Source organism: Pseudomonas grimontii, from assembly GCF_007858185.1.
Classification (GTDB): domain Bacteria; phylum Pseudomonadota; class Gammaproteobacteria; order Pseudomonadales; family Pseudomonadaceae; genus Aquipseudomonas; species Aquipseudomonas grimontii.
Window position 1 is genome coordinate 1 of the sequence record NZ_VFES01000031.1, and the last position, 54,940, is coordinate 54,940.

The 54,940-nt window shown below is 62.2% G+C and carries 58 protein-coding genes and 1 pseudogene (1 of these 59 cut by a window edge); 31 read left to right on the forward strand and 28 right to left on the reverse strand.

The genetic code is table 11. The features are described 5' to 3' along the window. Positions 1–239: 239 nt before the first annotated feature. Positions 240–1,184, reverse strand: a complete 945-nt coding sequence (locus FIV39_RS29915; RefSeq protein ID WP_090402978.1) for an aliphatic sulfonate ABC transporter substrate-binding protein — start codon at positions 1,182–1,184, stop codon at positions 240–242. Positions 1,185–1,419: 235 nt separating this feature from the next. On the opposite strand from FIV39_RS29915, the gene FIV39_RS29920 reads away from it, so the two are divergent. From FIV39_RS29920 to FIV39_RS29930, 3 genes are read left to right on the forward strand one after another with little or no spacing between them, the layout of a single operon-like run. After that, positions 1,420–2,478: an ABC transporter substrate-binding protein gene (locus FIV39_RS29920; protein ID WP_090402980.1), complete on the forward strand. Its 1,059-nt coding sequence runs from the start codon at positions 1,420–1,422 to the stop codon at positions 2,476–2,478. Further along, positions 2,465–3,454 carry an ABC transporter permease gene (locus FIV39_RS29925; protein ID WP_090402982.1) on the forward strand — a complete coding sequence of 330 codons (990 nt, stop codon included), beginning with the start codon at positions 2,465–2,467 and terminating at the stop codon, positions 3,452–3,454. The genes FIV39_RS29920 and FIV39_RS29925 overlap by 14 nt, the downstream gene beginning before the upstream one ends. After that, positions 3,448–4,236: an ABC transporter ATP-binding protein gene (locus FIV39_RS29930; RefSeq protein ID WP_090402984.1), complete on the forward strand. Its 789-nt coding sequence runs from the start codon at positions 3,448–3,450 to the stop codon at positions 4,234–4,236. Before FIV39_RS29925 ends, FIV39_RS29930 begins: the two co-directional genes overlap by 7 nt. Here FIV39_RS29930 and FIV39_RS29935 read toward each other — a convergent pair whose 3' ends face one another. Then, positions 4,237–5,085: an AraC family transcriptional regulator gene (locus FIV39_RS29935; RefSeq protein WP_090402986.1), complete on the reverse strand. Its 849-nt coding sequence runs from the start codon at positions 5,083–5,085 to the stop codon at positions 4,237–4,239. A gap of 110 nt (positions 5,086–5,195) precedes the next feature. Here FIV39_RS29935 and FIV39_RS29940 point away from each other — a divergent pair, with 110 nt between their 5' ends. From FIV39_RS29940 to glsB, 4 genes are all read left to right on the forward strand, one after another. Further along, positions 5,196–5,606 (forward strand): hypothetical protein, encoded by a 411-nt coding sequence (locus FIV39_RS29940; RefSeq protein ID WP_090402988.1) that lies wholly within the window; start codon positions 5,196–5,198, stop codon positions 5,604–5,606. A gap of 154 nt (positions 5,607–5,760) precedes the next feature. Continuing rightward, complete coding sequence (locus FIV39_RS29945) at positions 5,761–8,730, forward strand: non-ribosomal peptide synthetase (RefSeq protein WP_186731567.1); 2,970 nt, start codon at positions 5,761–5,763, stop codon at positions 8,728–8,730. 107 nt (positions 8,731–8,837) lie between these two features. Further along, complete coding sequence (locus FIV39_RS29950) at positions 8,838–9,182, forward strand: hypothetical protein (protein ID WP_090402992.1); 345 nt, start codon at positions 8,838–8,840, stop codon at positions 9,180–9,182. Between the two features lie 55 nt (positions 9,183–9,237). Continuing rightward, positions 9,238–10,146, forward strand: a complete 909-nt coding sequence (glsB, locus tag FIV39_RS29955; protein ID WP_090402994.1) for a glutaminase B — start codon at positions 9,238–9,240, stop codon at positions 10,144–10,146. Positions 10,147–10,183: 37 nt separating this feature from the next. Here glsB and FIV39_RS29960 read toward each other — a convergent pair whose 3' ends face one another. The 3 genes from FIV39_RS29960 to FIV39_RS29970 form a co-directional block, all read right to left on the reverse strand. Further along, a complete protein-coding gene (locus tag FIV39_RS29960; protein WP_090402996.1) occupies positions 10,184–10,423 on the reverse strand; it encodes a DUF6124 family protein in 240 nt (79 codons plus the stop codon). 505 nt (positions 10,424–10,928) lie between these two features. Further along, positions 10,929–12,173: a saccharopine dehydrogenase family protein gene (locus FIV39_RS29965; protein WP_090402998.1), complete on the reverse strand. Its 1,245-nt coding sequence runs from the start codon at positions 12,171–12,173 to the stop codon at positions 10,929–10,931. Positions 12,174–12,201: 28 nt separating this feature from the next. After that, positions 12,202–13,299, reverse strand: a complete 1,098-nt coding sequence (locus tag FIV39_RS29970; RefSeq protein ID WP_048729495.1) for a carboxynorspermidine decarboxylase — start codon at positions 13,297–13,299, stop codon at positions 12,202–12,204. Positions 13,300–13,654: 355 nt separating this feature from the next. Between FIV39_RS29970 and FIV39_RS29975 the strand changes: the two genes are divergently transcribed. The 8 genes from FIV39_RS29975 (at position 13,655) to metE (ending at position 23,123) form a co-directional block, all read left to right on the forward strand. After that, positions 13,655–14,674: a LacI family DNA-binding transcriptional regulator gene (locus FIV39_RS29975; protein ID WP_090402999.1), complete on the forward strand. Its 1,020-nt coding sequence runs from the start codon at positions 13,655–13,657 to the stop codon at positions 14,672–14,674. Next, positions 14,658–15,662, forward strand: a complete 1,005-nt coding sequence (locus FIV39_RS29980) for an ABC transporter substrate-binding protein (protein WP_090403000.1) — start codon at positions 14,658–14,660, stop codon at positions 15,660–15,662. Before FIV39_RS29975 ends, FIV39_RS29980 begins: the two co-directional genes overlap by 17 nt. After that, a complete protein-coding gene (locus FIV39_RS29985) occupies positions 15,663–16,481 on the forward strand; it encodes an ABC transporter permease (protein ID WP_090403001.1) in 819 nt (272 codons plus the stop codon). Beyond that, positions 16,478–17,272, forward strand: a complete 795-nt coding sequence (locus tag FIV39_RS29990) for an ABC transporter permease (protein WP_065924597.1) — start codon at positions 16,478–16,480, stop codon at positions 17,270–17,272. The genes FIV39_RS29985 and FIV39_RS29990 overlap by 4 nt, the downstream gene beginning before the upstream one ends. Next, positions 17,269–18,300: an ABC transporter ATP-binding protein gene (locus FIV39_RS29995; RefSeq protein ID WP_090403003.1), complete on the forward strand. Its 1,032-nt coding sequence runs from the start codon at positions 17,269–17,271 to the stop codon at positions 18,298–18,300. The genes FIV39_RS29990 and FIV39_RS29995 overlap by 4 nt, the downstream gene beginning before the upstream one ends. Positions 18,301–18,310: 10 nt before the next feature. Then, positions 18,311–19,144: a phosphodiesterase gene (locus tag FIV39_RS30000; RefSeq protein WP_090409915.1), complete on the forward strand. Its 834-nt coding sequence runs from the start codon at positions 18,311–18,313 to the stop codon at positions 19,142–19,144. A 147-nt stretch (positions 19,145–19,291) separates the two neighbouring features. Beyond that, positions 19,292–20,611, forward strand: a complete 1,320-nt coding sequence (locus FIV39_RS30005) for an OprD family porin (protein ID WP_090409918.1) — start codon at positions 19,292–19,294, stop codon at positions 20,609–20,611. Between the two features lie 223 nt (positions 20,612–20,834). Continuing rightward, entirely contained in the window at positions 20,835–23,123 is a 2,289-nt protein-coding gene (gene metE / locus FIV39_RS30010; RefSeq protein ID WP_090403005.1) for a 5-methyltetrahydropteroyltriglutamate--homocysteine S-methyltransferase, read from the forward strand. Positions 23,124–23,914: 791 nt separating this feature from the next. Here the strand turns inward: metE and FIV39_RS30015 are convergent. Continuing rightward, entirely contained in the window at positions 23,915–25,069 is a 1,155-nt protein-coding gene (locus FIV39_RS30015) for a DUF1624 domain-containing protein (RefSeq protein WP_090403007.1), read from the reverse strand. Between the two features lie 137 nt (positions 25,070–25,206). On the opposite strand from FIV39_RS30015, the gene FIV39_RS30020 reads away from it, so the two are divergent. Further along, positions 25,207–25,743 carry a DUF924 family protein gene (locus tag FIV39_RS30020; protein WP_090403009.1) on the forward strand — a complete coding sequence of 179 codons (537 nt, stop codon included), beginning with the start codon at positions 25,207–25,209 and terminating at the stop codon, positions 25,741–25,743. A gap of 96 nt (positions 25,744–25,839) precedes the next feature. Beyond that, complete coding sequence (yfcF, locus tag FIV39_RS30025) at positions 25,840–26,472, forward strand: glutathione transferase (protein ID WP_090403010.1); 633 nt, start codon at positions 25,840–25,842, stop codon at positions 26,470–26,472. Here yfcF and FIV39_RS30030 read toward each other — a convergent pair. Further along, on the reverse strand, positions 26,447–26,719 hold the full coding sequence (locus FIV39_RS30030; RefSeq protein ID WP_090403012.1) for a hypothetical protein: 273 nt from the start codon (positions 26,717–26,719) through the stop codon (positions 26,447–26,449). The genes yfcF and FIV39_RS30030 overlap by 26 nt on opposite strands. Before the next feature lie 130 nt (positions 26,720–26,849). Between FIV39_RS30030 and FIV39_RS30035 the strand changes: the two genes are divergently transcribed. Together FIV39_RS30035 and FIV39_RS30040 are read left to right on the forward strand one after the other, a co-directional pair. Further along, positions 26,850–27,494 carry an ATPase gene (locus FIV39_RS30035; RefSeq protein WP_090403014.1) on the forward strand — a complete coding sequence of 215 codons (645 nt, stop codon included), beginning with the start codon at positions 26,850–26,852 and terminating at the stop codon, positions 27,492–27,494. 34 nt (positions 27,495–27,528) lie between these two features. Then, entirely contained in the window at positions 27,529–27,861 is a 333-nt protein-coding gene (locus tag FIV39_RS30040; protein WP_090403016.1) for a YajG family lipoprotein, read from the forward strand. 111 nt (positions 27,862–27,972) lie between these two features. Here FIV39_RS30040 and FIV39_RS30045 read toward each other — a convergent pair whose 3' ends face one another. Together FIV39_RS30045 and FIV39_RS30050 are read right to left on the reverse strand one after the other, a co-directional pair. Continuing rightward, entirely contained in the window at positions 27,973–28,719 is a 747-nt protein-coding gene (locus tag FIV39_RS30045; protein ID WP_090403018.1) for a creatininase family protein, read from the reverse strand. A gap of 30 nt (positions 28,720–28,749) precedes the next feature. Next, positions 28,750–29,463: a murein L,D-transpeptidase catalytic domain family protein gene (locus FIV39_RS30050; RefSeq protein WP_090403020.1), complete on the reverse strand. Its 714-nt coding sequence runs from the start codon at positions 29,461–29,463 to the stop codon at positions 28,750–28,752. Between the two features lie 38 nt (positions 29,464–29,501). Between FIV39_RS30050 and FIV39_RS30055 the strand changes: the two genes are divergently transcribed. Further along, on the forward strand, positions 29,502–31,103 hold the full coding sequence (locus FIV39_RS30055) for a L,D-transpeptidase family protein (protein WP_090403022.1): 1,602 nt from the start codon (positions 29,502–29,504) through the stop codon (positions 31,101–31,103). On the opposite strand, the gene FIV39_RS30060 is transcribed toward FIV39_RS30055, so the two are convergent. After that, positions 31,100–31,603, reverse strand: coding sequence for an AAA family ATPase (locus FIV39_RS30060; RefSeq protein WP_090403025.1), 504 nt, complete (start codon positions 31,601–31,603; stop codon positions 31,100–31,102). The two genes, FIV39_RS30055 and FIV39_RS30060, sit on opposite strands and share 4 nt — an antisense overlap. Positions 31,604–31,677: 74 nt before the next feature. On the opposite strand from FIV39_RS30060, the gene dapF reads away from it, so the two are divergent. After that, positions 31,678–32,481, forward strand: coding sequence for a diaminopimelate epimerase (dapF, locus tag FIV39_RS30065; RefSeq protein WP_090403027.1), 804 nt, complete (start codon positions 31,678–31,680; stop codon positions 32,479–32,481). Here dapF and FIV39_RS30070 read toward each other — a convergent pair. Further along, positions 32,469–33,611 carry a PAS domain-containing sensor histidine kinase gene (locus tag FIV39_RS30070; protein ID WP_090403030.1) on the reverse strand — a complete coding sequence of 381 codons (1,143 nt, stop codon included), beginning with the start codon at positions 33,609–33,611 and terminating at the stop codon, positions 32,469–32,471. The genes dapF and FIV39_RS30070 overlap by 13 nt on opposite strands. After that, complete coding sequence (locus FIV39_RS30075) at positions 33,601–34,416, reverse strand: alpha/beta fold hydrolase (protein WP_090403032.1); 816 nt, start codon at positions 34,414–34,416, stop codon at positions 33,601–33,603. Before FIV39_RS30075 ends, FIV39_RS30070 begins: the two co-directional genes overlap by 11 nt. 129 nt (positions 34,417–34,545) lie before the next feature. On the opposite strand from FIV39_RS30075, the gene FIV39_RS30080 reads away from it, so the two are divergent. Further along, a complete protein-coding gene (locus FIV39_RS30080; protein ID WP_090403034.1) occupies positions 34,546–35,757 on the forward strand; it encodes a TPM domain-containing protein in 1,212 nt (403 codons plus the stop codon). A 5-nt stretch (positions 35,758–35,762) separates the two neighbouring features. After that, on the forward strand, positions 35,763–36,971 hold the full coding sequence (locus FIV39_RS30085; protein ID WP_090403036.1) for a TPM domain-containing protein: 1,209 nt from the start codon (positions 35,763–35,765) through the stop codon (positions 36,969–36,971). Between the two features lie 69 nt (positions 36,972–37,040). Here the strand turns inward: FIV39_RS30085 and FIV39_RS30090 are convergent, their stop codons facing one another. The 5 genes from FIV39_RS30090 to FIV39_RS30110 all read right to left on the reverse strand — a co-directional run bounded on the left by FIV39_RS30090 (position 37,041) and on the right by FIV39_RS30110 (position 39,756). Continuing rightward, complete coding sequence (locus tag FIV39_RS30090) at positions 37,041–37,466, reverse strand: GNAT family N-acetyltransferase (protein ID WP_090403038.1); 426 nt, start codon at positions 37,464–37,466, stop codon at positions 37,041–37,043. A gap of 18 nt (positions 37,467–37,484) precedes the next feature. Further along, positions 37,485–37,748, reverse strand: coding sequence for a hypothetical protein (locus tag FIV39_RS30095; protein ID WP_090403040.1), 264 nt, complete (start codon positions 37,746–37,748; stop codon positions 37,485–37,487). Positions 37,749–38,070: 322 nt separating this feature from the next. Beyond that, a complete protein-coding gene (locus FIV39_RS30100) occupies positions 38,071–38,562 on the reverse strand; it encodes a GNAT family N-acetyltransferase (protein WP_090403043.1) in 492 nt (163 codons plus the stop codon). Positions 38,563–38,880: 318 nt separating this feature from the next. Then, a complete protein-coding gene (locus tag FIV39_RS30105; protein ID WP_143513862.1) occupies positions 38,881–39,276 on the reverse strand; it encodes a hypothetical protein in 396 nt (131 codons plus the stop codon). A gap of 186 nt (positions 39,277–39,462) precedes the next feature. Beyond that, positions 39,463–39,756: a fructose-bisphosphate aldolase gene (locus FIV39_RS30110; RefSeq protein ID WP_090403048.1), complete on the reverse strand. Its 294-nt coding sequence runs from the start codon at positions 39,754–39,756 to the stop codon at positions 39,463–39,465. 407 nt (positions 39,757–40,163) lie between these two features. Here FIV39_RS30110 and FIV39_RS30115 point away from each other — a divergent pair, with 407 nt between their 5' ends. Beyond that, on the forward strand, positions 40,164–40,634 hold the full coding sequence (locus FIV39_RS30115; protein ID WP_090403051.1) for a GNAT family N-acetyltransferase: 471 nt from the start codon (positions 40,164–40,166) through the stop codon (positions 40,632–40,634). Here the strand turns inward: FIV39_RS30115 and FIV39_RS30120 are convergent. Next, the gene (locus FIV39_RS30120; RefSeq protein ID WP_090403053.1) at positions 40,628–41,113 is read right to left on the reverse strand and encodes an HIT family protein; all 486 of its coding nucleotides are present in this window, start codon (positions 41,111–41,113) and stop codon (positions 40,628–40,630) included. The two genes, FIV39_RS30115 and FIV39_RS30120, sit on opposite strands and share 7 nt — an antisense overlap. Before the next feature lie 140 nt (positions 41,114–41,253). Between FIV39_RS30120 and FIV39_RS30125 the strand changes: the two genes are divergently transcribed. Beyond that, positions 41,254–41,583 carry a DHCW motif cupin fold protein gene (locus tag FIV39_RS30125; RefSeq protein WP_053134248.1) on the forward strand — a complete coding sequence of 110 codons (330 nt, stop codon included), beginning with the start codon at positions 41,254–41,256 and terminating at the stop codon, positions 41,581–41,583. Positions 41,584–41,671: 88 nt separating this feature from the next. Here the strand turns inward: FIV39_RS30125 and FIV39_RS30130 are convergent, their stop codons facing one another. Then, the gene (locus tag FIV39_RS30130) at positions 41,672–42,139 is read right to left on the reverse strand and encodes a copper chaperone PCu(A)C (protein ID WP_090403055.1); all 468 of its coding nucleotides are present in this window, start codon (positions 42,137–42,139) and stop codon (positions 41,672–41,674) included. Beyond that, positions 42,139–42,744 (reverse strand): SCO family protein, encoded by a 606-nt coding sequence (locus FIV39_RS30135; RefSeq protein WP_090403057.1) that lies wholly within the window; start codon positions 42,742–42,744, stop codon positions 42,139–42,141. The genes FIV39_RS30130 and FIV39_RS30135 overlap by 1 nt, the downstream gene beginning before the upstream one ends. Positions 42,745–42,925: 181 nt before the next feature. Here FIV39_RS30135 and FIV39_RS30140 point away from each other — a divergent pair, with 181 nt between their 5' ends. From FIV39_RS30140 to hemN, 6 genes are all read left to right on the forward strand, one after another. Continuing rightward, positions 42,926–43,309: a DUF2946 domain-containing protein gene (locus tag FIV39_RS30140; RefSeq protein ID WP_090403059.1), complete on the forward strand. Its 384-nt coding sequence runs from the start codon at positions 42,926–42,928 to the stop codon at positions 43,307–43,309. A gap of 62 nt (positions 43,310–43,371) precedes the next feature. Further along, complete coding sequence (locus FIV39_RS30145) at positions 43,372–43,917, forward strand: putative natural product biosynthesis protein (protein ID WP_090403061.1); 546 nt, start codon at positions 43,372–43,374, stop codon at positions 43,915–43,917. Positions 43,918–44,098: 181 nt separating this feature from the next. After that, a complete protein-coding gene (locus FIV39_RS30150) occupies positions 44,099–45,415 on the forward strand; it encodes an OprD family outer membrane porin (protein WP_090403063.1) in 1,317 nt (438 codons plus the stop codon). 95 nt (positions 45,416–45,510) lie between these two features. Beyond that, entirely contained in the window at positions 45,511–45,954 is a 444-nt protein-coding gene (locus tag FIV39_RS30155; protein WP_090403064.1) for a hypothetical protein, read from the forward strand. A gap of 77 nt (positions 45,955–46,031) precedes the next feature. Continuing rightward, entirely contained in the window at positions 46,032–47,351 is a 1,320-nt protein-coding gene (locus FIV39_RS30160) for an oxygen-independent coproporphyrinogen III oxidase (protein WP_090403066.1), read from the forward strand. Then, positions 47,338–48,723, forward strand: coding sequence for an oxygen-independent coproporphyrinogen III oxidase (gene hemN / locus FIV39_RS30165; RefSeq protein ID WP_090403068.1), 1,386 nt, complete (start codon positions 47,338–47,340; stop codon positions 48,721–48,723). Before FIV39_RS30160 ends, hemN begins: the two co-directional genes overlap by 14 nt. A gap of 308 nt (positions 48,724–49,031) precedes the next feature. On the opposite strand, the gene FIV39_RS30170 is transcribed toward hemN, so the two are convergent. The 8 genes and pseudogenes from FIV39_RS30170 to FIV39_RS30205 all read right to left on the reverse strand — a co-directional run. Next, positions 49,032–50,486 (reverse strand): nitrite reductase, encoded by a 1,455-nt coding sequence (locus tag FIV39_RS30170; RefSeq protein WP_090403070.1) that lies wholly within the window; start codon positions 50,484–50,486, stop codon positions 49,032–49,034. Next, positions 50,483–51,322 (reverse strand): uroporphyrinogen-III C-methyltransferase, encoded by an 840-nt coding sequence (gene cobA / locus FIV39_RS30175; RefSeq protein WP_090403072.1) that lies wholly within the window; start codon positions 51,320–51,322, stop codon positions 50,483–50,485. Before cobA ends, FIV39_RS30170 begins: the two co-directional genes overlap by 4 nt. 44 nt (positions 51,323–51,366) lie before the next feature. Continuing rightward, a complete protein-coding gene (gene nirJ, locus FIV39_RS30180) occupies positions 51,367–52,548 on the reverse strand; it encodes a heme d1 biosynthesis radical SAM protein NirJ (RefSeq protein ID WP_090403075.1) in 1,182 nt (393 codons plus the stop codon). 3 nt (positions 52,549–52,551) lie between these two features. After that, positions 52,552–53,061, reverse strand: coding sequence for a siroheme decarboxylase subunit beta (gene ahbB / locus FIV39_RS30185; protein WP_090403077.1), 510 nt, complete (start codon positions 53,059–53,061; stop codon positions 52,552–52,554). Next, positions 53,036–53,479, reverse strand: a complete 444-nt coding sequence (locus tag FIV39_RS30190; protein ID WP_090403079.1) for an Lrp/AsnC family transcriptional regulator — start codon at positions 53,477–53,479, stop codon at positions 53,036–53,038. The genes ahbB (FIV39_RS30185) and FIV39_RS30190 overlap by 26 nt, the downstream gene beginning before the upstream one ends. Next, positions 53,472–53,960 carry a siroheme decarboxylase subunit beta gene (gene ahbB / locus FIV39_RS30195; protein WP_159440147.1) on the reverse strand — a complete coding sequence of 163 codons (489 nt, stop codon included), beginning with the start codon at positions 53,958–53,960 and terminating at the stop codon, positions 53,472–53,474. The genes FIV39_RS30190 and ahbB (FIV39_RS30195) overlap by 8 nt, the downstream gene beginning before the upstream one ends. A gap of 167 nt (positions 53,961–54,127) precedes the next feature. Then, positions 54,128–54,577 (reverse strand): annotated as a pseudogene (locus FIV39_RS30200) (Lrp/AsnC family transcriptional regulator); the annotation flags it as partial. Position 54,578: 1 nt separating this feature from the next. After that, a protein-coding gene (locus FIV39_RS30205) for a cytochrome D1 domain-containing protein (RefSeq protein ID WP_090403082.1) crosses the window boundary here: on the reverse strand, positions 54,579–54,940 show its 3' end. 808 nt of this gene lie beyond the right edge of the window; 362 of the gene's 1,170 nt are visible here — the last part of the coding sequence; its start codon lies beyond the right edge, outside the window — the gene reads right to left on this strand; its stop codon occupies positions 54,579–54,581.

Sequence of the window (54,940 nt, forward strand, 5' to 3'; positions counted from 1 at the left end):
CAATAGAATAGTGCGTAGCAGCTGTCGAGCCTTGGCGAGGCTGCGTCAGGCGCGCTGCCGATTCAGGCTCGAGGCGCGGCCGACGCAGCCTCGCTTGCGCTCGGCAGCTGCTACGGATTTGCGCGGTTGGATAAGACGGTATCTATGCAGAAGACGCTCAAGTTGTGTAGATACCCATGGACACCGGAAGCAAGTCGAATCGTCGCACCGCCCCTCCCACATTTAGATCACACCAGCCTTCAAGGCCTCCACGTCTGCACATCCTTGGCATCCACCGCCTTCGGCAATAACCCCGCCTTGAAGAACGCATCGGCAATCTTCTGCTGCTCACCCAGCTGATCCACCGCCACTGGCTGCACCTGATAACTGCGGTGCGCGTTCGCCGCTTCCACCGTGGCCACATCCAGGTTGCCCCACAGCGGGCCGAGCACTTTCGCCGCGTCCTGCGGGTTGGTTTTTATCCAGTGGCCGGCTTTTTCCAGCTGCGCATACACCACTTTCAATACCTGCGGATGCGCCTTGGCGTAAGGCGTGCCGGTCAGGTAGTAGCGCTTGTAGCTGGCCAGCCCGGCGCCGTCCGCCAGGGTGCGCGTCGGCAGTTGGCGCTGCACGCTGGTGAGGAAGGGTTCCCAGGTGACCCAGGCATCCACCTTGTTGTTCTCGAACGCCGCACGGCCATCGGCAGGCGACAGGTACGCCGGCTCGATATCCGAGAACGCCAGCCCGGCCTTGGCCAACGCGGCGATCAACAGGTAGTGGGTGCCGGCGGCCTTGGTCACCGCGATCTTCTTGCCCTTCAAGTCCGCCAACTGTTGGATCGGCGAGTCCTTGCGCACCACGATGGCCTGGGCCGAAGGCGAGGGCGCTTCCTGGGCGAAGTAGGTGAGTTTGGCCTGGGCGGCCTGGGCGAAGATCGGCACGGTGTCGGCCACGTCGGCGCTGATGTCGACGTTGCCGACGTTCAGCGCTTCCAGCAGCGGCAGGCCGCTGGGGAATTCGTGCCAGCTCACCTCGATGTTGTCGGCCTTGAGGGCTTTCTCCAGGGTGCCCTGGGTCTTCAGCAGGGTGATCAGCGTGGAGGATTTCTGGTAACCGATGCGCACGGTTTCCTGGGCTTGCGCACTGACGGCAACGGAAAAGGCCAGCAATCCTAATACAGCGGCGAGGGGACGACGAAGGGACATGGTGGGCTCGATCTTCAACGAAATAGACCCAAGCTTAATGATCTAAAAATCATTCGATAAATACTCTTTCGATCTGAGCTTAGGGCGCTTTTATCCGGTCCCTGCCCATCGGGCATAACCATAGAATTATATGGTTCTTTCATAAAAGTCAGTCGTTAATATAATCAAAATGGCATTTTTGACGCTTTCGGCCTTTCTCTGGAGCGAGCTGATCAATTAAATAGGGATACTTCGCATGGCTACTTTTGATCACCTGACCCGTCGTCGCCTCCTGGGCCTGGCCGGCCTTACCCTGGCCAGCCTGTCGCTGCCGCGCCTGGGTTTTTCCGCCGACGCCCACGCCGGCCATAACACCGCCCAGGAGCCTGCTGGCACCGGTGAGTTCATCCGCCTCGACGCGCCGCGCAAACTCAAGCTGGCGGTCAACCTCAACGCCGTGTGCCTGGCGCCGGTGGTGATCGCCCATGGGCAGGGCTTTTTCACCAAGCACAACCTGGACGTGGAGTTGGTCAACTTCGGCAACTCCACCGAGGTCCTGCTGGAAGCCATCGCCACCGGCAAGGCCGACGCGGGCGTGGGCATGGCCTTGCGCTGGCTCAAGGCTCTGGAGCAGGGCTTTGACGTGAAGCTCACCGCCGGCACCCATGGCGGTTGCCTGCGTTTGCTCAGTGCTGCAAACGGCGGCGTGAGCAAGCTGGAGGATCTCAAGGGCAAGGCCATCGGCGTCACCGACATGGCCAGCCCGGACCGCAATTTCTTCTCGATCCTGCTGAAAAAACACGGCGTCGACCCGGTGCGCGATGTGGAGTGGCGCCTGTACCCGGCCGACCTGCTCTGCACGGCGCTGGAGCGTGGTGAAGTGCAGGCGGTGAGCGGCAGTGACCCGTTCATGTACCGCCTGATCAAGTCCGGCGTGGCGCGGGAATTGTCCACCAACCTGGTGGAGGAATACGCCAATCTCAGTTGCTGCGTGGTCGGCGTCACCGGCAAATTGGTACGTGAAGACAAGCGCGTGGTCGCGGCGCTGACCCAGGCGATCCTCGAAGCCCATGACTATTCCGTGCAGCACCCGGAGGAAGTCGCCAAAGGCTTCCAGGCCTACGCACTGAACACCTCCACCGAAGAAGTCCAGGCGATCCTCCACGACCACACCCACGGCCACCACGCGGTAGGCGCGGCGCTGACCCAGGAGATCACCACCTACGTCACCGACCTGAAAACCGTGGAAGTGATCAGCAAAGGCACCGACCCGATAGCGTTTGCCAAGGAGATCACCGCCGATGTCTTCAGCTGACGCAACCACCCTCAACCCGCCCGTGGCGCTCAAGGTCGGATGGCAGGGCGCCGCGGTGGTGGCGGCCTGGGTGGCCGTCGCGCTGCTGATCAGTTATTGGCCCAACGCGGTGCGCAACTGGCCGATGACCCAAGGCTTGGCCAATCTCTGTGTGGGCGTGGCGGCGTTGTTCATCGTGCTGAGCCTGCTGGGCCGCAGGCTGTCGAAACTCGGGCTGCGCTTGCGTACGGCCGCACCCTGGCTGATCGCCTTGCCGGTATTGCTGGGCATCTGGGAATTGCTCACCGCCAAGCTTGCGCTGTTGCCAGTGCCGTTCTTCGCACCACCCCAAGCCTTGCTCGCGGTGTATATCGAAGACTACGCACGCCTGGCCGACAGCCTGCTGCATTCGGCGCTGCTGCTGGGCTCGGGGGTGGCGCTGGGCGCGGCCACCGGGTTTGTCGCCGGCGTCGCCATTGGCTGGTCCACGCGTATCGGCTACTGGCTGCACCCGGTGCTGCGCATCCTCGGCCCGGTGCCGTCGACGGCGTTGTTGCCGCTGTGCTTTTTCCTGTTTCCCAGCAGTTGGAGTGCGAGTGTATTTTTGATCGCCCTGGCCACCTGGTTTCCGGTCACGGTGCTCACCTGGTCCGGCGTGGCCAGCGTCGATAAAGCCTATTACGACGTGGCGCGCACCCTCGGCGCCCGGCAGGGTTTTCTGATTTTCAAAGTGGCGATTCCCGCCGCGTTGCCCCACGTATTCGTCGGCCTGTTCATGGGCCTGGGCGCGTCGTTTTCCACTTTGGTGGTGGCGGAAATGATGGGGGTCAAATCCGGCATCGGCTGGTACCTGCAATGGGCCCAGGGCTGGGCCGCCTACGCGAACATGTACGCCGCACTGCTGATCATGGCGCTGGCCTGTTCGGGGTTGATCACCGGGTTATTCCTGGTGCGTGATCGGCTGCTGGCCTGGCAGAAAGGAGCGATGAAATGGTAGCCCTGGCACACGCGGTATCAGCTTCGGAAGGATTGGCGCTGCGCATAGAAAACCTCAGCCATGGTTTTGCTCTGGACGGCCAGCATTTGCCGGTGTTGGAGCGGGTGTCCCTGGACGTGGCGCCGGGAGAGTTTGTTGCTTTGCTCGGGCCTTCGGGTTGCGGCAAGTCCACCTTGCTGCGTCTGGTGGCGGGGCTGGAACCGGCGGACGCCGGCCGACTGCTGGCCGATGGCGTGCCTATCACCGGGCCGGACCCGAGCCGCGTGGTGGTGTTCCAGGACCCGACCCTGTACCCATGGCGCCGCGTGTGGGACAACGTTGCCCTCGGCCTCGAAGCCCAGGGCCTGCTCAAGCGCCATTCGGCGAAGGTCGATGAGGCCCTGGACAAGGTCGGCCTCGGTCAGTTCGCCCGCGCCTATCCCCGGCAGTTGTCCGGCGGCATGGCCCAGCGTGTGGCGTTGGCCCGTGCACTGGTCAATCAGCCGCGATTGCTGATCCTCGACGAACCCTTGGGCAAACTCGACTCCCTGACCCGCATCACCATGCAAAAGGAACTGATCGACCTGTGGCAGCGCCAGGGCTACACGGCGCTGCTGGTGACCCACGATGTGGAAGAAGCCTTGCTGCTGGCCAACCGGGTGATTGTGTTCAGCGACCGCCCGGCGAAGATCCAGGCGCAGTTGAGCATCGACAGGCCCTATCCACGGCACCGGGATGATCCTTACTTGGTGGACCTGCGGCGGCAGATACTGGGGCTGCTGGGGTTGGGCGAAAACTGGTAGTCAGTGGGCGTCTTTCAGCGCGATGGTTTGTGTGGTCGCGCTGAGCACCCCCGCACGGTCCGCCAGGTAACGCGCCGGCGGCTGGCCCACCGCCTTGCGGAACATGGTGATGAAGCCGCTGGCGTTTTCATAACCCAGGTCCAGCGCCACCCGCTGCACACTTTCCCCCTTGGCCAGTCGTTGCAGGGACAGGATCACATGCAACTGCCGGCGCCAGCGGCCGAAACTCAGGCCCAGTTCCTCCAGTAGCAGGCGGGTCATGCTGCGTTCGCTCATGCCGATGCGCACTGCCCATTGGCCGAGGGTGGCTTTGTCGGTCGGGTCGGCCAGCAGGCTATTGGCCAGGCGTCGCAAGCGTGCGTCCTGGGGCATGGGCAGGTGCAGGGCTTCGACCGGCGCAGCGGCCAGTTCATCCAGCAACGTGTTGATCAAGCGGCCTTGGGCGCCGGCCTCGTCATAGAGTTGCGGGAAGCTTACTGCCTTGCTGATCAGTTCATGCAGCAACCCGGACACGGCCAGGGTGCAGCATTTTGGGGGCAGGGCGTGGGCGGCGTCGGGCTCGATCAACAGGCAATACACCTCCGCTTCGCCTGACCCGCGTGCCGAATGTGGCGTGCCGCCAGGAATCCACAGTGCACACTGGGGCGGCACGATCCAGATCCCCGCTTCGATTTCACAGTGGATGACCCCGCGCAGGGTGTACATCAACTGGCCCTTGCGGTGGGCGTGCTGGGCATGTTCCCAGGTGTCCGACGTACTGGTGGCGCCCACGGCCACCACGGCGCGGAGGAACAGATCGGCGTCCTTGGCCATCAGCGGGTCGAGCAGGTCAAGACGGTGGTGCTTCATGGCGGGGATCGCAGGTTGGCCGGATTGCGAAACAGTCTGGCTATTCTGTGCAATGCCGTCCAGTGGTTCGAGCTTTATATTGAGATTCACTCTCATTAAGGAGCTTTGCCGTGCGACTCGACAGTACAACGTTCCCTGTGGTGAAAATCGTCTTCGATGCGCCGAACCAAGACGGGCCGGAGAATGCCTTCCGGGTCTTTGAAGACCTGTTGGCACGGCAGCAATCCTTCCTGCTGCTGCACGAAAAAGCCGCGGACGAAAACAACCACGAACATTCCCATGAACAGCGCAAGCAAGCCTCGATCTGGATGAAGAAGCACCGACAGGCGTTGCACACGTTCGTCAAAGGCATGATCCAGGTCGAGCCCAGCGCGGCCAAACGCCTGGCACTCAAACCGTTTGCGCTGATGTTCAGCAAGGCCTGGGGCTACCCGTTGCTGGTGGTGGAATCCAAGGAGCAGGCATGGGCGCTGGCGCGGGATGTGCTGGATGAGCGGGTGTCGGATGTGGCGCATTTCTAGCAATAAAACAATGCTCTTGGCATTAAGTTTATTCACTCTTGATATAAAAAACTGTCAGTTTCCACAGGTGCCGGTCCGTTTGGCCCGCGAAAGAATACAGCGTCGATGGGGCAGACAGTTTGTTGCCAGGGAGGAACATTCAGGAGTCCTGAAAGTGATTACATCCACTGTCTTGAGTGCGTTTGAGCGACAGGTCGCTGCCAACCCCTCGCGGCTGGCTGTGGTGGAGGGGACTCAGCACCTCACTTGCGCTCAACTCGATGAATACAGCACTCACGTGGCAGCGTACATGCAATCCGTGGGGCTGGGGCGTGGCGATCTGGTGCTGGTACAGACCGAGCGTAGCGCGCGATTGCTCATTGCCTTGCTGGCGGTGGTCAAGACGGGCGCTGCCTTCGTGCCGCTGGACCGCAATCTTCCGCACAATCGCAAGGACTATATTGCCCGCCAGTGCCAGGCGCGCCTGGTACTGTCGACCCATGATCAGGACACCGCGCCCCTATTGGCGTGTGACGTGCGGACCATCAATGGCTTGCTCGGGGCCCCTCGTGCCGCCACGTTCGAGGCCGTCGAGGTGCGGGGAGATGACGCGATGTATGTGATCTTCACCTCGGGCACCACCGGCGATCCTAAAGGGGTGATCATCGAGCATCATTCGGTCATCGAGTTGATGCTGCAGCACAATAAACACCTGCAATTGGATGCCTCCAGCCGCTCGACCTTGATGGCGGCCGTGGGATTCGACCTCTGCCAGGCGGAGATCTGGTCCAACCTGGTGGCGGGCGCGTGCCTGTATGTGTTGGACCAGCAGGCGCTGCTCGACGGCGACGCGTTCCTGGACTTCTGTGCAACGCATGGGATTACCCATGGGTTTGTTCCCACCCTGAAAATCTATGACGTGGTCAACGCCAGGCAACCCGCTGGCCTGCAACTCAAGTATCTCTACGCCTGTGGCGAGAAACTGCATCCGGTGGCGGTGGACCATTTGTCCTACTGTTTGATGGACTGCTATGGCCCTACCGAAACCACCATTTTTGTCACGTCCCGCGTGGTGCCTGACAAACGCTTGCGGCGACCGGCGTCCATTGGCTGGCCCATTGGCGACTGCACGATCTACGTCCTCAATGAGTATCTGCTTCCTGTTTCTGCGGGAGAGGTGGGGGAGTTGTGTATTGCTGGACCGTGCCTGGCCCGGGGTTACCTGAATGCTCCCGAACTCACCGCACAGCGTTTTATCCAGTGCGAGGCCCTCGGCTGTCGGGTGTACCGCAGCGGCGATCAGGGGCGATTGTTGGAAGATGGCAGTCTCGAGTTCCTCGGCCGCATGGACGGACAGGTGAAGATTCGCGGCTACCGGGTGGAGGTGGGTGAAATTGAGGCACGCCTGCTTAAGGAGCCGCAGGTCAACAACGCAGCCGTGGTGGTGGACGACTGCGGCACCCAAGCCGACAAACGGCTGGTGGCGTTTGTGGTGCGGCGCGACCCGCACACTCATCCGCAACAGCTGATTGCCAGCCTGCGCCGTAGCCTGGAGGCGGATCTGCCCGAGTATATGTTGCCCGAGCGCTATCAGTGTCTGGACGCGCTGCCAAGCAATGCCAACGGCAAGACCGACAAACCAGCCTTGCAGCATTTGCTGCACCACCAGCCGCCCGACACACTGGTGCTTGAGCGCTTTGCCCCAGGTGCCGAACAAGACCTGGCGCAGTCCTGGTTCGAGTTGCTGGGGCACGGCAATTTCACTGTGCATGACAGCTTTATGGCGGTGGGTGGGCATTCGCTGCGCGTTGCATTGCTCGCCAAAATGCTTTCCCAGCGGGTAGGACTGAGGGTATCGGTGCGTGACATCTACGAGCACATCCGTTTCAAGGACCTGGCCGCTGAGTTGTGCCGCCGCACGGCTGAGCCCGATAACGAAACAGGTGAGATGAGCAATGCATTCGAGCGCGATGTGTTCCTTGATCCTGGCACACAGTTTCGCAGGGACTTCGACGCCGCCCAACTTACCGATCCCGCGCATATGCTGCTGACCGGCGCCACCGGGTTTGTCGGCATTCATTTGCTGGAGCGGTTGCTGGCCACCAGTACTGCTGCGATTCATTGCCCACTACGCTGTGAACAGCCGGCGGATGGGCTGGCGCGGTTGCAGCAGATCAGCGAGCGCTACGAAGTGCCGATTGCCGCGTGGGACTGGGCGCGGGTTACGGTCTACCGCTGTGACTTGCCCCAGGCCAAACTGGGGCTGGACCCCACCGTTTATGAGTGGCTGTGTGCAACGGTTGACGTGGTGGTGCATTCGGCCAGCGCGGTTAACTTCATCATGCCTTACTCCTACCTGCGTACCGATAACGTCGAGGGGCTAAGGCGCGTTCTCAGCTTTTGCAGTGCAGGCAAAACCAAGGCATTGATGCTGATGTCGACCATCTCCATCTACAGCTGGGGGCATCGTTTTACTCAAAAGCGCCGCGTGTATGAGGCTGATGATATCGACGAAAACTTGCCGGCGATCCGCCGTGACCTGGGTTACGTGCAAAGCAAATGGGTAATGGAAAAACTCGCTGACCTGGCCTGCGCGCAAGGCTTGCCACTGATGACCTTTCGCCTGGGCTACGCCACCTGTCACAGTCGCACCGGCCTGTGTGCCCATTACCAATGGTGGGGCCGGTTCATTCAAACCTGCCTCCAATACGGCGCTATGCCGGACCTGCGTGAAATGCGCGAAGGCTTGACCACCGTCGACTACATGGCTGGCGCTGTTGCCCACATCGCCCGTCAGCCCGACGCCTTGGGCAAAAAGTTCAACCTGTGCCAACCGTTGCATACCGACCCCGACTTGAAGCAGTTCTGTGCGCGGGTGGCGCATTTTTATGCGCGCAAGCTGGAAGTCATACCGTTCAAGCGCTGGGTGGCGCTGTGGGAAAACGATGGGGACGCGTTGCTGTATCCCTTGCTGGGAATGTTCAAGGATGACATGTGCCAAGGCGAAACCATTCTGGAACTGTATCAGCACAACTATGCCTGGGATCGCAGCAATACCCGGGCATTTCTTAGAGACAGCAGCCTTCGTCCGGTGCCATTTACCGACGATATGCTGGCTCGTTATTTGCGGCGTTTACGGCGTTAGTCCATTCACACTGTGCCGTCGGTTTGACCTTTTTTTGCCGTCGCCGCGCGGTGCAAGGGCAATTGAACTACTTTGATTGACGAGCGATCCCCACCCGGTAATGACTCATGCGCACGTTATGGAAGCGGTATGTGGCCCTGCTGGAAAACGACCTGAGCACGCAGATCTTCGACAACGTCAAAAACCTGCTGGTGTGCGCGCTGCTGTTTGCGGCGGGCACCAATACCCTCGTGGGGCAGCAGGACCTGTTTATTGGGGTGTTTGCCTCCAGCGTGGCAGGGTGGGGGCTGATCATTCTCTCGACGGTGCTGATGCTGTTGAACGTCAGCGATGGCATTCGCCGGCTGGCCAAGCTGCGTTATCACCTGGCATTGCAACTGTTGCTGATCCTGGTTTATCTGGTGGTGGCCGAGCGGGTGGTGGAGATTGTGTGGGGCTTCCGCGCCCATTGAAGTATCCTCCGCACCCCGCTTTCCACTGATTCAAAGACAGATGACAGGACAAGATATGCAGGCGCTGCTGGAGTCGATCCTCGACGAAGTGCGCCCACTGATCGGCCTCGGCAAAGTCGCCGACTACATTCCCGCGCTGGCTGATGTACCGGCCAACCAACTGGGCATCGCGGTGTACGGCAATGACGGCTCGGCCTATCGCGCCGGTGACGCCGATACGCTGTTCTCGGTGCAAAGTATTTCCAAGGTGTTCAGCCTGGTGCAGGCCATCGACCACGGTGGTGAAACCATCTGGGAACGCCTGGGGCACGAGCCTTCGGGGCAGCCGTTCAACTCGTTGGTGCAACTGGAATTCGAACGTGGCCGCCCGCGCAACCCCTTCATCAATGCCGGCGCGCTGGTGATCTGCGACATCAACCAATCACGCTTTGCCGTGCCGATCCTGTCGATGCGCGACTTCGTGCGGCGCCTGTCGGGCAACCCGCAGATCCTGGTCAACAGCGTCGTCGCCGACTCCGAAGCCCAGCACGGCGCGCGCAATGCGGCCATGGCCTACCTGATGAAATCCTTCGGTAACTTCCACAACGACGTGGATGCGGTGCTGCACAGCTACTTCAACTACTGCGCCTTGCAGATGAGCTGCCTGGACTTGGCCAAGGCGTTCAGCTTCCTCGCCAACGAGGGCACCAGCGCCCACAGCGGCGAGCAGATCCTGAGCGCGCGGCAGACCAAGCAAGTCAACTCGATCATGGCCACCAGCGGGCTGTATGACGAGGCGGGCAATTTTGCCTACCGCGTGGGCTTGCCGGGCAAGAGCGGTGTGGGCGGCGGCATTGTCGCGGTGGTGCCGGGGCAATTTACGGTGTGCGTGTGGTCGCCGGAGTTGAACGCGGCGGGCAACTCGCTGGCGGGGATCAAGGCGTTGGAGTTGTTGAGTGAGCGGATTGGGTGGTCGGTGTTTTGAGCTCGTTTCCACGCGCGTGGGAACGATGATCTGGGTGTCATGCCGCTGGATGGGCGTCATCCAATGCTTTGTCTACCAACAGTTGCACACCTTCCAGCATTCGGCAGATGCCCAACGCCACATTGCGTTGCGCTCCGTCGATTTCAAAGGCCAGGTGAGTGGCGATGTCGGTGATGGAGGATAGATCCTGGGATGCGTTGACCAGCAGGGTTTCGGTGCCCAGGTTGGGGTTTACGGTGAAGAGTTTTTCTGGGGGATTGGGGCTGTCTTTGATCATGGTGAAGCTCCGTCGACAAGTGGAGCCGCCAGCGTTCGCGGTCAAACGAAGAGGGTGGCAGCTGTACGCGGGTTGACCGACCGGTTGTCAACGAACCCGGCATACCCGAAGGTATCCCGCGCACAACTGCCGCGACACGATACCTCAGGCACAAAAAAAACGCCTGGGATAGGTGCAGGGCGTAGCAGTTCGTTAACAAGGCCGGACGGTCAAATCCGGTCGCTGAATTGGCAGCGACGGCGGAGAGGTTAGTCAGCCGCGTTCCGAGCGACAACCTGAAACAGTCGTGGGAAAACTCTGAGAGTTCGGGGCGAAGTGCTATCCCTGTGGGAGGGGGCTTGCTCCCGATAGCGATGGGTCAGTGACAAATGTATTGACTGCCACACCGCCATCGGGAGCAAGCCCCCTCCCACATTTGGCTCTTCATTGGTTTTGGGATTTATGTGAGCCCAAACAAAAAATGCGCCCCTGAGGGCGCATTTTTTGTTCGGTCAGCTATCGCCTATCAGGCCATTGCATCCCAGGCTCGATCACCGTGCTCGTCCTTGATCCGAGTCGGCAAGCCCATCACGTCCAGCGCCTTGAGGAACGGTTCAGCTGGCAGTTCCTCGACGTTGGCCATGTGTTTCACATCCCACTCGCCACGGGCTACCAGCAGCGCTGCGGCTACCGGTGGAACGCCTGCGGTGTAGGAGATGCCCTGGCTGTCCGTCTCGGCAAAGGCTTCTTCGTGGCACGCCACGTTGTAGATAAACATCTCGCGTGGCTGGCCATCCTTGGTGCCTTTGACCAGGTCGCCGATGCAGGTCTTGCCGGTGTAGCCCGGGGCGAGCGAAGACGGGTCGGGCAGCACGGCCTTGACCACTTTCAACGGCACCACTTCCAGGCCTTCGGCGGTGGTGACCGGCTTCTCGGAGAGCAGGCCGAGGTTTTTCAGCACGGTGAACACGTTGATGTAGTGTTCGCCGAAGCTCATCCAGAACCGCACGTTGGGCACGTCGAGGTTTTTCGACAGCGAGTGCACTTCATCGTGGCCGGTGAGGTAGAGGTTCTGCGAACCCACGACCGGCAGGTCGTCGGTGCGTTTGACTTCGAACATGGTGTTGCTGGTCCACTGGCTGTTCTGCCAGCTCCACACCTGTCCGGTGAATTCGCGGAAGTTGATTTCCGGATCGAAATTGGTGGCGAAGTATTTGCCATGGGAGCCGGCATTGACGTCGAGGATGTCGATCGAATCAATGCGGTCGAAATGCTGTTGCTGCGCCAGCGCGGCATACGCGTTGACGACACCCGGGTCGAAGCCCACGCCAAGGATGGCGGTGATGTTCTTCTGTTTGCACTCTTCCAGGTGGTTCCATTCGTAGTTGCCGTACCACGGCGGGGTCTCGCAGACCTTGCCCGGCTCTTCGTGGATGGCGGTGTCGAGGTACGCAACGCCCGTGTCGATGCAGGCACGCAGTACCGACATGTTGAGGAACGCGGAACCCACGTTGATGACGATCTGCGATTCGGTCTCGCGGATCAGGGCCTTGGTCGCTTCCACGTCCAGGGCGTTCAGCGCGAAGGCCTGGATGTCGGCGGGAACCTTGAGGCTACCCTTGGCCTTGACGCTGTCGATGATGGCCTGGCATTTGGAGATGTTGCGCGACGCGATAGCAATACGACCGAGTTCGTCGTTGTGCTGCGCGCACTTGTGGGCCACCACCTTGGCGACACCTCCTGCACCAATGATAAGAACGTTCTTTTTCAATTGCTTTATTTCTCCTATATCCGCCAGCTTACGAAAGGCTGGACAGGTAGTCGTCGTAACCAAATTCACGAACCACTTCGACTGTACCGTCGAGTTGTTTCACTACGATGGACGGCATTTTCAGGCCGTTGAACCAATTTTTCTTGACCATGGTGTAGCCCGCGGTGTCGATGAACGACAGCCGATCGCCGATGGCCAGCGGACGATCAAATTGATACTCGCCGAAGATGTCCCCGGCCAGGCAGGATTTGCCGCACACCATGTAGGTGTGTTCGCCTTCGCTCGGCGCCAGCTTGGCGTTGAGGCGGTAGATCAGCAGGTCCAGCAGGTGGGCTTCGATGGAGCTGTCCACGACGGCGAGGTTTTTGCCGTTGTAGAGGGTGTCGAGCACGGTGACTTCCAGGGAGGCGCTGTTGGTGATCGCCGCTTCGCCGGGTTCCAGGTAGACCTGCACGTCGTACTTCTGCGAGAACGCCTTGAGGCGCTGGCAGAAGGCGTCGATGGCATAGCCTTCACCGGTGAAGTGGATGCCGCCGCCGAGGCTGACCCAGTTGACCTTGTGCAGCAGCGCGCCGAAGCGTTCTTCGATGGTGTTGAGCATCTGGTCGAACAGGTTGAAATCGCCGTTCTCGCAGTTGTTGTGGAACATGAAGCCGGAGATCTGTTCGATCACGCCTTCGATCTTCACCGGGTCCCATTCGCCGAGGCGGCTGAACGGGCGTGCCGGGTCGGCCAGCAGGTAGTCGGAGCTGCTCACCTGCGGGTTGACGCGCAGGCCGCGGGTCTTGCCTTCGCTGCGTTCGGCAAAACGCTGCAGCTGGCTGATGGAGTTGAAGATGATCTTGTCGCAGTTAGCGAGCATCTCTTCGATTTCATCGTCGGCCCAGGCCACGCTGTAGGCGTGCGCCTCGCCTTCGAACTTCTGGCGACCGAGCTTCAACTCATACAGCGACGACGAGGTGGTGCCGTCCATGTATTCCTGCATCAGGTCGAACACCGACCAGGTGGCAAAGCACTTGAGCGCCAGCAGGGCCTTGGCGCCGGACTGCTCGCGCACGTAAGCAATCTTCTGCATGTTGACCAGAAGCTTCTGTTTATCGATGAGGTAGTACGGCGTTTTGATCATTTTTGAGAGCCTGCGGCGGTGCCTGCCAAAAAAGGACACGCATTGTGCCCGCACTTGGATCGAATCGAAAGGTTAGCCGGCGGATTTTGCTGCGCCAGCTTTACGATCCTAACCACTGAGTATGACTATCTATGCATGGACACCGCTCTCATGTGGGAGGGGGCTTGCCCCCGATGGCGGTGTGTCAGCCAGCCTATTCTTTATTGATCCACCACTATCGGGAGCAAGCCCCCTCCCACATTTTGGCCTAGGTGACTTTGCTTCGCTGCCATCAAACCGTCATCTCCCCACCACCTTCCTGCCACATTCCCCCGTTACTGTCCTCGCCAATGAGATCGATCTCAAGCGAGTAAACATGACTGACCTGAAAGACGTTGCGCGGCTGGCGGGCGTATCCCGCGCTACCGCCGCCCGCACTTTTGCCTCCCCCGACCAGGTGCGCCCGGCGACCCGTGAGCAGGTGTTCGCCGCTGCCCGTGAGTTGGGGTTTCGGCCCAACCTGCTCGGCCGCCAACTGCGCCTGCAAACCACCCAGTTGATCGGCGTGGTGGTGCCCAACCTGCTCAACCCGGTGTTTGCCGAACAGTTCCAAGCCATGGAGCGTGCCGCGCGGTTGCGTGGCTACAGCCTGGTGCTGGCGACCACCGACTACAGCAGCGAGCGCGAGTGCATTGTGGTGGAGGAACTGCTGCGCCAGCGCGTCGATGGCCTGGTGCTGACGGTCACCGATGCCGAAAGCAACAGCGTGCTCAGTAGCCTGAATACCGAAAAGACCCCGTTCGTGCTGGCCTATCACCAACCGAGCAACCCCAACTACAGCGCCGTGTCGGTGGACAACCGCGCGGGCATGGCTCTGGCCACGCGTTACCTGCTGGAGGCCGGCCATCGACGCATCAGCATGGTCGCCGGCCCCGCCTTGCAGTCCGACCGCGCACGCCTGCGCTATGCCGGTTACTGCGATGCGGTGAAGGAATACGGCCTCAAAAGCCGCGCGGTGATCGAAATGCCCGCGCATACCCAGGCCGAATTCGCCGCCATCCAGCCGTACCTCAACGGCCCCGACGCCCCCAGCGCCCTGGTGTGTTCCAACGATTTCCTGGCTATCAGCCTGATCGCCGAGCTGCGCCGCAATGCCTGGAATGTACCCGGGCAGTTGTCGGTGATGGGCTTTGACGGCATCGCCCTCGGCACCCAGATGCACCCGACCCTGTGCAGCGTGGTACAGCCCATCGCGCTGCTGGCCAGCACGGTAATTGACCAACTGCTGGCGCAGATCGCCGGGAATGACCCGGTTTCCCATTGCCTGCCTTGCCATATCCGGCCGGGCGAAAGTACCCAACCGTTTGAGGAGTCCCTTGATGCGCGCATTCAGTAAAACCCTGGCAGCCGTGCTGCTCTGCGGTGTGGCCAGCCTGGCCCAGGCCGCCGACACCGCGATTTGCTACAACTGCCCGCCGGACTGGGCCGACTGGGGCACCCAGCTCAAGGCCATCGCCGCCAGTACCGGTGTGCAGGTGCCGCTGGACAACAAGAACTCTGGCCAGTCCCTGGCGCAACTGGTGGCCGAAAAGGCCGCGCCGGTCGCGGACGTGGTGTATTACGGCGTGACTTTCGGCTTGCAGGCGCAAAAGGCCGGCGTGGTCGAGGGCTATAAACCCAAGGGCTGGGAGCAGATCCCCGCCGGCTTGAAAGACCCCGCCGGCCAATGGTTTGCGATCCACTCCGGGACCTTGGGCATCATGGTCAACGTCGATGCATTGGGTGGCCTGCCGGTGCCGCAAAGCTGGGCCGACCTGCTCAAGCCTGAATACAAAGGCATGGTCGGCTACCTGGACCCGTCCAGCGCTTTCGTCGGTTACGTCTCTGCCGTGGCGATCAACCGCGCAATGGGCGGCGACCTGGACAACTTCGGCCCGGCCATCGACTACTTCCAGAAACTGGCGAAAAATGCCCCCATCGTGCCCAAGCAAACCGCCTATGCACGGGTGCTGTCCGGCGAGTTGCCGATCCTGGTGGACTACGACTTCAACGCCTACCGCGCCCGCTATAAGGACAACGCCAATGTCGCTTTCGTGATCCCCAAGGAAGGCAGCATCAGCGTGCCCTATGTGATGAGCCTGGTGGCCAACGCGCCGCACCGCGCCAATGGCGAGAAGGTGCTGGACTTTGTGCTGTCCGACGCCGGCCAGGCGCTGTGGGCCAAGGCCTACCTGCGCCCGGTGCGTCCCGTGCAGATGCCGGCTGAAGTGGCCGCGCAGTTCCTGCCCGACAGCGATTACGCCCGCGCCGGTGTGGTGGACTATCAGAAAATGGCCGCTGTGCAGGAAGCCTTCGCCGCCCGTTATCTGAACGAGGTCAAGTAAGTGGCTGCATCGGCAAAACAGGCGGCCTGGGCGCTGGCCCCGGCCTTTGCGGTGCTGTTCGCGTTCTGGCTGCTGCCGCTGGCGCACTTGATGATGCTCGGCGCCGAAAGCCGCGACAGCCACGGCAGCGGCTATTGGCAGGTGCTCAGTAGCGCGCAGTACCTGGGCAGCCTGGCGCAGACCTGCGTGCTGGCCATCGTCGTGACGTTCACCGCGTTGTTGATCGGTGGCATCAGCGGCGTGTTCCTCGCGCGCCAGCAGTTTTTCGGGCGTTCGGCGTTGGTGGCGTTGCTCACGTTTCCGTTGGCGTTTCCCGGGGTAGTGGTGGGCTTCCTGGTGATCCTGTTGGCCGGGCGCCAGGGGCTGCTGGCGGCCCTGGGCCTGCAATTGGCCGGTGAGCGCTGGATCTTTGCCTACTCGCTGGCCGGGCTGTTTGTCGGCTACCTGTACTTCTCGATTCCCCGGGTGATCCTCACGGTGATGGCCGCGTGCGAAAGCCTCGACCGCAGCCTGGAAGAAGCCGCGCATTCGCTGGGAGCAGGACACTGGCGGGTGGTCTGCGACGTGATCGTGCCGGGCCTGGCGCCGGCGTTGGCGTCCTGCGGCGCGATCTGCTTCGCCACGTCCATGGGCGCCTTCGGCACCGCGTTCACCTTGGGCACGCGCCTGAATGTAACCCCGGTGGCGATCTACAATGTATTCACCAACTACGCCAACTTTGCCGTCGCCGCCGCGTTGTCGGTGGTGCTCGGCGCGGTGACCTGGGCGGTGCTGTTGCTCACGCGGCGCCTGGTGAAAAATGCGGGGACTGTCTTGTGAAACGCTCATCGCTGTTTGTGATGCAACTGCTGTTCACCTTGCTGGTGTGCGCCTTCATGCTGGTGCCGGTGCTGATGTCGTTGCTGGCCGGGTTGACGCGCAATTTCTTCGTCGGCCTGTCCAGCGGCCTGACCTTCGACTGGCTGATCCAGGTATGGCAGGCCTATTCGCCCACCGTATGGCTGTCGTTGCAATTGGCGCTGGCGTGCGCGGTGTGCGTCTGCGTGATTGGTGTGCCGGCGGCGTATGCGTTGGTGCGCATGAACAACCGCTTCAGCCGTGCCTTCGAAGAACTGATGGTGCTGCCGGTGGCGATGCCGGGGTTGGCCAGTGCGCTGGCGTTGCTGCTCACCTACGGCCAGTTCGGCACGTTTCGCAGCAGTTGGCTGTTCATCCTGGTGGGCCATGTGCTGTTCACCTTGCCGTTCCTGGTACGCCCGGTGATGGCGGTGATGCAACGCCAGCAACTGCCGGTGCTGGAAGAGGCGGCGGCCAGTCTGGGCGCCGGGCCGATCAAGCGCTTTTTCAGCGTGGTGGTGCCCAACTGCCGGGCGGGGATTCTCGCTGGCGTGCTGATGGTGGTGACCTTGTCGCTGGGCGAATTCAACCTGACCTGGATGCTCCACACACCGATGACCAAGACATTGCCCGTGGGCCTGGCGGACAGCTACGCCTCGGCGCGCCTGGAAATCGCCAGCGCCTACACCCTTATCTTTTTGCTGATGATCGTGCCGCTGCTGATTGCGTTGCAGGCCATCAGCGCTCGTTTGTCCCGTGGAGAGCGTCGATGACCGCTATCACTATCCGCCTGCAAGGCTGTCGCAAGGCGTTCGCCGATGGCACCGTGGCTGTGCATGACCTGAACCTGACCGTCGAAGGCGGTGAAACTTTGGCGATCCTCGGCCCGTCCGGCTGCGGCAAGACCACCACCTTGCGCCTGATTGCCGGCCTGGAACGCCCGGACGTGGGCCAGGTTTTTTTCGGCACCGACGACGTCACCCGCCTGCCCATCGAGCGCCGCGACGTGGGCATGGTGTTCCAGAACTACGCGCTGTTTCCCAACCTGGATGTGGCCGGCAATATCGTCTACGGCTTGAAGATTCGCGGCATGGCGCCGCTTGCGCGGAACAAGCGCTGCGAGGAATTGCTGGAGCTGGTGGGCCTGCAAAACCATGGCAAGCGCAGCATCCACGAATTGTCCGGTGGCCAGCGTCAGCGCGTGGCCTTGGCCCGTGCCTTGGCGCCACGCCCCAAAGTGCTGTTGCTGGATGAACCGCTGGCGGCCCTCGATGCGCAATTGCGCGAACGCCTGCGCAGCGAGCTGAATGAACTGCTGCGCGGCCTTGGTATTACCTCGGTATTTGTCACCCACGATCAGGGCGAAGCCATGGCCCTGGGCGATCGTATCCTGGTGATGGAGCACGGCCGCGTCGCGCAACTGGCCAGCCCACGGGAGATCTACCAGCAACCGGCCAATGCGTTCGTCGCCGGTTTTGTCGGCAACCTCAATGCCTTTGCCGTCACCTCGCGAACTGCCCATGGCCTGAAAGTCTGCGGCGGCGAGTTGCCGTGGCAGGCCGCCGACGTGCCCAGCACGGTGTACTGCCGCCCCGAACACCTGCGGGTGATGGAGAGCGAGGGGCACTTGCACGGGCATCTATTGGCGCAGTTTTTCCAGGGCGCGCAAAGCCGCCTGCTGGTGGACGTGGGCGGCCCGCAGCCGCTGTTGGTGGACAGCAGCGACAACCAGCTCTACGCCGTCGGCACACCGATGGCCCTGGCTATCGCGCCGCACATGTTGTTCACCCTGAATGCGTGAGAGTTTGCTTGTGAATCGTCCGTTTCTTGTTGCACAGATCAGCGACCTGCACCTTAAAGCCGGCCAGCGCCTGACGTATGGGGTGGTCGATACCCTGGGGGCGTTGCGCCGTGCCGTTGACCATTTGAACGCCAGCACCCCACGCCCCGATATCGTGGTGATCAGCGGTGACTTGGTGGACTTCGGCCGCGCCGATGAATACGCCGTGCTGCACCCCGAACTCGCGCGCCTGCACATGCCGTGCTACCTGGTACCGGGCAACCACGACACACGCGGGCCGTTGCTCGAGGCATTCCGTGATCATGCCTATTTGCCGTTGTCGGCAGAGGGGCCGTTGGACTGGGTGGTGGACGAGCATCCACTGCGCCTGATCGGCCTGGACTCGACTATCCCGGGTGGGCACGGCGGCCAGCTAGTGGACAGCCAATTGCAGTGGCTGGACGCACAACTGACGCGACGTCCTGACACGCCGACGTTGCTGATCCTGCACCACCCGCCGTTTATCAGCGGCATCGGCCATATGGACCGAGAACCTTTTATCAACGCCGCCGCACTGGAGCGCGTCGTGGCGCGCCATCCGCAAGTGGAACGCCTGCTGTGCGGGCACCTGCACCGGCCGATGCAGCGACGCTTTGGCGGCAGCTTGAGTTGTGTGTGCCCCGGCACCTCCCATCAGATTGTGCTGGACCTGCAAGACGCCGCGCCCGCGCATTTCAACCTGGAGCCGGCGGGTTATCTGTTGCATCGCTGGGATGCGCAACACGGCTTGATCAGCCACAACGGCGTGTTCGGGGATTACCCGGGGCCGTATCCGTTTTATGACGCTCATGGATTGATTGACTGAGGTTTTACGGAGGTTTCACTTCACTCAACTAGCTAATACGCACCTGAATAACCGTTAACGCCCCGGCCAACGTCACGTTTGGCCGACGGCATCCTGCTGCCCATTTTTTGCGCTCGGAACTTGGATTCCGCGCCGGAGTTCGTCCTGATGAAAGCCACGTTGAATGTATTAAGTGTATTGACCGGCGGCCTGGGCATTGCCCTGAGCCCCTTGGCGTCTGCTGACTTTTTGAGCGACAGCAAAGCCAACTTGAGCATGCGTAACTTCTACTTCAATAACGACAACCGCGACGGCACGGCGGCACCGTCGAAGACCGAAGAGTGGGGCCAGGCCTTTATCCTCAACTACCAGTCGGGCTTCACCGACGGCACCGTCGGCTTTGGCCTGGACGCCATCGGCATGCTCGGCGTGACCCTTGACAGCAGCGCCGCGCGCCATGTCGGCAGCTCGATGATCCCCACCGAAGACGGCAAGGCCACGGACAACTGGGCCCGTGGCGGTGCCACCGCCAAGGCACGCTTTGCCAAGACCGAAGCGCGCTACGGCTACCTGCGCCCGAACCTGCCGATCCTGGTGAGCAACGACGGCCGCCTGTTGCCGCAGTCGTTCGAAGGCGGGCAAGTCACCAGCAAGGACATCGACAACCTGACCCTGGTCGGCGGCCAGCTTGAGCACACCACCGGTCGCGGCTCCAGCGACCGCAGTGGCCTGGCAGCGGCGGGCGGTACCCAGGAAAGCAATAAATTCACCTACGCCGGTGCGGACTATCAACTGACCAAGGACCTGATGGTCCAGTACTACTACGCCAACCTCGAAGACTATTACCAACAACATTTCGCCGGGTTGATCCACGTATTGCCGCTGGGCGAATACGGCTCATTGAAAACCGACCTGCGCTACTTCAAGACCAGTTCCGACGGCAAAAACAGCAGCGCCGCCGGACGTGCCGAAGGCTACAAATTGGGCGGCTTCACCAAGAACGGCAACGGTGAAATCGACAACAACACCTGGAGCGCCGCGTTCATCTACTCCCTGGGCCCGCACGCGATCACCGCCGGCTACCAGCAAGTCTCGGACGACAGCAACTTCGCCCAACTCAACCAGGGCGGCCTGGTGAACAAAGGCGAGGGCGGTGCCAGCCTGTACCTCTACACCGACCGTACCGTGCAGACCTTCATCCAGGCCGGCGAACGCACCGCCTTTGCCCAGTACGCCTACGACTTCGCGTCGCTGGGTGTACCCGGCCTGAAGGCCTCGGTGATGTACCTCAAGGGCGAGCACATCCTCACCACCAGCGGCAACGACGCCAGTGAGTGGGAGCGGGACATCTCCTTGGATTACGTGGTGCAGAGCGGCACATTCAAGAACGTCGGGTTCGGCTGGCGTAACGGCGTGTCGCGCAGTGAAGTGGCGCGGGACCAGGACCAGAACCGGGTGTTTGTGAGTTATTCGATTCCGTTGATGTAGTACCGCTAAGGACGTTCATCCCTGTAGGCGCGAGCGTGCTCGCTCCTATAGGGCGGGGCGAAGTCTGTGCCCGAGTAGTGGGGCTGGGCCAGTGATGGGTCGATCTTTTGAATACCTTCAACGTGAGGAAATCTTGTGATGGTCTGGAATAAAATGAGTTTGTCTCACGATGAGAGGGTGTCGACAATGGCTGCCATACCTACCGACATTGGAGTTGTAAGTCATGGCAGTCGCTCATTCCCTTGGATTTCCGCGCATTGGACGCGATCGTGAACTGAAAAAGGCGCAGGAAGCGTTCTGGAAGGGCGAACTCGACGAAGCCGGCCTGCGGGCCGTTGGCCGTGACTTGCGCAAGACCCACTGGGATTTGCAAAAACAGGCCGGTATCGAGCTTCTGCCTGTCGGTGATTTCGCCTGGTACGACCAGGTGCTGAGCCACTCGCTGATGTTCGGCGTGATCCCCGAGCGTTTCCGTCCAGCCGACGGCAACGCCACCCTGCATACCTTGTTCGGCATGGCCCGGGGTGTCAGCGACAGCTGCTGCGGCGGCGCCCACGCCCAGGAAATGACCAAGTGGTTCGATACCAACTACCACTACCTGGTGCCTGAGTTCAGCGCCGACCAGCAATTCCAGCTGGGTTGGGAGCAGTTGTTCGAAGAGGTGCAGGAAGCCCGTGACCTGGGTCACACCGTCAAGCCGGTGGTGATCGGCCCGCTGACCTATCTGTGGCTGGGCAAGGCCAAGGGCGGTGACTTCGACAAGCTCGACCTGCTTGAGCGCCTGCTGCCGTTGTACGGCCAGATCTTCCAGCGCCTGGCCGACCTCGGCGTGGAGTGGGTGCAGATCGACGAGCCGATCCTGGTGCTCGACCTGCCGCAGGACTGGAAAAACGCCTTTGAGCGTGCCTACAACCTGATCCAGCGTGACCCGCTGAAAAAGCTCGTGGCGACCTACTTCGGCGGCCTGGAAGAGAACCTCGGCCTGGCCGCGAACCTGCCGGTGGATGGCCTGCACATCGACCTGGTGCGTGCGCCGGAGCAGTACCCGACCATCCTTGACCGCCTGCCGGCGTACAAGGTGCTGTCCCTGGGCGTGGTCAACGGTCGTAACGTGTGGCGTTGCGACCTGGAAAACGCCCTGGCCACCTTGCAGCATGCCCATGAAAAACTGGGTGATCGCCTGTGGGTGGCGCCGTCCTGCTCCTTGCTGCACAGCCCGGTGGACCTGGGCCGTGAAGACCAGTTGGATGCCGAGCTGAAAAGCTGGCTGGCGTTCGCCGTGCAGAAGTGCGCCGAAGTGGCGGTGCTGACGCAAGCGGTTAACCAGCCGCAAGCGCCCAACGTCCTCGCCGCCCTGGCTGAAAGCCGCGCCGTGCAGGCATCCCGCGCTGCCTCGCCGCGTATCCACAAGCCGGCGGTACAAGCGCGTGTAGCGGCGATTACCGGCCAGGACAGCCAGCGCCAGTCGCCGTTTACCCAGCGCATCGAGAAACAACGTGCGGGCCTGAACCTGCCGCTGTTCCCGACCACCACCATTGGTTCGTTCCCGCAGACCGCGTCGATCCGCCTGGCGCGTCAGTCGTACAAGCAAGGCAAGTTGAGCCAGGCCGAATACGTCGAAGCCATGCACAGCGAGATTCGTCACGCCGTCGAGGTGCAGGAAAACCTCGGCCTGGACGTGCTGGTGCACGGTGAAGCCGAGCGTAACGACATGGTCGAGTACTTCGCCGAGCAGTTGGACGGCTACGTGTTCACCCGCTTCGGTTGGGTGCAGAGCTACGGTTCGCGTTGCGTGAAACCAGCGGTGATCGTCGGCGACCTGAACCGCCCGAAGGCGATGACGGTGGAGTGGATCCGCTACGCCCAAGGCCTGACCCGCAAGGTCATGAAGGGCATGCTGACGGGCCCTGTGACCATGCTGATGTGGTCGTTCCCCCGCGAGGACGTGAGCCGCGAAGTGCAGGCCCGCCAACTGGCCCTGGCGATTCGCGACGAAGTGGTCGACCTCGAAGCCGCCGGCATCCGGATCGTGCAGATCGACGAAGCCGCGTTCCGCGAAGGCTTGCCGTTGCGCCAGGCGCAGTGGCAGGGGTACCTGGATTGGGCCACCGAAGTGTTCCGCCTGTGCGCCTCGGGCGTGCGGGATGAAACCCAGATCCACACGCACATGTGCTACAGCGAGTTCAACGATGTGATCGAGTCCATCGCGGCCATGGACGCCGACGTGATCACCATCGAGACGTCACGCTCGGACATGGAGTTGCTGGACGCGTTCGAAGCCTTCGCCTACCCCAACGACATCGGCCCGGGCGTCTACGACATCCACTCGCCACGGGTGCCGGATGCGTCGGAAATGGCCAACCTGCTGCGCAAGGCCGCCCAGCGGATTCCCGCCGAGCGTTTGTGGGTGAACCCGGATTGCGGGTTGAAGACGCGGGGGTGGCCGGAGACGGAAGCGGCGTTGATTCATATGGTCACCGCAGCTCGCCAGCTACGGGCTGAGTTGGCTTGATATCGTAAAAATGTGGGAGGGGGCTTGCCCCCGATAGCCATGGGTATCTACACAACTTTTCAGCCTCTGACAAATCTCCCTGTGGTGAGCGGGCTAGTCCCGCGTTGGGCTGCGCAGCAGCCCCAGTAAAGCAGCATGCGGTGTATCAGAAACTCCATAGCGGCTGTTTTGGCGCCGCTACGCGGCCCAACGCGGGACAAGCCCGCTCGCCACAGGGGAACTCGCCAGTCTCTGAAAATTGTGTAGATACCTATGCCACGATGAGTATGGGTATCTACACAACGTTGTATTAGCCAACGGTACCCACGATGCGAAGCGAGCCGCCCTTGATCTTGCTTTAGATCTTGATCTTGATCTCAGGCGCCCCCCCAAATCACTGTCGGATTACGGGCACACCGAGCCTGGGCGAGGTGCCGAGTGGTGGGGCAAGAGCCCTTTGCTTACTTTGGGGCTTTTCCAAAGTGAGCCGCCGTCAGGGCGGAACCCTAAGCCGCCGTTACCGCAGCAACGGATATGTACCCGGTCCAATCCAAAAAAATGGTCGGCCCAGAGGCCGCCATCGGGGGCAAGTCCCGCTCCCACATTTAAGTCGCGATGCATCAGTTAGATAGTCGTCGGCTCCCGAGCCGTCACGGGAGCAAGCTCCCTCGCCACAGGCTCAGGGCGACGCCAAAGTTGTCTAGATACCCATGCCCCGATAGCAGAGTGTCAGTCAGCAGATTTGTTGGCTGACCCACCGCTATCGGGAGCAATCGTCGCACCGCCCCTCCCACATATGGATCTGTGTCAGATTAGAGGTATTTGAGCCACGCCAGGTCGCGGCGGCGGGCCTTGAGCGCGGCGAACCAGCGCACCGGCGGGTAGAGCGCCAGGGGCAATGCCAGCGCCATCAGCCACACCGCACCCATACTGTCGAAGCCAAAGTAGTTGCCATGGTTCAGGCCAAACAGCGCAACACACAGGACATACAGCACTTTCAGCACATAAAGATGCAGCAGGTAAAAGAACATCGGCACGGAACCAAACACCGCCAACACGCCGATCCAGCGTCGATGCCCCACGCGTTCAAACGCCAGCAACAGCAACAGCCCAATCCCCAGCGTCAATGCCAGGAACAACAGCGAAGGCGGGTACTTGGTGACGTTGAAAAAACTCATCAGCGTCTGCACGCCGCTGTCATACGCCTGCCACGGTTTCTCGCCGTAGCCATTGAGCACACGCAACAGCACAAACCCCAGCACCGCGCCCAAGCCGCCGAGCAGCAAATAGCGCTGGCGCACGGCAGGCAGCGTGGCCTTGGCAAACCACGGTCCCAGGCCGTAACCGAGGGCAATCACGCCGATCCACGGCAGCACCGGGTAAGTCGTGCGCAGACGCAGGCTGTCGGACACGTCAATCCAACTGCGGTCATGCAGGATCGTCCACGGAATATGCAGCGCCGAGCCTGGATCGAAGTGCAACCCATCCAGCAGGTTGTGCCCGCCGATGATCACCAGCGCCAGCCCAATCAACAGCGGGCGCGGCAGCCACACCAAGGCGGCGAGGGCGAGCATGCTGATGCCAATCGCCCAGATCACCTGCAGATAGATCACGCTGGGCGGCAACTGGAACGTCCAGGCGAAGTTGACCAGGGTGAATTCCAGCACCACCAGGAACAGCCCGCGCTTGAACAGGAATGCCGACACATCGCGGCGGCCCTGGTATTTCTGGCCGTATAAAAACGCGGATAAGCCCGTGAGCAACACAAACACCGGCGCACACAGGTGGGCGAGGGTGCGGCTGATAAACAGCGCGGGTTCGGTGCTGTCGATGCTCATCGGGTCGCTGACTTGTCGATGCAGCAGGAAGGTTTCGCGCACATGGTCGAGCAGCATGAACAGGATCACCAGCCCGCGCAGGGCGTCGATGGAGAGCAGGCGTTGGCGCAGGGGAACGGCATCGGTCATGGGCGGAATCACAGGGCAGGGCGGAAAATTGTCGTTATCTTATAACAATAATCAGCAGCTTGCCGTGACTCTCTAAAGCCCGACGCAGATCGTGGATTCTGATACCGTCAGTGAAATCGTTTTCGTAGGCCCTGAGCATGAGCACCCCCCAAGCCGTCATCGACTTCTGGCAGCAAGCCGGCCCCAAACGCTGGTTCGCCAAGGACGATGCCTTCGACGCCACCTTCCGCGACACTTTCCACGCCACCCACCTGCAAGCCGCCCGGCGTGAATTGGAAAGCTGGCTGGACTCAGCCGAAGGCACCCTGGCCTTGCTGATCCTGCTCGACCAATACCCACGCAACGCCTTTCGCGGCACCGCGCATATGTTCGCCACCGACCCGCTCGCGCGCCTGTATGCCCAGCGCATGGTGGACGCCGGGCTCGACCGGCAGGTTGAGCCGGCATTGCGTGCGTTCTGTTATTTGCCGTTCGAACACTCGGAAGACCCAAAGGACCAGCAACGCTCCCTGACCCTCAACCAGCAGTTGGACGCCAACACCTACCGCTGGGCCAAGCAGCACGCGCAGATCATCGAGCGCTTCGGGCGTTTTCCCCATCGTAATGCGGTGCTGGCCAGGGACACCACGGATGAAGAACGCGCCTTTCTGGACAAGGGCGGTTTTGCCGGTTAACCCGCTATTCCGTCCAGGAATGCCCCCATAAAAACAGCGCATTGTCTTTCCCGCCGCACATCTCGTAGCGTAGGGCTTCACCCAAGGAGCCCCGCCATGAACCAGCCCCCGTTACGCCTCTACGTTGATTCGCTCTACACCAGCCCGTACGCGATGTCGGTGTTCGTGACCCTGCGGGAAAAAGGCCTGGCCTTCGACCTGGTCACCATGGACCTGGAGGCCGCGCAAAACCAGACTGCCGATTTTGCCCAGCTGTCCGTGACCCAGCGGGTGCCGACCCTGGTGGAAGGCGATTTTGCCTTGTCGGAATCCTCCGCGATTACCGAATACCTGGACCAGGTCTACCCCGAGACCAGTGTGTACCCGGCCGATCCAAAACAGCGGGCGAGGGCGCGACAGGTACAGGCGTGGTTGCGCAGTGACTTGCTGCCGATTCGCCAGGAGCGTTCGACCCTGGTGGTGTTTTATGGGCAGAAAATGCCGCCGTTGTCAGCGCACGCCCAAGCGGCAGCACGCCGCTTGATCAGTGCGGCGCAGGCGCTGCTGGCGGGTGACCCGTCGTACTTGTTCGGTGAGTGGTGCATTGCTGACCTGGACCTGGCCGTGATGCTCAATCGCCTGATCCTCAACGGCGACAGCGTGCCCGCCGAGCTGGTGGACTACGCGCAACGCCAGTGGAGCCGGCCATCGGTACAGGAATGGCTCAACCAGCCACGTCCTGCGCTGTAGCGTTTGCGGTCATTTGCGCCACGCGCCGGTCCAGGTCTTCCCAGTCCGCCATGCCCAGCACCCGCGTGGTGTTCAAACCACGCAGGTAGCCGCGCAATTGTTGGGCGCTGGCGCAGACTTGGTCTGGGTCGGCGTTCGGGGCCTGCAGCACGTGTTCATAGTCGGCCAGGTAATCGGCGACTCGCTCGCGAAACTCCGGCAAGACCGCTTCGCGAATACGGTCGAAGGTTTTCTGGTGGGGCTTCATGGCGGCTCCTTATAAGATTTATCGCGACACTATCGCTTCAGATAATAGTCACCATCACGCATCGCAAGTTCTGTTTTTACAGGGAAAGCGCAAAATTGCCCCATCGAGACGCTGTTCAAGGAAATGCGCGATGAGGACGATTATTCAGCTGGGTTTAATGATTCTGATGCTCGGCACTGTGGTGGTGAGCAATGCTGCCATCGCCGATGAACTACGTACAGGCCATTTGCTACCTATCGTCGGTAGCGTAAACTCCCTGCTGCATGCGCAATCGGTGGGCGTGTTGTTAAGCGATAACACCCGCGACAACCTCAGCTACCTTGAACGCTACCACGACATGGCCTTGAATGGCGCCAAGGATGCCCTTGACGGGCGTATCCGCGAGGCGTTCGTCAACAGCTCCGACCCGGAACTGGCCATTGATTGGTTGATGAGCTCGCTGCAGGGAACCTTTCTGTCGGTGACGGTCTACGACAACCTGGATGCCCTGGTGCAGGCTCACCCCGATGTGGTGGTGATGCTCGATACCCATAACCAACTGCTGACCCAGCGTAACGATCAGGTCGAGGCGCGCTTTACTGCGCGGTTCTATGACGCAGATCTGCAATACATCGCCAAGGCCGAAGGCTCGGTGCACAGGCAGGTGCCTTCGGTGTGGGTGCACGACAAGGCCGCACCGGAGATTGCCGCGCGGATCGAGCAGCAGCGGGATGTACAACTCGACGCCCTGAAGCAGTTCGATGCCTCGCTCAAGGCGCTGGTTCGCGCGGGTTGATGTGAACCTTTATTTTTATACTCGGGATTTTTTCATGCGCTCTTTTTTCGTACCGGCCGCGGCCCTGTTGCTGGCCGGTTGTGTTTCCGCCCCCAACAGTCCGACCTTGACCCTGCAAACCAGCAAAAGCCCGGAAGCCTATGTGCTCTGCGTACTGCCCAAGCTGGAAAAACACGGCATCACCTCCACCGTGACGCAGAACTCACGCCACGCCAAGGTGGTGTTGACCAGCAAGATTGCCGCCGATGATGTGCTGGAGGTCTACAAGGCCGGGGACGGCGGCAAGGTGTTTTTGTATGAGCGCAAGCCGCTGGCGTCGACCATCACGCCGTCGCGGCTTGAACAGGTTGCGCAGGACTGCAGATAACCAATGTGGGAGGGGGGTTGCCCCCGGTCGCGGTGGAACAGCCAGTTTATCTGTAGCTGACCCACCGCGATCGGGAGCAAGCCCCCTCCCACATTTAGAACTGCATAAGGCCTAAGGTCTGACTTCGCTGCTGAAGCTGTTAACCGTTTTCACCAGCCCTTGAGCGGCCAGCGCCACCAACTCCCCACCTTTCTCCACCGTCGCCAGCGCCGGGTCCGAGCCCATGCGCCCGTCGGGGAAGCGGGCGCGGAAGTCCAGGGCTTCACGGATCGGCCCGGTGTTGGCGATTTGCGGGGAGTAGTTGGCCGACTTGATCGCGTCCGGGTACGCCCACTGCGTCACCGCGATCTCCGAGGGTGTGGCATGGCTGCCATGGCCCACCGGAAATTGGCGGTGCGCCAGGTCGGTGACGCCTTCCAGGTCCCACCAGTTCACCAGCTTCAGCGCAAACCCGGCAGGGCGACGGCTAAAGCTCGCCTCGGCGTACAACTCGGAGAACGCCGCTTCAATCGTGGCGATATTGCCGCCGTGGCCGTTCAAAAACAGGATCTTGTCGAAACCATGCCCGGCCAGCGAGCGCACCCAGTCGCCAATCGCCGCGATAAAGGTGGAAGGGCGCAGGGAAATGGTGCCGGGGAAGCCCAGGTGGTGCTGGGCCATGCCGATATTGAAGGTCGGGCCGATGAGGATGTCGGCGTTCTTTTGCGCCTCATGGGCGATGATTTCCGGGCACATCCAGTCGGTGCCCAGCAGGCCGGTGGGGCCGTGTTGTTCGTTGGAGCCGATGGGGATCACCACCGTGCGGCTGCGTTCCAGGAACTGCCCGATCTCGATCCAGGTCGATTGATGTAGAAGCATGCGAAGCTCTCTTTTATCTGTGGGGACAGGCTAACCGCCACGGATTGTACGACTACTCGCCACCTGTTGGGGTTTGCAATTGAGGTACGTCGAGGACTTCAACCAACGCTGGTCGGGGTACCACGAAAACATGAACTGCCCATCCTTGAGCTTATCCACCACCTGGCGCGCCACCTGCGGGCGCACGGCCGGGCAACCCTGGCTGCGGCCAATGCGGCCTTCGCGCTTGCTCCACAAGGGGCTGACGTAGTCGGCGGCGTGAATCACGATGGCGCGGTCGCGGGCCTGGTCGTTGAACCCCGGCTCCAGGCCGTCCATGCGCAGCGAGTAGCCATGGGTGCCGAGGTAGCTTTCCTGGGTGCGGAACAGGCCCAGGCTGGATTGGTGGCTGCCTTCCAGGTTGGAGAACTGGGTGGCGAAGTTTTCCCCGGACTTGGCGCCGTGGGCCACCAGGTCACGCAACACCAGGGTTTTCTTGCGCAGGTCGAAGATCCACAGCCGACGGGCGGTTGAAGGCTGGGAATAGTCAATCACGGCCAGGCGCTCGGAGCGTTCCTCGCCATTATTGACCGCGCATTGCACGGCGCTCAGGGCGCTTTTCAGTACAGTGGGATTGAGTTCTGGAGCCGAGCGCGCCAGGCTGCTATACAAGGAAGGAGGGTTGCCATTGGCGGCGAGCGCAACATTGCTCAGTAAAGCCAGGCCTACGGTGACCAAACCGAGGCGGCATATAAAAGTCAGCATCTACAGTACATCCCCCACTGTGGATTGGAGCAAAGCTATTGTTCAAAAAACACGCATGTTACTTGAGCATTTGCCTGCTCGTTGCACCATTGGTCGCCACAGCCGACGTGCTGCCGGTCGAGCCGTTGCCGGTCACGACGCCAGCGCCGGTCGAGCTGGCCCCGGTGCAACAGGCGCTGGCGCAACTGCCCAGCGTCTGCCCCGGCCTTGCCGCGCAGATAGACGCCGCCGCCCAACTGCGCCTGCAAGCGTTCTACCAGCAGCAGGGTAATGGGCCGCTGTGGTCCGCCAAGGATCGCCGCGAGGCACTGCACGCCCAATTGCAGATGCTCGCCGATGACGGGTTGGACCCCACCCACTATAGTCTGCCTGCGGCGGATGCCATGGCCAATGTGCTGTGCAGCGACATCGACCTCAGCCGGCACTACCTGCAAGCCCTGCAGGACCTGCATTACGGACGCCTGCAGCAATCGCGCTTCGAGCCGCTGTGGCATTCGCAGCCGCCCACCCGCGACCCCGACACCGAAGTGCTGGCCCTCGCTGCTGTCGGCCTGCACGACATGGCCCAAGCCTTTGACCAGGCGCGCCCCAGCGCCGATCTGTACCGCAGCCTGCGTAACGCTTATTCCACGGTGCGCCTGCAACCCTTGCCCCATTGGGACCCGGTCGGCAGCGGGCCGTTATTGCGTCCCGGCATGGACGACCCGCGCGTCCCCGAACTGGCCCGTCGGCTCCACAGCGGTGGCTACCTGCCCGACGAACCCAAGGGCGCGGGCAAACAATACGGTCCGGAACTGGTCACGGCGGTGAAGGCCTTCCAGCTCAGTCACTCCTTGCAATCGGACGGCGTGATCGGCGCCGGCACCGTGGCCGAACTCAATATCAGCCCGGCCATGCGCCGCGAACAACTGCGCATCAACCTCGAGCGTTTCCGCTGGCTGGCCCAGGACCTGGAACCCGAAGGCGTGCTGGTCAACGTCGCCGCCGCGCAACTGAGCGTGTACCAGAGTGGCATCCCGGTGTGGCAAACGCGCCTGCAAGTAGGCCGTGCCGAACGCCAGACGCCGCTGCTCAAGTCCCGCATCACCCGGCTGACCCTCAACCCCACCTGGACCATCCCGCCCACCATCATGCGTGAGGACAAACTCCCTGCCATCCGCCTCAACCCCGAATACCTGCGCCAGCAGAACCTGCAAGTGCTCGACGCCGAAGGCCACCCGCTGGCGCCGGAAAATATCGACTGGGCGCGCCCCGGCAACATCCTCCTGCGCCAGGAAGCCGGCCCGCGCAACCCGCTGGGCAAGATCGTGATGCGCTTCCCCAACCCGTACTCGGTGTACCTGCACGACACCCCCAGCCAACCGCTGTTCACCAAAGGGCCACGGGCATTCAGCTCCGGCTGCGTCAGGGTCGAACAACCGTTGTTGCTGCGCGACCTGCTGGTAAGCCCGGCCGAACGTGCACGCACCGATGAACTGCTGGCCACCGGCGTGACCCACGAATTCAGGCTGGCCACCCCGGTGCCGGTGCTGTTGGGCTACTGGACGGTGCAGGTCGATGGCCAGGGTGACCTGGTGTATGCGCCGGATATTTATGGGCGCGACCTGGTGTTGATGAAGGCGATGGGGAGCGTGCTCTAGGGCATTGCCGTGTGGGCGACGATTAACGCGACGGCCTCGGTGGCTGTCACGGAGGCCGTGTCGAGGGTCAGCACGGGCTGGCCCCAGCGCTCGTACTCATGCGCCGATACCGACTGCCAAGTCGGCGGAGTCAACCCAGGAATGTCGCCCGTACGGGTTTCCACACGGCGCCGGTGTTCCTGCGCGTCTGTACATACCACCTGAACATTGATCAGCGCCGCGTCTGCCATCGCGGCCGTCGCTGTCCAGGCTGCCCGGCTTTCCTGCACCGGGTTCACGCAATCGGCGACGACCCTATGGCCCAACTGCAAGTTACTCAGCGCCAGCGCATTCGCCACGCCGTAACCGCTGGCACCGACATCGCCCGCCAATACGCCCGCGTCGCGAATGGCCTGTTCGATCACATCGATGCGCAGGTAAACCGCACCGGTCTGGTGTGCCAGTTCGCGGGCAATTGTGGTTTTGCCAGTGCCTGGCAATCCGCTGAAGACGATAAGCATGCTTGACGCTCGATAAGGTCGGGGCGGTTCAGGGTATCCTCCAGTTCCCCCACCGGTCGACCCCAGGACAGCCCATGACCTTGCCGTTCACAAAGATGCACGCCCATGGCGACGATTTCATCATCATCGATCGCCGTGGCCTGGACGACCCCGTCACCCCGGAAGTCGCACGCCGCCTGGGCAATCGCCACACCGGCATCGGTTTCAATCAGCTGGCCGTGGTGCTCGACTGCGAAGACGCCGCCGCGCGCGTCAAATTCTGGAACCCCAACGGCACGCCGCTGGCAACCTGCGGCAGCGCCACGCGTGGGGTGGCCGACCGCTTGATGCATGAAACCCGCAGCGATTCGGTGGTGCTGCGCACCGACCGTGGCCTGCTGACCTGCGTGCGCGAGGCGGGGCGGCGGGTGTCGGTGGACATGGGCGCGCCGTCGCTGGACTGGGCGGCCGTGCCGCTGGCCGAGGCCATGGATACATGTACGTTACCGCTAGCGGGCAACCCGGCGGCGTGCAGCATGGGCAACCCCCATTGCACGTTTTTCGTGGCCGATATCTACGCCATCGACCCGGCCGCCGTGGGCCCGACGCTGGAAGTTCACCCGCTGTTCCCGGCCAGGACCAATGTGCATTTCGTAGAGGTGCTCGACCGTGGGCATATCCGCCTGCGCATCTGGGAGCGTGGCGGCGGCGTGCCGTTGGGGTCCGGTTCGTGTTGCTGCGGCGCGGTGGTCAATGGCATCCGCCGTGGCTTGCTGGATGCCACGGTGCAGGTGCAGTGCGACGGCGGTACGGTTACGGTGCATTGGGACGGGCAGGGCGGTGTGGTGTTGACGGGCAGTGTGGAGCCGATCATGCAAGGCAGTGCCTACCTGTTCTGAAACGTCACCGTGAAGGTGGTGCCGGCCGTGGCACAGGAACGCACGGCCACATCGCCGCCATGCACCCTGGCCAATTCCCGCACGATATACAGGCCCAGGCCCACGCTGCGCACGTCGCTGCCTTGGTCGGTGCCACGGGTCATGGGCTCGAACAACCCGGCCAGCAAGGCTTCGGGAATCGCCGTGCCGTGGTTGTGCACCGCCACTTCGCAAGCGCCGTCATCCAGGCGCGAGGTGATGGTGATCGGCCGTTGCGGGTCGCCATAGGCCACGCTGTTGGCCACCAGGTTGCCGATGATCTGCTGCACGCGATCGGCATCCAGGCAGGCGTCGCCACGGCCTTGTGCCTGGTGCTCCAGCGTTGCCTTGGGGAACGCCACACGCAGTTCGTCCACCGCGCGATGGATCACCTCGTGCAGGTCCAGCGGCGCCGCCTTGATGGTGATGCCGTGACCAACCCGTGCCTGGGTAAAGTCCAGCAGGTCGGCAATCATGCGTTGCGCGCGCTCGGACGACTGGCCGATATGCCCCAGCAACTGGCGTTCCTTGGCGGTGCGTTCGCCACGGTTGAGAAAGTCCGACGCCATGCGAATCGCCGTGAGTGGGTTTTTCAGGTCATGGCTGACAATCGCGACCATTTGCTCGGCAAACAGCGCGCGACGCTGAGCGATAGCGTAGGCCTCCTTCAGCTCGGCCTGGGCTTGCTGCAACGCGACTTCGGTGGCGGTTTTTTCCTGCAACAGTGCTTCGGCCAGGTTGCGTGCGTTGAGCAACTCGCGTTCGTACTTGTCGCGGTCGGTGGTGCCGAACAGCGCCAGGTCGTACACCACGGCGCCGGCCTGTTCGCGTTTGTTGCCGTTGAGCAGCACGGTCACCTTGTGGCCGTCGCGGTGCAGCATGTCCAGCTTCACCTCGGTGACGCTGCCGTGCATGCGCAGCATCGGCGCCAGGTGGGTCTGGTGGAAGATCCGCCCGCCCATGCTCAGCAGGTCCTGGAAGTGCCGGCCATGCAGCTCGGCGATGCTGAACCCCAGCCAGTCGCTGAAGCGCGCGTTGGCCTGCAGGATCGTGCCATCTTCCGTGGTGACGGCCAGGGCGCAGGCGGCGCTGTCGAACAGCTCAGCCGGCACGTGCGGGCATCCACGGCACCAGGAAAGCGTCCATGGCCGCCGCGCAGGCCTGCGGCGCGCTCATGTGCGGGCAATGGCCGACATTGTCCACCAGGCAATAGGTGCTGTTGGGCAGCACGCTGTGCAGGTATTCGCCCACGGCCACGGGCGCGATCAGGTCGTTGCTCGATTGCAGGATCAACACCGGCGTGGGCAGGCCGATCACGTCCTGGCGGTTGTCCGACATAAAGGTCACTCGCGCGAACTGCTTGGCGATGTCCGGCTCGGTGCGACAGAAACTCTCGGTCAGCTCGTCGCTCAGCGCCGGTTGGCCGGGTGCACCCATGATCACCGGGGCCATGGCACTGGACCAGCCGAGGTAGTTGCTGTCGAGGGTGTCGAGCAGGTCGTCGATGTCGGCGCGTTTGAAACCGCCTACGTAACCGTCGGCATCGATATAGCGTGGCGACGGGCCGATCATCACGTGGGCGGCGACACGGCCGGGGGCCAGGCGGTCGGCGAGGGTGCCGATCATCGCACTGACCGAGTGCCCCACCAGAATCACCGGGCCCTCGGCAAAGGCGTCGATGATCTCGTTCAAGTCGCGGGCATAGCCGTCCAGTGCGCTGTACTTGGCCTTGTCAAAGGCGTTGAGGTCGGAGAGACCGGCGCCCACCAAGTCATACATCACCACGCGAAAACGGTCTTTGAACTGCGGCGCGAGGTAATTCCACATGGCCTGGTTGCAGCCAAAACCATGGGAAAACACCAGGGTCGAGTGCCCGTCACCCATCACGTTGACGTTGTTGCGCTGGAGTAGGCCCATGGGGAATCTCGAAGTTATGGCGTATTGCTATGTGTGCTGCAGTTTAGATAGTCGATGGCTTTGGGTCACGCGTTATAGCGCTGATAAGGTAAAGTCAGCGCCTTCAGGAAGAAACTTCAGGTAACAAACATGATGCGGTGGTTGCGGCAATCCGTCTTGAGTCTGCTGGTATTGATCTCCGCCAGCCTGTTTATCACCGCCCAAGCCGAGACTTCGCCCATCGGCGTGGCCCTCGACCAGCGGGTGATCGACCTCACCAACACCCTCGACGCCGACACCACCACTCGCCTGAAAGACCAACTCGCCGCCCTTGAACAGCGCAAAGGCGCGCAGGTTGGCGTATTGCTGGTGCCGACCACCGGTGGCGCCAGCATCGAGGACTACGCCAATCAACTGTTCCGCGCCTGGAAACTGGGGCGCAAGGACGTCAACGACGGCATCCTGCTGGTCGTGGCCAAGGACGACCGTAAGGTGCGCATCGAGGTGGGCTATGGCCTGGAAGGCACGGTGACCGACCTGCTGGCCCACCGCATCATTGAAGAACACATCACCCCGGCGTTTCGCCAGGGCGACTATGCCGGCGGTGTGGTCCAGGGGGTGAACGATCTGGTGCTGCTGGTGGACGGCGGTGACCTGCCGCAGGTGACAGGGCCGGGGGTTGCTCCCGAGGCCATCGCGGTGTTGCTGGCGTTTATCCTTGGCGCCATCGGCGGCGTGTTGATCGCCGCGCGCAAGCTGGGCTGGCGTGGAGCACTGATCGCCACGGCGGCCGTCACCGTGTTGCTGGTGGTGTTCGCCGGGGGCCGGGAATGGCCGATGTACCTGCTGGTATTGCCGCTGACCCTCCTGATTGGCGGCGCCACCTTCGGCGCATTGTGGCTGGCGCGCACCGCGTTCTACTGCGTGATAGGGCTGTTGGCCTACATCGTCGGGGTGGTGATAGCCAATCGGTTTGTGGAGGTCAGTTATATCCATTGGCTGGTGTGGCCGTTTGGCGGGGCGTTGGTGCTGGGCTTGTACCTCGGGTTGTTCTTCGTCATCAAAGCCTCCTGGAAAAAGAGCCCGCGCTTTTTCCTCCTGCGTGCGCTGGCGGTCATGGCCATCTACGTCGCTGCGGGGACACTGTTTGGGCACGGGTATCAGGGCTGGATCGTGGCGATTCCAGTGGCCTCCTTTGTGGCGTTTATCGTGTTTGTGCAGAGCATCGCCAGTGGAGGCTCGGGGTCGGGCGGTGGCTCCGGTTCGAGTTCCAGCGGGTCCAGTTCCAGCAGCAGTTCCGACAGCAGCTCCTCGGGGGGTGGTGGCTCCAGTGGTGGCGGCGGGGCGTCGGGGAGTTGGTAAACAGGATGCGGTCCTTGCAGCAATGGGTCCTGAGTCTGCTGGTGCTGGTGTGCGCCGGCCTGTTTGTCACTGCGCAGGCCGACACTTCGCCTATCGGCGTTGCCCTTGACCAGCGGGTGATCGACCTCACCCACACCCTCGACGGCGCCACCATCACCCGCCTCACCGACCAACTCGCCGCCCTTGAGCAGCGCACAGGCTCGCAGGTCGCCGTATTGCTGGTGCCCACTACCGGCGACGCCAGCCTCGAGGACTACACCAACCAACTGTTCCGCGCCTGGAAACTGGGGCGTAAGGGCGTCAACGACGGCATCCTGCTGCTGGTGGCCAAGGAGGACCGCAAGGTGCGCATCGAAGTGGGCTACGGGCTGGAAGGCACCGTGACCGATTTGCTGGCCCACCTCATCATTGAAGAGCACATTCTCCCGGCGTTTCGAGAGGGCAACTATGTGGGCGGTGTTGCCCGGGGGGTGAATGATCTGATCACTCTGGTGGATGGCGGTGATCCGCTCAAGATCGCTGATCCGGGGCTGCCCCTTGGCGCCATTGCCGTGTTGCTGGCGTTTGTGATCGGCGCCGGCGGCGGCGTACTGATGGTTACCCGTAAGCTGCACTGGCGCCGCGCCTTGATTGCCACGGCGGTGCTCACGGGACTGGTCGTCGCTTTTGTCGGGGGTGGTGATTGGCCGGTCTATCTCCTGGTATTTCCGGCGAACATGCTGATCGGTGGCGCCGTTTTTGCTGCGCTGTGGCGTGTGCGCAGGGTGTTCTACTGCGCGTTGGTGCTGTTGATCTACATCGTCGCGGTGGCGATCGCGTACCTGTGCGTGGGTATCCATTTCATGGAATGGACGGAGTGGATGGAGTGGTCGCTGGGCGCCCTGGTGACGTTGCTGATTTACTGGGCAGTATTCGACGCGATCAAGGAGTCCCGCAGAGATAGCCCGGAGTCGTTCTCCTTGCGTTTGTCGGTGTTGTTGGTGGTTTACCTGGCAGGGGCTGTGTTCACAGTGTTTGAGTACGTTGCCGGTGATTGGCCGTACGTGATTTTCCTGATCCCGTTTCCTGCAGTCCTTATCTTTGACAAGCCCCGCGGCGGTCGTCGTTCGAGGTCACTCCGCGGGTCCGGTTCGAGCTCCGGCAGCTCTTCCGGCAGCCGTTCTTCCGGGGGCGGTGGCTCCAGTGGCGGTGGCGGGGCGTCGGGGAGTTGGTAACCAATGGCTGACATTATTCCCACCAGGGCGAGACCCATGGCAATCGGCTATTTGGCAACCCCCTGAACGTTACAGCCGCTTGGACAGAAACACGCGACTGCTGCCTGCCGGTTCACAAGGGACCTCCCCAAACCGCACCCATCCATGCTTTTCATAAAACCTCGGGGCCTGAAAACTGAGGGTATAGAGCACCGCGTTCGTGCAGCCGCGACGCCGGGCTTCGTGCTCAAAGGCTTGCAGCAACCGGCTGCCGAGGCCTGTACCGCGCAGAGTCTCGGGTAGGTGGAACAGGTCGAGAAAGGCCGTGCCCAGGGTGGTTTTGCCGGTGATGCCGCCGAGGACTTGCCGCGTGGTGGGATCCTTGATCAACACCGACAGTGGCTGACGATCGTTGAAGCCCGTGATGGCTTCATTGAACGCGGCAAGACCGCTGCCGAGAAGGTGTTCGGCGTCGGAGGCGGCTTGGGCGCTGATTTCAATGAGGGGTGCAGTCATCACGGCTTCCAGGTGGTATTAGTTGCGTGGCCATCCGCCCATGTTATCGGGCCTGGCTTCGAAGTCTATCGCCTCGCGATACGAATCACCGAGGTTGGCGTATCGACCGTTACCGGCGGCCTGGGTGGGTTGCCAGCTTTGGGTGTTGGGATCGAATACTTCGGCATCATCCCCGGCTGTTTGATCCAGGGGATTGTGCCTTGGCTTGTCGTTATCAAAACCGCCTATTTCCCCCGCCGGGGACATCGCTGCGTAGGGGTTAAAACTATTGATTGGAGACATCACTGAACCTCTCTGAGTGCGTAAGAAAAAGACCAACAGAACCCGCCTTGGCGAGTTGCATCGCAGGCTACAGAAGCCGGAATGGCCGTTCAATCAGGCGGTTTTAGACGGGTGTAACGGTTTAAAACTGTGGTGGCAGAGATTCAGCGACTGGCGGTTTTGGCTATCGGCAGTGTCTTGAAAAACGGTGCGTAGTGCGAGGTCTGGCGTCAGATATTGGCGCCGGTCCCCAGGTTTTTAAACCTTGTCATTCATTTATGTGCGTAATGACTCTTTGCGCCTACACAACGCGATACAACAGGCGTGTTGTTAATGTGCCGCGTTAAAGAGCCATCACCATCTCATGCCAGGCCATGCCGCCATGATCCGAGGGTGAAGGACGCACATAGGTGTAGCCCATGCGCGCGTACAACGGCACATGCTGTTCCTTGCACATCAGGTGAATCGTGCGCTTGCCCATCGCGCGCATGCGCTGCACGAACTCGATCATCAGCACCTTGGAATACCCCTTGCCCTGATGCGCCGGGTCGACCACCACCGACATGATCACCACATTCGGCGCCTCGGCCGAATGCCCCACCAGTTCCTTGAACGCCTCGTCCGACATCACCACTTCATGGGCGCAGCCACCATTGATAAACCCCACCACCTCGCCCTCGGCTTCCAGGATCAGGAAGCCTTGCGGGTATAGCGCAATGCGTGTGGCGATCTTTTCCAGGGTCGCGGCTTCGTCGCCTTCATAGGCAGTGATTTCTATCTCGAAGCAACGAGCGGCGTCGGCGGGGAGGGCGTTGCGCAGGGTGAGGGCGGGCATGCGGGTTCCTGGAGCTGTGAACGAAAGAACGCATGATAGATACAAAACCACCCTGTGGCACGGTCTACAGGCATGCCCTGGTTATCTACGGGGTGGTAGAGGCGACGAGCTTGAAAAACGGCTCGTTCGTCAAGGCCTCGGTCTGGGCGGCCGAACCCTCGTGGGAGCCGTCGAGCTTTCGCGCGGCGATGGCGGCGGTACAGACGCTATCAAGTCCTTGTCTTGCTCAAATGACAGATCCCTGAAACCAGAAAACCCGCCAAGGCGGGTTTCTTTACAGTTAAATCGACGGCCCGAATCAGTGGGGCATCCACCCCATCATTCTGTCGGGCTTACATCGACAATCCGGGCTTTACGCAGTGCTTCGTCGATCTGTTTACCGAAATTGTTCACGTTTTCGAGCCTTACAGGGCTGAATGTGTCATCGGGACAGTCTGGGTGAAACTTGATGCTGACCGGCCACACCCTTTGTGGCGGGGTGGTGTAGTCAGCAACATGAGGCGAACCAACGCTCACACTGGCGTCGGATATTCCGTTCTGCTTGGCCAGTTCATGAAAGAGCTCCGTCGTTGCAGACATATTGTCATCGGTGACAATGACTCGGATGACGTCTCGGTCCGGCATGCCTGGCGCAGGGGGCATACGCAACGCTTCAGGCGCTTCCGGCCGTGTCGGCGGGGTGTGGAAGGAAGGAGGGGGTTGAATACCTTGCATGGTAATTACCTGTAAGTTTGAGGGTTGGATGGATCGCTTCACTGAGTGGCCGATTCAACGTGCAAGGTTCCTGGCATCCAGGGCGCTGAGTGAATGGAAATGTTGCCGGTATTACCCCCGTTTGGGTGTAGGCCTCAAAAACCAGAAAACCCGCCAAGGCGGGGTTTCCTCACCGCTCAAATCACATCAACTCACCGCAGGCGCACCAAGGCCTCGACGCTCGATCACCGTAAACACATCCGCCACATCCTGGACCATGATCCGGGCGGTATTGGCGACGGTGTTGATGTCGTGCTCGGCATAGTCGGACACGTTGGAACAGGCCATCAGGTGCAGGTAGGCGAGGGCGGCGTTGAGACGCTCACTGGCGCAGGCATGCAGCTCGCTGAGTGGGGCGTCGCTGTCGATCAGCAGCACGGGGTAGTCGGTTGCGGTTTGGGACATGGGGGTGAAGCGGCGGGGCGGGTGTTGAGTTGTCATAAGGTTCGATTCTATTTTGGCTAAAAAGAACTGCCACCTTGCTGCTGCGAAACAGATTGGGTGGCAACTGTGCGCGGGTTCGCAGACCAGGAAGAATCACACCCGGCAGACCCGAAGGTCTCCCACGCACAGCCGCCATAAAGCGAGACGCAGGCGTACTCCGCCTGAGGGTCTGATGACTGTGCAGGTTGATTCTATTTTGTAGGGCTGCGAAACCCTGCCGCCGACCAAAGCCGGCGACGGGGCGAACTATAAAGTGCCGCCAGCCGAGGTGCAACCGACTAGCCGAACGACGGCATCGGCCTAAGGGCTTGATAAGATTAAACTGCCAAAGCGGGAGCAAGCTCCCTCACCTCCGTTATTCATTCACCCGAGCGGGCCATGAAAACGCATGAAGGAACGACCCCATGCTGGAAATAAAACGCGCCACCCCCACCGACGCCAACGCCGCTTTTGACATCCGCCGCGAAGCCATCCGCAGCCAATGCATCGGCGCCTACACCGTCGAACAAATGGCGCTCTGGACCCGCGGCAAGGCCGAGGACGGCTACAGCGCGCTGATGGAAAAATCGTTCTACCTGGGTTGCTTGAACGGTGAACCGGTGGCCACCGGCATGCTCGACCCGGCCAACAACGAAGTCGGCGCGCTGTTCGTGTTGCCCGCATTCACCGGGCGCGGGTATGGCAAGGCGATGCTGGAGCACCTAGAGCATGTCGCACGGGAACTGGCGATTGAAGAGGTGGTGCTGGACGCGACGTTGAATGCTGCGAGTTTTTATCGCGCGTGTGGCTACGTGGGCGATGAGCAGGCGATTTACCACTCGCCGTCGGGGTTGCAGTTGGCGTGTATTCCGATGAAAAAACACCTGCATCAGTGACGCAAATGCGCGCGCAAGTTCCCGATAACCTGCGCTACTGAAGGCCCGTGGATCACCGGCGGCATCAGGCTCTCGCCAAACTCCCGCCACACAAACAGGGTCAGTTCCGCGCCATCGGTGAGCGTTTTTGCCAGGTCCTGCGAACCCAAACCCTGCAACCGCCGATAACGCTCATCCCGCCAGAATGCATCCTCCACCCAGTCATACACCGGGATGAAATGAAAGTGCAGCGGGAACCCCGGCATATGCCCATAGCGGCTGATATACAACCACTTGGGCTTGAGGTGTGCTTCCATGACCCGCTGGGTTTTCGCCAGCAGTCCACCCAATTCGGCCAACGCCGCCTCCGGCATATCGGCGAGGGAATCAATTGGCGCCTTGGCGCCCAGCATCAGGTAACCCGGCAGCTTCGAAGCCAGGTGATGGTTGAGCAGCCAGTGCTCGGTCTCAAAGAGGATGTAGGCGGGGTCGATCTGCATCAGCACGCGTCCTTGGGAGCAAGGTCGGCAGGATAACAAGCGCGCTCGCCTGTATCCCACAAAACCACGCGATCTGTGTCTATCGTGCGCGCCGTCAGGTGGATAGCCTCCAGCCACGTTAACTGACAACCGAGCACACCATGGAACTCACCGCTGTCCCGTTTGGCATCACCGACTGGTCCACCGTCGAACCCGAGCTTCACCCCGGCGTGACCGGCAGTGCCTCATGGCGCACCTGCCACTTCGGCACCACCCGCGTGCGCAGGGTCGATTACAGTCCCGGCTACCTGGCCGATCACTGGTGCACGCGCGGGCATGTGCTGCTGTGCCTGGAAGGCGAGCTGCACACGGAGCTGGAAGACGGCCGCCAGTTCACGCTGACGGCCGGGATGAGTTACCAGGTGGGCAATGACATGGAGGCGCATCGTTCCTCGACGAGTGTCGGGGCGAAGCTGTTTATCGTGGATTGAAGAGTGATCTTTGTGGCGAGCCCGCTCGCCACAAAAACAGAAACAGGAACAGCCACAGAAACAGGCACAACCACACAAATCCTGTGCATCAATGCATCTTGCTATGGTCCATGCCATCCAGCCCACGCGCCTTGGCCTGAACCTCAACGGTCTGCTTCTCGCCCTTGGCGTCCTGCACCGTCAGGGTCAGCGGCACCTGGTCACCTTCCTTGATCTGGCCGGTCAGGCCCATCAGCATCACGTGGTAACCGCCGGGGTCGAGCTTGACCGCCTTGCCCGCCGGCAGGGCCACCGAGTCCACCGGGCCCATGCGCATCACGTCGTCCTTCATGCTCATCTCATGGATCTGCACGTCTTTGGCCACCGGCGAGGCCACGCTGAGCAGCTTGCTGTCGCTGTCGGCGGTCACGGTCATGAACGCGCCGCTGGACGGTTGGCCCGGCACCGAGGCGCGTACCCAGGCGTCGGTCACTTGCACCTGGGCGCTGGCGTGGGCGGCGAGGCCCAGCAGGGACAGGCCGATCAGGGTGCGTTTGAGGTGTTGAACGGCAGTCATTAGCAGACCTCCATGACGGTGAGCAGGTCTTCTGCGCACTCTTTAGCGGTAAGGGATGCCTGCAAGCCCAGGCGCAGGTTGCCACGGGTGTCGAAGACAAAACTGGTGGCCGTATGGGACAGGGTGTAGGTGTCGCCGGCGGGGATCTTTTCATAAAAGATCCCGAACTCCTTGGCGGCCACGGCGATTTCTTCCGGGGTGCCGTACAGCGCTTCGAAGCTGGGGTCGAAGGCCTTGACGTACTTGTCGAGAATCTCCGGCGTGTCGCGTTCCGGGTCCAGGGTGATAAAGATCACCTGCATGATCTCGCCGTCACGGCCCATCAGCTTCTTGGCCTGGGCGGCGCGGGCCAGCGTGGTCGGGCACACGGCCGGGCACTGGGTGAAACCGAAGAACACCACCGGCATCAGGCCACGGTAGGAACTGAGGGTGACGGTGTCGCCCTCGGTGTTCTTGAGCTTGAAGGTGCGGCCCATGATCTTGTCGCTCAAGTCCTTGCCGTACCTGAAGTTCAATCGGGGGCTGTTGTCACAACCGGCCAGCAGGCCCAGACCCAACAGGCCCATGCCGGTCAGAACCTTGCGGCGGGTGAATAACGTACTCATCAACGGTGCATCCTGTGAAACGCCCGCATTGCGCGAAATCAACTCGGCAGGCTTTGAATAGGAGTAAACGAGGAGGGCGCCAAGTCTACCAACCCTGGCCAGCCCGCGTAATCTGCGACGTTCTGCCACAGGGGCACGCCGCGCTTCATCCTTTTGCGGCTCTGGTGGTAGAGTCGCCGCCATGAAATTGAGCCACCCCGACCGTTCCCTGATTGTCTGGACCCTGTACTTCTGCGTGCTGATGAACCTGTTCGTGTGCGGTTTGGGCCATGGCCAGATGATGGGCCAGCAGCTCAATGGGATCGGTGGCGCGTTCTGCGCGGTGGACGGCAAACAGGCGCCACTTTCCGACAAAGGGCTGGGCGCGCCGTCGTCCAGTAACATCTCGAACTACTTTGCCTGCCCGGTGTGCAATGCCGTGAGCGTCGCGCTGGTGTTCCTGATCGGCCTGGCCTGGCTGCTGGGCCTGGGGCAAACCCCACGCCCGGCCCATGAGCGGCGCAACAAGGCGCCGCCGCGTTATTCCTGGCCCTCGGCCAACCCACGCGCATCCCCCGCCTTCTGACGTGTGCCTTGGGCCTCCTGTGACCAGGGGGCGTTCTATCGTCACGACAGTGAGTGCGCTTTATGAACCATCACTTGCCTGCAGGCGCCAGTCGCCTGGTCAGCCAGGCGTCCCGTCGCCCGCGCGTGGAAACGGCACGGCCGGACTACCCGAGCAATGCCCGCTGCTTTGTACACCTGGATGCACGCCTGTTGCCGTATTGGCACACCGTGTTCGACATCTGCCCGACGCTGCTCAAGCTCGACCCGCCCGAGGGCCTGAACCTGTTTCGCAGCTTCATGACCTGGGCCTATCGCAACCAGCCGGCCCAGGACTGGACCTGGCACCTGAACGTCTGCCGTTGGCTGCTGGCCTCGCCGTATCGCGGGCAGATTGATGAAGAACCCATCGAAACCTTCATGGCAGCGGCGGCGGCGCGTTGGATCAGTACGGATGACAGCCAGGCCCAGGGGGTGGTGCTGGCCTGGCAGGGCTCGACAGTGTTCGATTGGAAGGCCGCGCGCATTCCCGGCGCCGAGCAACAGGTACTCCCTGCCACGGAATGGGATTTTGCCTGGTGTCCGCTCGCCTCCCCGGGGGGATTCCAGGGCTGGTTACCGGTGCCTTAAACGCCGCACAGGCGACCGGGATTGTTACGTAAACCGCAAAAGTGATTGACGGTTTTAGCGGCTGTTTCCCCACGGCCCAACGCTATACCGTGCGCGCACCCGTTGAATGCAGCACCACCCGACCGACAAAGAACAGGCTTGGGCTGTAACGGGGTCGCCTCAATCACTTCACGGAGCCTTCATGAAACACACCACGTGCCTGGCGCTCGCCGTCTCCCTCGGCGCCGCGCAGCAGGCGGCTGCATCGGGTTTTATCGATGACAGCAAAGCCACCCTCGACCTGCGCAATTTCTATTACAACCAGGACACCCGCAACACCAAGGCACCTTCGGACAAGGAGTGGGGCCAGGCCTTCATGTTCAACTACCAGTCCGGTTTTACCGATGGCCTGGTGGGCTTCGGCCTGGACCTGCAAGCGATGTACGGCCTGCGCCTGGACGCCTCGGGGCGTGCCGGCAAGGCCGGTGAAGACAACACCCCTGGCAGCGTCTTCCCGTTATCCGATGGCAAGGCTGCCAATGACTTCAGCAAGACCGGCGCCACCGGCAAAGTGCGCCTCTCCCAGACCCAACTCAAAGTCGGTACCTTGGTGCCGAAGATGCCGGTGCTGATGTCCGAAGACGGCCGCTTGCTCCCGCAGACCTTCCGTGGCTACCAGGTCGACTCCAAGGACCTCAAGGACTTCAACCTGATCGCCGGTAAAATGGAGCAGGTACTGGACCGCAACTCCAGCAACGGCCAGGGCATGTCGATCGCCGGTGCCAACGACCCGGCCAAGGGCAAGTTCAGCAACCAGTTCTACTACGGCGGGGTGGATTACGCCGTCAGCAAGCAACTGCAAGTGCAGTACTACTACGCGACCCTGGAGAATTTCTACCAACAGCATTTTGTCGGCCTGGTGCACAACTGGCAGTTGCCGGTGGGGCAGCTCAAGACCGATCTGCGTTACTTCTACAGCACCGCCGACGGCAAGAACGGCAGCGCCGCCGGGCGCGGTGAAGGCTATGTCAGCTCCGGGTATTACGCGCCGGGCGTCAACTCCGGCAAGGTCGACAACCGCCTGTGGAGCGCGATGTTGACCTATGGCGTGTACGGGCATTCCGTGGGCCTGGGGTATCAGAAAACCACCGGCGAAAGTGACTTCCCCCACATCAACCAGGGCCAGGGCCGTTCGCTGTACCTGATCACCAACGCGCAGTCGCTGAAGTTCGTCAACGCCGGGGAGCAGGCCACGGTGGGTAACTACACCTATGACTTTACCGGCCTGGGCATTCCGGGCCTGAAGTCGAGCGTGACCTATATCCACGGCAGCAACATCCGTGCGGCGCGTCGCGACAACAGCGAGTGGGAGCGCGATTTGCGCGTCGACTACGTGATCCCCACGGGCACGTTCAAGGGCCTGGGCCTGACCTGGCGCAGCGCGGTGCTGCGCGGCAATGACACCGCCGACAAGGATGAGACGCGGCTGATCGTCAGCTACAGCCTCCCGTTGCTGTAGGCCGAGCAGGAGCAACGCTTGACCGGCATCAAGGCCGCCCCGCGCGCCAGCCCGCACACTGGACCTCCCACGGCCGGTTCCTCTGCGAGGCTCCCATGCTCTACCTCCTGTTGCTATTGGCCCACCTGTTCGCCGCGCTGATTTTTATCGGCACGGTGTTTTTCGAGGTGCTGATCCTGGGGCACCTGCACCAGCACTTGCCGATTCGGGTGATGGTACTGGTGGAGCAGGGCGTCGCCCGGCGTGCCCGGGCGTTGATGCCGTGGGTGTTGCTGGTGCTGTTCGGCGCCGGGCTCGGCATGGTCTGGCTGCGTTACCTGCCCGCGTTGTCGGCACCGTTGGCGTCCTCGTTCGGCACGTTGCTGAGCCTCAAGTTGATCCTGGCCGCCAGCGTGCTGCTGCACTTTCTGGTGACCATGGCGCGTATGCGCTGGGGCAAGGTCAGTGCGCGCTATAGCCGCTTCATTCACCTGAGCCTGTTCGCGCACATGGTCGCCATTGTGCTGCTGGCCAAGGGCATGTTTTACCTGAGCTGGTAACGACCTTGATGCACATCAAGGTGCCCGGCGCGGTCACACCGGACAATGCAGCACCGCCGCCCGCTCCGGAGTCCGTCATGCGCACCCATCTTCATCCCACCCGCTTTCGTCAGGATCACGGCGTGTTGGACCTGGCGTGCCAGATGGACACGCGCCGCTTCCATGCCGGCGTTGGTTCCCTCGACCTGTTGCGGGCCCTGCGCGACAGCCGCCAGCGCCAACGGCCCCTGGCGTTGAACCTGCATTGGCCGGCGCCAGACGCCGGCACCGACTACCTGCGCAGCCTCGTCGAGGAAATCCAGTTGATCGGCTGCCAGCTCGGCCCGCGCCAACCGGTCGAACACTTTCACCTGCGCGGTACCACGCCGACGATCGAGCAGGTGCGCACATTGCTGGAACACCTGCACAGCCGCTTCAACTTTCTCGACCGCGACCGCGGCGACTACCGTATCGACCTCGACCCCTGGCACATGGACTGGGCGACCCTGGGCCTGTTGCGCGAGCAGGGTTTCAACCACGCCAGCATCGGCGTGCCGGACGCCAGCCGCGACGACCCGCTGTGCCAGGCGCGGTACCAGGACCCGGCGCCCATCGAGTCGCTGGTGGATGCGGCGCGCACCTTCGGGTTTCGCTCGGTGAACATCGACCTCGGCTACGGTCATGCCTGGCAGACGCCGGCCAGTTTCGAGCTGAAACTGGCCAGCCTGATTGCCCTGGAGCCCGACCGCCTGCAGCTGTTCGATTACGCCCAGCCTCCGGTGCGCTACCAGGGCCGCCGAGCCCAGGCGTTTTGCAGCGCGGCGGATAAAAGCGCGATGCGCCGCAGCGGCTTTGAACACCTGGCCGCCGCTGGGTATCACTACATCGGCCTGGGGCAGTTCGCCCGCGCCGACGATGACCTCAAACAGGCCCAGGAACGCGGTCGCCTCAGCCGTAACTGCGAAGGCTTTACCCTGCACGGTTACTGTGACCACATCGGCTTCGGCCTGGGCGCCATCAGCCAGATCAACACGTTGTGCGCACAGAACACGGAGGTCCTGCGCCACTACCGTGAGCAGCTGGCCAGTGGTCAACCAGCCACGTGCCGAGGCTGGTTTCGCGAGGCCGCCGACCCGGTGCGCCTGCATGTCGCCGAACGCCTGGCCTGTGACCTGGAACTGAATATCCAGGCCGTGGAGCGCCGTTACGGCCTGGTATTCCGGCGTTATTTCGCCAACCTCTGGCCGCTGCTGGAGGCCTTGCACCGCGACGGTCTGCTCGAGTTGTCGCCAACGTTTATCTGGCTGCTGCCTGCGGGCCTGCCCCAGGTGGATGCCATCTGCGCATTGTTCGAACGGGCGGCGCTCGCCACCCCCGTCAGCGCCAACGACGAGGTGATCGACCATGACGGCGTTTGAATTCGACCGTGCCCTGGTGCACAAATACGACCGCCCGGGGCCACGCTACACCTCGTACCCGACCGCGCCGCAGTTCAACAGCGCGTTTGCCCTGGACGACTATCACCAGGCCGTGCGCGCCAGTCACCAGATGGCAGCGCCCAAGGCGTTGTCGGTGTACATCCATATTCCGTTCTGCCAAAGCCTTTGCTACTACTGCGGCTGCCACAAGATCATCACCCGCAAGACCCACCGTGCCGTCGAGTATGTGGCATACCTCAAGCGCGAGATCCAGATGCAAGGCGCGCTGTTCGAGCGCTCGCGACGCCTGACTCAATTGCACCTGGGCGGCGGCACCCCGACGTATCTGGATGACACGCAACTGGCCGAACTGATGGCCTGCCTGGCGGACAACTTCAGCCTGGATGACAGCGACGCCCATGAGTTCTCCATCGAGGTCGACCCGCGCACCATCAGCGTCGAGCGCATCAACACCCTGCGCCACTTGGGCTTCAATCGCCTGAGCTTCGGCGTGCAGGACTTCGACCCCGATGTGCAGGCTGCGGTCAATCGCGTGCAAAGCGAAGCGCAGATCCTGCAACTGGTGGCAGCGGCCCGCGAGGCACGCTTCAAGTCGGTGAGTGTCGACCTGATCTACGGCCTGCCGCTGCAAACCGTGGCCAGTTTCGATGTAACCCTGGGCAAACTGATCGCCCTGCGCCCCGACCGCGTGGCCGCCTACAGCTACGCGCATCTGCCGAGCCAGATCCGCGCCCAGCGCCTGATCCGCCCCGAAGACATGCCACCGCCGGCGCGCAAGCTGGAGCTGCTGGAACTGACCATTCGCCGCCTCACCGAGGCGGGTTATGTCTACATCGGCATGGACCATTTCGCCTTGCCCGAGGACGAGCTGGCACTGGCCCGCGTCAATGGCAGCCTGCAACGTAACTTCCAGGGCTACTCCACCCATGCCGATTGCGACCTGATTGGCCTGGGCGTGTCGGCCATCGGTAAGGTCGGCGACAGCTACAGCCAAAGCGTCAAGGAGCTGTCCCAGTACTACGCGCGCATCGATGCGGGCCTGTTGCCGGTGCAACGCGGTTACCGGCTCAACCCCGATGACGTCCTGCGTCGAGAGGTGATCAATGGCCTCATGTGCGACGGACGCGTCGATTTCGCCCAGGTTGAAGCGGCCCATGGCATTCGTTTCAACGACTATTTTGCCGAAGCGTTGACGCAGTTGGACGAGCAAGTGGCGGACGGGTTATTGCTGGTTCAAGACGACGCACTGCAACTGCTGCCCAAGGGCCAACTGATGGTGCGCAGCGTGGCCATGGCTTTTGATGCCTACCTGGGCGGCGCACACAAAGGCCAATTCTCCCGCACGGTCTGACGCACCCCGATAGCGGTGTTTCAGCCAACACATCTACCCACCCCGCGGCCGCCATCGAAGCCTCGCTAAAGCTCGACATCTCCCACAGGGATCAGCGGTGCCCATCAGACCTACGGCCGGACGTTTTCTACCTGTCAACAACATTCAAATGTGGGAGGGGGCTTGCTCCCGATAGCGGTGGGTCAGCCAGCACCTCTATCAACTGTGCCGCCGCCATCGAAGCCTCGCTAAAGCTCGACATCTCCCACAGGGGATCAGCGGTGCCCATGCGCTCTACGACCTGGCTGCTTCCAGCCTGTCACCCGTGTTCAATGCGACGTCCCTTCCGCAAACTCAACCTTATTGCCCACGTTGTACTTGCCCGACGGCTTATTCATGGGAATACGCTTCACCTCCTTGAGCGTCTGGCTGTCATACACAATCAACGCCCCGTCCGTGGCCCAGATGCTCAGCAACACATACCGCCCATCCCGGGTGAATTCCACGTGGGCCGCCGTCTTGCCCGGCATCGGCCGCAAGGTGTGGGCGATCTCCAATGTCTGCTTGTCGATCAAGTGAATCGCATCATTGTCCGGCCCAAAAAACACGTCGCTCCACACATAGCGCGAGTTCACGTGGCTGCGCATGAAAAAGCCCGGTCCAAGGGTGGGGATCTGTTTGAGCAGGGTCCAGGTCTTGAGGTCGATCACCGAGATTTGCCCCTTGCTGATATTCGGCGTGGCAAACACCCATTGCCCGTTGCGTTGCCAGTACGTCCCCGAGCCCAGGTGCGGCATGCCGGAGAGTGGGATGTCGGTGACCACGCGGCCGCTGTCCAGGTCGATCACCTGGCCGCCGCCGGCCTTGCGTGAGGTGGCGATCAGTTGCCGGTAATCGGGCGAGAACGAGAAGTCATCGAGCACGTCCTGGGCCTGGATGCGCCGGGGTTTGAAGCTGGGTTGGGCATCGGCATAGGACAATTCCCAGACCTCGTTCACGTCCTTGAGTGCGACGATAAAACTGTTGCGCGGTGGCGCGGTGTACACCGCACTGACCCGTGAGCCGGTGTCCAGGGTCTTGACCAGCGACAGGTCGCGCGCATCCAGCAGCACCAGGTTGCCCGGCAGGTAATTGCCCGCCAGCACCCAGCGCCCATCCTTGCTCACCGCCAGGTTGCGGGTGTTGAGACCCACGCGGATTTCGGCGATCAGCTTGAGGTTGTGCAGGTCGTATTGGCTGATCCAGCCATCCCGCGAGGCGAAGTACACAAAGCGTCCGTCCGGGGAGAATTTCGGCCCGCCGTGCACCGCGAAGTGAGTGGGGAAACGGTCCAGCACGGCAAAGGTGTCGCCGTCGAGAATATCCATGTGATGGTCGCCGGATTCCACCACCACAAACAGGTTGAGCGGGTCGGCGTGATGCTGTGGCGTGCTCGGCAATTGGCGCAGGTCCGCCAGCACGCTGTGGCTGTTGCGGATGTCATGCTCGTTCCACGTCGCTGGTGAGTCAGGCGGCTGTTGCAGAAACTCAGCCAGCCCATCCATTTGCGCGGCGCTCAGTTGCGGCGCGAACGCGACCATTTGGCTGGCGGGCCGGCCTTGTTCGATGACCTTGCGCACTTCTTCCGGCTTGATCCGCCCCAGGCTTTCCGGGAGCAGTGCCGGGCCGGTGGCACCGATGCGATTGAGTCCATGGCAGCTTTCGCAATACTGGCGGTAATCCTGCGCTGGCGTACCGTGCGCGGCCGTCGCCCAGAGCAGCGGCACCAGCAGCAGGCGTTTCATACCGCCACCGCTTCACGGGCCGGTGCCAGGCTGGCCGGAAAGTGCAGGGCGGCGCCGGCAAACAGGCTGACGACGTGGCCGATCACCGTGAGGGTGGGCACGCCCGGTTCACAGTCGGCGGCCAGGGTGGGTAATTGGCGCAGGGTGCCACGGGCGACGTGCTGGTCGGCGCGCGCGCCATTGCTGATCAGGGCGGCCGGTGTATCCCCCGGCAAACCGGCCGCCACCAGATGTTCGGCGATCAGTGCCAGGTTCGACAGGCCCATGTAGAACACCAGCGTCTGGCTCGGCTCGGCCAGGCTCGCCCACGGCAGTTTCAAAGCACCGTCGCGCTGCAGGTGGCCGGTGACGAAGCGGCACGAATTGACCAGGTCGCGATGGGTCAACGGAATACCGGCATAGGCGCTGCACCCGGAGGCGGCGGTAATGCCCGGTACCACCTGGCAGGGGATCCCACGCGCAAGCAGGTACTCCAGTTCCTCGGCGCCGCGCCCGAAGATAAACGGGTCGCCGCCCTTGAGGCGCACCACCCGTTGGCCCTCGTCGGCCAGCTCGGCGAGCAGTTCGTTGAGCTGATCCTGGGGCAGGCTGTGACAGCCGCTGGCCTTGCCCACGTAGTGGCGGGCGCAGGTCAGTGGGATCAGCGCCAGCAATTCAGCGCTGATCAGCCGGTCGAACACCACCGCATCGGCCTGCATCAACAGGCTCCAGGCGCGCAGGGTCAGCAGGCGCGGATCACCGGGGCCGGCGCCCACCAACGCGACTTCGCCGGGGTGGAAGGGGCTGTGCAAACTGGCCGGCAGGCCAATTGAAGGTTGGGCAGTTGAAGTGTGCATGCGACGTCCTTGGTTCATCATCAGGTAGGCGGCCCCCGGTTGTGTCACCGGGTGGTCGAGCAAGGGATCAGGGTCGGCGCCTGGCAGGCGATCTCGGCGTCGCTGAAGTAGCAACCGGGGTCCGGGCCCCACAGGTCGCCATCGGCCCAGGCGCGGGTGCGCGTATTGCCGTTGCAGATCGGCAGCCAGCGGCATTCGGCACAGCGCCCGCCAAGGCTGCGCGGGTGTTCGCGCAGGCGCAGCAGCAACGGGTCGGGCTGTTCCAGCCAGAGCTGGCGGAAGGTGGTGTTGCGCACATTGCCCACCGACTGCTGCCACCAGTAGGTGTCCGGGTGCACCTCGCCGGTGTTGTCGATATTGGCGATGCCGCTGCCCGAGGCATTGCCGCCCCAGGCATGCAGCAGGTGCTCAAGCTGCGGGTAATGTTCGGGCAGGTGCTGGTGCACCCATTGCAGCAACAGCACGGCGTCGGCGTCGTTGTTGCCGCTGACGAAATCGCTGTCCACGCCGTTCTGAATATCGCTCCAGGCCTGCTGGAAAATCAGCGCCATGGCCTCGCGGCTCATCTGCCGGTGCGCATCCAGTTGGCGGCTGCGCTTGCCGCGCCCACTGTAGTTGAGGTGTGACAGGTAGAACTTCTGTACATCATAGGTGCGCATCAGCGTCAGCAGTTGCGGTAACTGCCCATGGTTGTCCTGGGTCAGGGTGGTGCGCAGGCCCACGCGAATCCCGGCCTCGCGGCACAGGCGAATGGCGTGCATGGAGCGCTGGAAACTGCCGTGCAGTTGGCGAAAGGCATCGTGGGTCGCTTCCAGGCCGTCGATGCTGATGCCCACGTAGTCGAAGCGCGCGTCGGCAATCTGCTGGATGTTGTGCTCATCGATCAGCGTGCCGTTAGTCGACAGCGCGACGAAAAAACCTTTGTCACGGGCATAGGCGCTGAGTTCGAAGAGGTCGTCGCGCAGCAGCGGCTCGCCCCCGGACAGGATCAACACGCGCACCCCGGCGTCGTGCAAATCGTCGATCACCCGCAACGCAGCCGAGGTGTCGAGCTCATCGCGAAACACGCTGTCGGCACTGGTGGCGTAGCAATGTTTGCAGGTGAGATTGCAGCGCCGCAGCAGGTTCCAGATCACCACCGGCGGCCGCTCACTGCCAGGGGGCGAGGTGCGCGGCGGCGGGCAATGGCCGGCGAGGGTGCGCAGGTACTGACTGATTCGCAGCATGGGCTATTCCTTTGAGTGCGCCGGCGTCAGGCGCAGGCCGGTTTTTTTCAGGATGCGGCTGCTCACCAGCATTTCGTCGCTGCGGCAGGCGTCCCCCAGCAGGAAACGCAGGTGCTCGCGGTAGCTGTCGATTTCTTTGCGGCTGCGGCCATGCACCATGGCGAACAGGTTGTAGGGCCAATCCGGGCGCCGGGGGCGACGGTAGCAATGGCTGACAAACGGCTGGGCGCCGATCAGTTCACCCAGGCGCGGTATGTGCACATCGGCCACGTCCCACACGGTCATGCCGTTATGCCGATAGCCCAGGCGGTAGTGGTTGGGCACGGCGGCGATACGCCGGATCGCGCCTTCGGCTTGCAGGCGCTTGAGCAGGTCGAGGGTCGATTCGACGCTGATACCCAACTGCTCGGCGAGCCAGGCCCAAGGGTCTTCCACCAGCGGCAGGCCGCTTTGGGTCAGGGCGACCAGGTGCAGGGCCAGGGTGTTGTCAGACCGGGAAATACAGACCGACATGGTAGGTTTGCTCCTTCGGCAGATTGAGCACCGCCAACCCGGTCAGGGCCTCGATGCGGGACAGGGTGGCGGCCAACTCCCGCTCGGTGGCGCAGGCCAACACGAACCACATGTTCCAACGGTGTTCGCGGCGGTAGTTGTGGGCCACCTGGGGCAGGGCGTTGAGCTGTTCGGCGACCGCGTCAAACTGCGCCTCGGGTACGGCCAGCGCGGCCAGGGTGAAGGCGCCGCCGAGACGCTCGATGTCGAACATTGGGCCAAAGCGCGTGAGTACGCCGTCTTCGAGCAGGGCATACAAGCGGTCGAGCAGTTCACTCGGATGGCTGTGCAGTTCCTCGGCCACCTGTTGCCATGGCTGGCGCACCAGCGGCAGGCCATGTTGCAGGCGTTTGATCAATTGCCGATCCAGCTCATCCATGGGCCCATACCTGCGACGGTGGTGGTGCAAAACGCCCGCCGCATTGCTTGAAGGCGCGGGTGCTGAACAGCAGCTGGTGGGGCAGGTCGCTGAGCAGATGCTGCTCCAGCAACCCTTGGATCTGCGCCTCGACCACCGCGCGCTCGCGGCCGTGGACCATGCAGAACAGGTTATAGCGCCACTGCGGCAGGCGCCGCGGACGCTGGTAGCACAGGTTCACGCCGGGCGCGCCGCCCAGGCGCGCGCCGACTTCATCGACCAGCGCATCCGGCACATCCAGCACCAGCATGGCGTTGGCCACGAAGCCCAGCGCGCGATGGTTGAGCACCAGGCCCACACGGCGGAACAGGCCCTGGTCACGCCATTGCTGCATCTGTTGCAGCACCTGATCGTGATGGGCGCCGATCTGCTCGGCGAGTTCGTCGTAGGGCCGCGCGACGATGGGCAAACCGCGCTCCAGGCACTGGCGCAGGTCGAGCATCTGCTCGTGGTTCAGTGGCGTGATCACGGCTGCTCTCCCAGGCTACCCACTTCAAAAAAATCCCCCGCAGCTGTCGAGCCTTGGCGAGGCTGCGTTTGCGGTGTATCTGAGCCACCGCTGACGCAGCCTCGCCAAGGCTCGACAGCTGCTACGCGCGGGGCTTCTCCCGCTTCGAGGGGGAAACCGAGGTCGATGCGATAGGCCGTGAGCATCGGCAGGTCCAGGGGGGTGAGGCCGGTGTCTTTCTCCAGCTCGTCAAGGATTTGCTGCAGGTGCTGGCGATGGGGCCCGGTGAGCACGAACCACAGGTTGTAATGATGCTCGCGGGCGTAGTTGTGATTGACCTCCGGGTACTGGCTGACCCGCGCGGCCACTTGTTCCAGGCGCTCGATCGGCACCGCCAGGGCGGCCAGGGTGCTGGCGCCCGCGCGGGTGTGTTCGAACACCGGGCCGATGCGCGACAACGCCCCGGCCAGTTCCAGGCGTTGCAGGCAGGCCATCACCTCGGCCTCGTTGCAGCCCAGCACCTGGGCCATTTCGCGGTAGGGTTCGGCGCACAGCGGCATGCCGTGCTGGAAGCGTTCAATCAATTGCTGGCTGAGCGAATCAAGGTCCATTTCAATACCCCATTTTTTGCGCGCGCAGGCTGAAGAAAATTCCGCTGGGACTCTGGGCCGGCAGGCTTTTCAGCAGGGTCAGGCGGTACGGGTCCCACACTTGCAACTGTTCGCCATCGCGCACCGACAGCCACAGTTGCTCGCCGCGCCCGGTGAATTCCATATGCAACACACCGGGGCCAGGACGCAGGTCGGCGACCACCTGGTGGGTTTCGGTGTCGAGCACCTGTACCCGGTCGTTATCCGGGTAGGCGAAGTTGACCCACAGCTGGCGCCCGTCGGGGCGTGCAGTGACGAAAATCGGCTGCCCAGCCACCGGGATCGTCGCGGTCTGCCGCCAGGTGCGTGCGTCCATCACCAGTA

Excerpts from the sequence above, each read along its gene's own strand:
- FIV39_RS29915 (WP_090402978.1), bottom strand. The coding sequence starts at position 1,184 with ATGTCCCTTCGTCGTCCCCTCGCCGCTGTATTAGGATTGCTGGCCTTT.
- FIV39_RS29920 (WP_090402980.1), top strand. The coding sequence starts at position 1,420 with ATGGCTACTTTTGATCACCTGACCCGTCGTCGCCTCCTGGGCCTGGCC.
- FIV39_RS29925 (WP_090402982.1), top strand. The coding sequence starts at position 2,465 with ATGTCTTCAGCTGACGCAACCACCCTCAACCCGCCCGTGGCGCTCAAG.
- FIV39_RS29930 (WP_090402984.1), top strand. The coding sequence starts at position 3,448 with ATGGTAGCCCTGGCACACGCGGTATCAGCTTCGGAAGGATTGGCGCTG.
- FIV39_RS29935 (WP_090402986.1), bottom strand. The coding sequence starts at position 5,085 with ATGAAGCACCACCGTCTTGACCTGCTCGACCCGCTGATGGCCAAGGAC.
- FIV39_RS29950 (WP_090402992.1), top strand. The coding sequence starts at position 8,838 with ATGCGCACGTTATGGAAGCGGTATGTGGCCCTGCTGGAAAACGACCTG.
- glsB (WP_090402994.1), top strand. The coding sequence starts at position 9,238 with ATGCAGGCGCTGCTGGAGTCGATCCTCGACGAAGTGCGCCCACTGATC.
- FIV39_RS29960 (WP_090402996.1), bottom strand. The coding sequence starts at position 10,423 with ATGATCAAAGACAGCCCCAATCCCCCAGAAAAACTCTTCACCGTAAAC.
- FIV39_RS29970 (WP_048729495.1), bottom strand. The coding sequence starts at position 13,299 with ATGATCAAAACGCCGTACTACCTCATCGATAAACAGAAGCTTCTGGTC.
- FIV39_RS29975 (WP_090402999.1), top strand. The coding sequence starts at position 13,655 with ATGACTGACCTGAAAGACGTTGCGCGGCTGGCGGGCGTATCCCGCGCT.
- FIV39_RS29980 (WP_090403000.1), top strand. The coding sequence starts at position 14,658 with ATGCGCGCATTCAGTAAAACCCTGGCAGCCGTGCTGCTCTGCGGTGTG.
- FIV39_RS29995 (WP_090403003.1), top strand. The coding sequence starts at position 17,269 with ATGACCGCTATCACTATCCGCCTGCAAGGCTGTCGCAAGGCGTTCGCC.
- FIV39_RS30005 (WP_090409918.1), top strand. The coding sequence starts at position 19,292 with ATGAAAGCCACGTTGAATGTATTAAGTGTATTGACCGGCGGCCTGGGC.
- metE (WP_090403005.1), top strand. The coding sequence starts at position 20,835 with ATGGCAGTCGCTCATTCCCTTGGATTTCCGCGCATTGGACGCGATCGT.
- FIV39_RS30015 (WP_090403007.1), bottom strand. The coding sequence starts at position 25,069 with ATGACCGATGCCGTTCCCCTGCGCCAACGCCTGCTCTCCATCGACGCC.
- FIV39_RS30020 (WP_090403009.1), top strand. The coding sequence starts at position 25,207 with ATGAGCACCCCCCAAGCCGTCATCGACTTCTGGCAGCAAGCCGGCCCC.
- yfcF (WP_090403010.1), top strand. The coding sequence starts at position 25,840 with ATGAACCAGCCCCCGTTACGCCTCTACGTTGATTCGCTCTACACCAGC.
- FIV39_RS30030 (WP_090403012.1), bottom strand. The coding sequence starts at position 26,719 with ATGAAGCCCCACCAGAAAACCTTCGACCGTATTCGCGAAGCGGTCTTG.
- FIV39_RS30035 (WP_090403014.1), top strand. The coding sequence starts at position 26,850 with ATGAGGACGATTATTCAGCTGGGTTTAATGATTCTGATGCTCGGCACT.
- FIV39_RS30040 (WP_090403016.1), top strand. The coding sequence starts at position 27,529 with ATGCGCTCTTTTTTCGTACCGGCCGCGGCCCTGTTGCTGGCCGGTTGT.
- FIV39_RS30045 (WP_090403018.1), bottom strand. The coding sequence starts at position 28,719 with ATGCTTCTACATCAATCGACCTGGATCGAGATCGGGCAGTTCCTGGAA.
- FIV39_RS30050 (WP_090403020.1), bottom strand. The coding sequence starts at position 29,463 with ATGCTGACTTTTATATGCCGCCTCGGTTTGGTCACCGTAGGCCTGGCT.
- FIV39_RS30060 (WP_090403025.1), bottom strand. The coding sequence starts at position 31,603 with ATGCTTATCGTCTTCAGCGGATTGCCAGGCACTGGCAAAACCACAATT.
- dapF (WP_090403027.1), top strand. The coding sequence starts at position 31,678 with ATGACCTTGCCGTTCACAAAGATGCACGCCCATGGCGACGATTTCATC.
- FIV39_RS30075 (WP_090403032.1), bottom strand. The coding sequence starts at position 34,416 with ATGGGCCTACTCCAGCGCAACAACGTCAACGTGATGGGTGACGGGCAC.
- FIV39_RS30080 (WP_090403034.1), top strand. The coding sequence starts at position 34,546 with ATGATGCGGTGGTTGCGGCAATCCGTCTTGAGTCTGCTGGTATTGATC.
- FIV39_RS30085 (WP_090403036.1), top strand. The coding sequence starts at position 35,763 with ATGCGGTCCTTGCAGCAATGGGTCCTGAGTCTGCTGGTGCTGGTGTGC.
- FIV39_RS30090 (WP_090403038.1), bottom strand. The coding sequence starts at position 37,466 with ATGACTGCACCCCTCATTGAAATCAGCGCCCAAGCCGCCTCCGACGCC.
- FIV39_RS30095 (WP_090403040.1), bottom strand. The coding sequence starts at position 37,748 with ATGTCTCCAATCAATAGTTTTAACCCCTACGCAGCGATGTCCCCGGCG.
- FIV39_RS30100 (WP_090403043.1), bottom strand. The coding sequence starts at position 38,562 with ATGCCCGCCCTCACCCTGCGCAACGCCCTCCCCGCCGACGCCGCTCGT.
- FIV39_RS30105 (WP_143513862.1), bottom strand. The coding sequence starts at position 39,276 with ATGCAAGGTATTCAACCCCCTCCTTCCTTCCACACCCCGCCGACACGG.
- FIV39_RS30110 (WP_090403048.1), bottom strand. The coding sequence starts at position 39,756 with ATGACAACTCAACACCCGCCCCGCCGCTTCACCCCCATGTCCCAAACC.
- FIV39_RS30115 (WP_090403051.1), top strand. The coding sequence starts at position 40,164 with ATGCTGGAAATAAAACGCGCCACCCCCACCGACGCCAACGCCGCTTTT.
- FIV39_RS30120 (WP_090403053.1), bottom strand. The coding sequence starts at position 41,113 with ATGCAGATCGACCCCGCCTACATCCTCTTTGAGACCGAGCACTGGCTG.
- FIV39_RS30125 (WP_053134248.1), top strand. The coding sequence starts at position 41,254 with ATGGAACTCACCGCTGTCCCGTTTGGCATCACCGACTGGTCCACCGTC.
- FIV39_RS30130 (WP_090403055.1), bottom strand. The coding sequence starts at position 42,139 with ATGACTGCCGTTCAACACCTCAAACGCACCCTGATCGGCCTGTCCCTG.
- FIV39_RS30135 (WP_090403057.1), bottom strand. The coding sequence starts at position 42,744 with ATGAGTACGTTATTCACCCGCCGCAAGGTTCTGACCGGCATGGGCCTG.
- FIV39_RS30140 (WP_090403059.1), top strand. The coding sequence starts at position 42,926 with ATGAAATTGAGCCACCCCGACCGTTCCCTGATTGTCTGGACCCTGTAC.
- FIV39_RS30145 (WP_090403061.1), top strand. The coding sequence starts at position 43,372 with ATGAACCATCACTTGCCTGCAGGCGCCAGTCGCCTGGTCAGCCAGGCG.
- FIV39_RS30150 (WP_090403063.1), top strand. The coding sequence starts at position 44,099 with ATGAAACACACCACGTGCCTGGCGCTCGCCGTCTCCCTCGGCGCCGCG.
- FIV39_RS30155 (WP_090403064.1), top strand. The coding sequence starts at position 45,511 with ATGCTCTACCTCCTGTTGCTATTGGCCCACCTGTTCGCCGCGCTGATT.
- FIV39_RS30160 (WP_090403066.1), top strand. The coding sequence starts at position 46,032 with ATGCGCACCCATCTTCATCCCACCCGCTTTCGTCAGGATCACGGCGTG.
- hemN (WP_090403068.1), top strand. The coding sequence starts at position 47,338 with ATGACGGCGTTTGAATTCGACCGTGCCCTGGTGCACAAATACGACCGC.
- FIV39_RS30170 (WP_090403070.1), bottom strand. The coding sequence starts at position 50,486 with ATGAAACGCCTGCTGCTGGTGCCGCTGCTCTGGGCGACGGCCGCGCAC.
- cobA (WP_090403072.1), bottom strand. The coding sequence starts at position 51,322 with ATGCACACTTCAACTGCCCAACCTTCAATTGGCCTGCCGGCCAGTTTG.
- nirJ (WP_090403075.1), bottom strand. The coding sequence starts at position 52,548 with ATGCTGCGAATCAGTCAGTACCTGCGCACCCTCGCCGGCCATTGCCCG.
- ahbB (WP_090403077.1), bottom strand. The coding sequence starts at position 53,061 with ATGTCGGTCTGTATTTCCCGGTCTGACAACACCCTGGCCCTGCACCTG.
- FIV39_RS30190 (WP_090403079.1), bottom strand. The coding sequence starts at position 53,479 with ATGGATGAGCTGGATCGGCAATTGATCAAACGCCTGCAACATGGCCTG.
- ahbB (WP_159440147.1), bottom strand. The coding sequence starts at position 53,960 with ATGCTCGACCTGCGCCAGTGCCTGGAGCGCGGTTTGCCCATCGTCGCG.